52 protein-coding genes (1 of these 52 cut by a window edge) are annotated in these 57,671 nt (G+C 41.3%); 26 read left to right on the top strand and 26 right to left on the bottom strand.

What is annotated here, in order from left to right:
* Positions 1-96: 96 nt before the first annotated feature.
* Positions 97-909 (bottom strand): tetratricopeptide repeat protein, encoded by an 813-nt coding sequence (locus tag HWE15_RS09995; RefSeq protein WP_290507384.1) that lies wholly within the window; start codon positions 907-909, stop codon positions 97-99.
* Between the two features lie 18 nt (positions 910-927).
* Positions 928-1,236: an HU family DNA-binding protein gene (locus tag HWE15_RS10000; protein ID WP_290507385.1), complete on the bottom strand. Its 309-nt coding sequence runs from the start codon at positions 1,234-1,236 to the stop codon at positions 928-930.
* Positions 1,237-1,381: 145 nt separating this feature from the next.
* Here HWE15_RS10000 and mutY point away from each other — a divergent pair, with 145 nt between their 5' ends.
* The 5 genes from mutY to HWE15_RS10025 all read left to right on the top strand — a co-directional run bounded on the left by mutY (position 1,382) and on the right by HWE15_RS10025 (position 10,731).
* A complete protein-coding gene (gene mutY, locus HWE15_RS10005) occupies positions 1,382-2,452 on the top strand; it encodes an A/G-specific adenine glycosylase (protein WP_290507386.1) in 1,071 nt (356 codons plus the stop codon).
* Between the two features lie 41 nt (positions 2,453-2,493).
* Positions 2,494-2,970 (top strand): single-stranded DNA-binding protein, encoded by a 477-nt coding sequence (locus HWE15_RS10010; protein WP_290507387.1) that lies wholly within the window; start codon positions 2,494-2,496, stop codon positions 2,968-2,970.
* A gap of 62 nt (positions 2,971-3,032) precedes the next feature.
* The gene (gene gldE, locus HWE15_RS10015) at positions 3,033-4,382 is read left to right on the top strand and encodes a gliding motility-associated protein GldE (protein ID WP_290507388.1); all 1,350 of its coding nucleotides are present in this window, start codon (positions 3,033-3,035) and stop codon (positions 4,380-4,382) included.
* Positions 4,383-4,760: 378 nt separating this feature from the next.
* The gene (gltB, locus tag HWE15_RS10020) at positions 4,761-9,251 is read left to right on the top strand and encodes a glutamate synthase large subunit (RefSeq protein WP_290507389.1); all 4,491 of its coding nucleotides are present in this window, start codon (positions 4,761-4,763) and stop codon (positions 9,249-9,251) included.
* A gap of 1 nt (position 9,252) precedes the next feature.
* A complete protein-coding gene (locus HWE15_RS10025) occupies positions 9,253-10,731 on the top strand; it encodes a glutamate synthase subunit beta (protein WP_290507390.1) in 1,479 nt (492 codons plus the stop codon).
* A gap of 62 nt (positions 10,732-10,793) precedes the next feature.
* Here HWE15_RS10025 and HWE15_RS10030 read toward each other — a convergent pair whose 3' ends face one another.
* Positions 10,794-11,207 (bottom strand): DUF4890 domain-containing protein, encoded by a 414-nt coding sequence (locus HWE15_RS10030; RefSeq protein ID WP_290507391.1) that lies wholly within the window; start codon positions 11,205-11,207, stop codon positions 10,794-10,796.
* A 195-nt stretch (positions 11,208-11,402) separates the two neighbouring features.
* Between HWE15_RS10030 and HWE15_RS10035 the strand changes: the two genes are divergently transcribed.
* The gene (locus HWE15_RS10035; protein WP_290507392.1) at positions 11,403-12,110 is read left to right on the top strand and encodes a YebC/PmpR family DNA-binding transcriptional regulator; all 708 of its coding nucleotides are present in this window, start codon (positions 11,403-11,405) and stop codon (positions 12,108-12,110) included.
* Positions 12,111-12,133: 23 nt separating this feature from the next.
* Positions 12,134-12,703 (top strand): inosine/xanthosine triphosphatase, encoded by a 570-nt coding sequence (gene yjjX / locus HWE15_RS10040; protein WP_290507393.1) that lies wholly within the window; start codon positions 12,134-12,136, stop codon positions 12,701-12,703.
* A 203-nt stretch (positions 12,704-12,906) separates the two neighbouring features.
* Here yjjX and HWE15_RS10045 read toward each other — a convergent pair whose 3' ends face one another.
* Positions 12,907-13,896, bottom strand: a complete 990-nt coding sequence (locus HWE15_RS10045; RefSeq protein ID WP_290507394.1) for an NTPase — start codon at positions 13,894-13,896, stop codon at positions 12,907-12,909.
* 65 nt (positions 13,897-13,961) lie between these two features.
* On the opposite strand from HWE15_RS10045, the gene HWE15_RS10050 reads away from it, so the two are divergent.
* On the top strand, positions 13,962-14,888 hold the full coding sequence (locus HWE15_RS10050; protein WP_290507395.1) for a M28 family peptidase: 927 nt from the start codon (positions 13,962-13,964) through the stop codon (positions 14,886-14,888).
* A 112-nt stretch (positions 14,889-15,000) separates the two neighbouring features.
* A complete protein-coding gene (locus HWE15_RS10055) occupies positions 15,001-16,728 on the top strand; it encodes a chloride channel protein (RefSeq protein WP_290507396.1) in 1,728 nt (575 codons plus the stop codon).
* 418 nt (positions 16,729-17,146) lie between these two features.
* On the opposite strand, the gene mtgA is transcribed toward HWE15_RS10055, so the two are convergent.
* Both mtgA and HWE15_RS10065 read right to left on the bottom strand, forming a co-directional pair.
* A complete protein-coding gene (gene mtgA, locus HWE15_RS10060) occupies positions 17,147-17,845 on the bottom strand; it encodes a monofunctional biosynthetic peptidoglycan transglycosylase (RefSeq protein WP_290507397.1) in 699 nt (232 codons plus the stop codon).
* On the bottom strand, positions 17,842-18,642 hold the full coding sequence (locus HWE15_RS10065; protein ID WP_290507398.1) for a class I SAM-dependent methyltransferase: 801 nt from the start codon (positions 18,640-18,642) through the stop codon (positions 17,842-17,844). Before HWE15_RS10065 ends, mtgA begins: the two co-directional genes overlap by 4 nt.
* A 212-nt stretch (positions 18,643-18,854) precedes the next feature.
* Here HWE15_RS10065 and HWE15_RS10070 point away from each other — a divergent pair, with 212 nt between their 5' ends.
* Positions 18,855-19,325, top strand: a complete 471-nt coding sequence (locus tag HWE15_RS10070) for a MaoC family dehydratase (RefSeq protein ID WP_290507399.1) — start codon at positions 18,855-18,857, stop codon at positions 19,323-19,325.
* On the opposite strand, the gene HWE15_RS10075 is transcribed toward HWE15_RS10070, so the two are convergent.
* The 7 genes from HWE15_RS10075 to HWE15_RS10105 form a co-directional block, all read right to left on the bottom strand.
* Positions 19,322-20,047, bottom strand: coding sequence for a tRNA threonylcarbamoyladenosine dehydratase (locus HWE15_RS10075; RefSeq protein ID WP_290507400.1), 726 nt, complete (start codon positions 20,045-20,047; stop codon positions 19,322-19,324). The genes HWE15_RS10070 and HWE15_RS10075 overlap by 4 nt on opposite strands.
* Entirely contained in the window at positions 20,044-20,688 is a 645-nt protein-coding gene (locus HWE15_RS10080; RefSeq protein ID WP_290507401.1) for a TatD family hydrolase, read from the bottom strand. Before HWE15_RS10080 ends, HWE15_RS10075 begins: the two co-directional genes overlap by 4 nt.
* A 265-nt stretch (positions 20,689-20,953) precedes the next feature.
* Positions 20,954-21,901, bottom strand: coding sequence for a hypothetical protein (locus tag HWE15_RS10085; protein WP_290507402.1), 948 nt, complete (start codon positions 21,899-21,901; stop codon positions 20,954-20,956).
* A gap of 187 nt (positions 21,902-22,088) precedes the next feature.
* Positions 22,089-24,521, bottom strand: coding sequence for an outer membrane beta-barrel protein (locus HWE15_RS10090; protein WP_290507403.1), 2,433 nt, complete (start codon positions 24,519-24,521; stop codon positions 22,089-22,091).
* A gap of 211 nt (positions 24,522-24,732) precedes the next feature.
* Complete coding sequence (locus HWE15_RS10095) at positions 24,733-25,335, bottom strand: superoxide dismutase (RefSeq protein WP_290507404.1); 603 nt, start codon at positions 25,333-25,335, stop codon at positions 24,733-24,735.
* 106 nt (positions 25,336-25,441) lie between these two features.
* The gene (locus HWE15_RS10100; protein ID WP_290507405.1) at positions 25,442-25,885 is read right to left on the bottom strand and encodes a nucleoside deaminase; all 444 of its coding nucleotides are present in this window, start codon (positions 25,883-25,885) and stop codon (positions 25,442-25,444) included.
* Positions 25,886-27,022, bottom strand: a complete 1,137-nt coding sequence (locus HWE15_RS10105; RefSeq protein ID WP_290507406.1) for a hypothetical protein — start codon at positions 27,020-27,022, stop codon at positions 25,886-25,888.
* 237 nt (positions 27,023-27,259) lie between these two features.
* Here HWE15_RS10105 and HWE15_RS10110 point away from each other — a divergent pair, with 237 nt between their 5' ends.
* Entirely contained in the window at positions 27,260-28,369 is a 1,110-nt protein-coding gene (locus HWE15_RS10110) for a Na/Pi symporter (protein ID WP_290507407.1), read from the top strand.
* On the opposite strand, the gene deoC is transcribed toward HWE15_RS10110, so the two are convergent.
* Positions 28,366-29,031 carry a deoxyribose-phosphate aldolase gene (deoC, locus tag HWE15_RS10115; protein WP_290507507.1) on the bottom strand — a complete coding sequence of 222 codons (666 nt, stop codon included), beginning with the start codon at positions 29,029-29,031 and terminating at the stop codon, positions 28,366-28,368. The genes HWE15_RS10110 and deoC overlap by 4 nt on opposite strands.
* Entirely contained in the window at positions 29,024-30,232 is a 1,209-nt protein-coding gene (locus tag HWE15_RS10120) for an NAD(P)-dependent oxidoreductase (RefSeq protein ID WP_290507408.1), read from the bottom strand. The genes deoC and HWE15_RS10120 overlap by 8 nt, the downstream gene beginning before the upstream one ends.
* 33 nt (positions 30,233-30,265) lie before the next feature.
* Between HWE15_RS10120 and HWE15_RS10125 the strand changes: the two genes are divergently transcribed.
* The gene (locus HWE15_RS10125) at positions 30,266-30,865 is read left to right on the top strand and encodes an isoprenylcysteine carboxylmethyltransferase family protein (protein WP_290507409.1); all 600 of its coding nucleotides are present in this window, start codon (positions 30,266-30,268) and stop codon (positions 30,863-30,865) included.
* A 25-nt stretch (positions 30,866-30,890) separates the two neighbouring features.
* Here HWE15_RS10125 and HWE15_RS10130 read toward each other — a convergent pair whose 3' ends face one another.
* The 4 genes from HWE15_RS10130 to HWE15_RS10145 form a co-directional block, all read right to left on the bottom strand.
* Complete coding sequence (locus tag HWE15_RS10130; protein WP_290507410.1) at positions 30,891-31,448, bottom strand: FKBP-type peptidyl-prolyl cis-trans isomerase; 558 nt, start codon at positions 31,446-31,448, stop codon at positions 30,891-30,893.
* Complete coding sequence (locus HWE15_RS10135) at positions 31,445-31,999, bottom strand: FKBP-type peptidyl-prolyl cis-trans isomerase (RefSeq protein ID WP_290507411.1); 555 nt, start codon at positions 31,997-31,999, stop codon at positions 31,445-31,447. Before HWE15_RS10135 ends, HWE15_RS10130 begins: the two co-directional genes overlap by 4 nt.
* Before the next feature lie 110 nt (positions 32,000-32,109).
* Positions 32,110-33,036 (bottom strand): FKBP-type peptidyl-prolyl cis-trans isomerase, encoded by a 927-nt coding sequence (locus HWE15_RS10140; RefSeq protein WP_290507412.1) that lies wholly within the window; start codon positions 33,034-33,036, stop codon positions 32,110-32,112.
* Between the two features lie 30 nt (positions 33,037-33,066).
* Positions 33,067-34,101, bottom strand: coding sequence for a bifunctional oligoribonuclease/PAP phosphatase NrnA (locus tag HWE15_RS10145; RefSeq protein WP_290507413.1), 1,035 nt, complete (start codon positions 34,099-34,101; stop codon positions 33,067-33,069).
* Positions 34,102-34,288: 187 nt separating this feature from the next.
* Here HWE15_RS10145 and HWE15_RS10150 point away from each other — a divergent pair, with 187 nt between their 5' ends.
* From HWE15_RS10150 to HWE15_RS10165, 4 genes are all read left to right on the top strand, one after another.
* On the top strand, positions 34,289-34,711 hold the full coding sequence (locus HWE15_RS10150; protein ID WP_290507414.1) for a nucleoside-diphosphate kinase: 423 nt from the start codon (positions 34,289-34,291) through the stop codon (positions 34,709-34,711).
* 137 nt (positions 34,712-34,848) lie between these two features.
* The gene (locus HWE15_RS10155) at positions 34,849-35,184 is read left to right on the top strand and encodes a helix-turn-helix transcriptional regulator (RefSeq protein ID WP_290507415.1); all 336 of its coding nucleotides are present in this window, start codon (positions 34,849-34,851) and stop codon (positions 35,182-35,184) included.
* 38 nt (positions 35,185-35,222) lie between these two features.
* Positions 35,223-35,693, top strand: coding sequence for a DUF6428 family protein (locus HWE15_RS10160; protein ID WP_290507416.1), 471 nt, complete (start codon positions 35,223-35,225; stop codon positions 35,691-35,693).
* Between the two features lie 9 nt (positions 35,694-35,702).
* Positions 35,703-36,335 (top strand): protein-tyrosine-phosphatase, encoded by a 633-nt coding sequence (locus tag HWE15_RS10165; RefSeq protein WP_290507417.1) that lies wholly within the window; start codon positions 35,703-35,705, stop codon positions 36,333-36,335.
* An 18-nt stretch (positions 36,336-36,353) separates the two neighbouring features.
* On the opposite strand, the gene HWE15_RS10170 is transcribed toward HWE15_RS10165, so the two are convergent.
* The 4 genes from HWE15_RS10170 to HWE15_RS10185 are packed head-to-tail and all read right to left on the bottom strand — an operon-like array spanning position 36,354 to position 41,474.
* Positions 36,354-37,160, bottom strand: a complete 807-nt coding sequence (locus HWE15_RS10170) for an ion transporter (protein ID WP_290507418.1) — start codon at positions 37,158-37,160, stop codon at positions 36,354-36,356.
* A 37-nt stretch (positions 37,161-37,197) separates the two neighbouring features.
* Positions 37,198-39,657 (bottom strand): bifunctional UDP-N-acetylmuramoyl-tripeptide:D-alanyl-D-alanine ligase/alanine racemase, encoded by a 2,460-nt coding sequence (locus HWE15_RS10175; RefSeq protein ID WP_290507419.1) that lies wholly within the window; start codon positions 39,655-39,657, stop codon positions 37,198-37,200.
* Positions 39,650-40,723 (bottom strand): lysylphosphatidylglycerol synthase transmembrane domain-containing protein, encoded by a 1,074-nt coding sequence (locus HWE15_RS10180; protein ID WP_290507420.1) that lies wholly within the window; start codon positions 40,721-40,723, stop codon positions 39,650-39,652. The genes HWE15_RS10175 and HWE15_RS10180 overlap by 8 nt, the downstream gene beginning before the upstream one ends.
* Before the next feature lies 1 nt (position 40,724).
* Entirely contained in the window at positions 40,725-41,474 is a 750-nt protein-coding gene (locus HWE15_RS10185) for a segregation/condensation protein A (RefSeq protein WP_290507421.1), read from the bottom strand.
* Between the two features lie 173 nt (positions 41,475-41,647).
* Here HWE15_RS10185 and dxs point away from each other — a divergent pair, with 173 nt between their 5' ends.
* The 4 genes from dxs (at position 41,648) to HWE15_RS10205 (ending at position 45,889) form a co-directional block, all read left to right on the top strand.
* Positions 41,648-43,564: a 1-deoxy-D-xylulose-5-phosphate synthase gene (gene dxs, locus HWE15_RS10190; RefSeq protein WP_290507422.1), complete on the top strand. Its 1,917-nt coding sequence runs from the start codon at positions 41,648-41,650 to the stop codon at positions 43,562-43,564.
* A 6-nt stretch (positions 43,565-43,570) separates the two neighbouring features.
* Positions 43,571-44,338 carry an alpha/beta hydrolase gene (locus tag HWE15_RS10195; protein ID WP_290507423.1) on the top strand — a complete coding sequence of 256 codons (768 nt, stop codon included), beginning with the start codon at positions 43,571-43,573 and terminating at the stop codon, positions 44,336-44,338.
* A gap of 157 nt (positions 44,339-44,495) precedes the next feature.
* Complete coding sequence (locus HWE15_RS10200) at positions 44,496-44,750, top strand: hypothetical protein (RefSeq protein WP_290507424.1); 255 nt, start codon at positions 44,496-44,498, stop codon at positions 44,748-44,750.
* A 2-nt stretch (positions 44,751-44,752) separates the two neighbouring features.
* Complete coding sequence (locus HWE15_RS10205; protein ID WP_290507425.1) at positions 44,753-45,889, top strand: hypothetical protein; 1,137 nt, start codon at positions 44,753-44,755, stop codon at positions 45,887-45,889.
* Between the two features lies 1 nt (position 45,890).
* On the opposite strand, the gene prmC is transcribed toward HWE15_RS10205, so the two are convergent.
* The gene (prmC, locus tag HWE15_RS10210) at positions 45,891-46,727 is read right to left on the bottom strand and encodes a peptide chain release factor N(5)-glutamine methyltransferase (RefSeq protein ID WP_290507426.1); all 837 of its coding nucleotides are present in this window, start codon (positions 46,725-46,727) and stop codon (positions 45,891-45,893) included.
* Between the two features lie 53 nt (positions 46,728-46,780).
* Here prmC and HWE15_RS10215 point away from each other — a divergent pair, with 53 nt between their 5' ends.
* Together HWE15_RS10215 and HWE15_RS10220 are read left to right on the top strand one after the other, a co-directional pair.
* Complete coding sequence (locus tag HWE15_RS10215) at positions 46,781-47,593, top strand: hypothetical protein (RefSeq protein ID WP_290507427.1); 813 nt, start codon at positions 46,781-46,783, stop codon at positions 47,591-47,593.
* 57 nt (positions 47,594-47,650) lie between these two features.
* Entirely contained in the window at positions 47,651-48,838 is a 1,188-nt protein-coding gene (locus tag HWE15_RS10220) for a methyltransferase domain-containing protein (RefSeq protein WP_290507428.1), read from the top strand.
* Positions 48,839-48,843: 5 nt separating this feature from the next.
* Here HWE15_RS10220 and HWE15_RS10225 read toward each other — a convergent pair whose 3' ends face one another.
* Entirely contained in the window at positions 48,844-49,650 is an 807-nt protein-coding gene (locus HWE15_RS10225) for a universal stress protein (protein ID WP_290507429.1), read from the bottom strand.
* Positions 49,651-49,973: 323 nt separating this feature from the next.
* Between HWE15_RS10225 and HWE15_RS10230 the strand changes: the two genes are divergently transcribed.
* From HWE15_RS10230 to HWE15_RS10240, 3 genes are read left to right on the top strand one after another with little or no spacing between them, the layout of a single operon-like run.
* On the top strand, positions 49,974-50,657 hold the full coding sequence (locus HWE15_RS10230; RefSeq protein ID WP_290507430.1) for a DUF4386 domain-containing protein: 684 nt from the start codon (positions 49,974-49,976) through the stop codon (positions 50,655-50,657).
* Positions 50,658-50,660: 3 nt separating this feature from the next.
* Positions 50,661-52,094 carry an amidohydrolase family protein gene (locus tag HWE15_RS10235; protein ID WP_290507431.1) on the top strand — a complete coding sequence of 478 codons (1,434 nt, stop codon included), beginning with the start codon at positions 50,661-50,663 and terminating at the stop codon, positions 52,092-52,094.
* The gene (locus HWE15_RS10240) at positions 52,094-53,140 is read left to right on the top strand and encodes a serine hydrolase (protein WP_290507432.1); all 1,047 of its coding nucleotides are present in this window, start codon (positions 52,094-52,096) and stop codon (positions 53,138-53,140) included. The genes HWE15_RS10235 and HWE15_RS10240 overlap by 1 nt, the downstream gene beginning before the upstream one ends.
* 2 nt (positions 53,141-53,142) lie before the next feature.
* Here the strand turns inward: HWE15_RS10240 and HWE15_RS10245 are convergent, their stop codons facing one another.
* Positions 53,143-55,905 (bottom strand): carboxypeptidase-like regulatory domain-containing protein, encoded by a 2,763-nt coding sequence (locus tag HWE15_RS10245; RefSeq protein ID WP_290507433.1) that lies wholly within the window; start codon positions 55,903-55,905, stop codon positions 53,143-53,145.
* Between the two features lie 469 nt (positions 55,906-56,374).
* Between HWE15_RS10245 and ileS the strand changes: the two genes are divergently transcribed.
* Positions 56,375-57,671 carry the 5' end (the start) of an isoleucine--tRNA ligase gene (gene ileS, locus HWE15_RS10250; RefSeq protein ID WP_290507434.1) on the top strand. The gene runs 2,087 nt beyond the window's last position, so the window shows 1,297 of its 3,384 coding nt (coding positions 1-1,297); its start codon is at positions 56,375-56,377; the stop codon falls past the right edge of the window.

Below are 57,671 nucleotides of genomic sequence, written 5' to 3' on the forward strand. Positions count from 1 at the left end.
TAGTCTCTTCTTACGCTTGTGCGTAGCGATCTTATGTCTCTTTCTTTTCTTTCCGCAAGGCATAGTCTTGTTTGTTTAGATGTGATACAATTTTATTTATAGCCTATCAAGATAGCTTTGGATACTTTCCAAAATCATAGGATCCTGGGTCATTTCCTTAACTGCCTCAAATTGGGCTTTCGCTTTATTTCGTTGATCTGACTCAAAATAGCTTACTCCCAGATAAAACTGTCCTTGCAGATTATCAGGGTGATAGTTGACCAATTCCTCAAACCGCTCAACAGCTCGCTTGTATTGGCCGGACTGCATAGATAGAATCCCCATATTGAAAAGGGCGTCTTCGTTTTGAGGATCTTCTTCCAAAATCTCCCGAAGCATCATGATGCCCTGCATGGGATTGGAGGAAGACACGTAGGTCATCGCAATTTTAGATTTCAAGTCTGACCGGCTTGGATCATTTTCCAAAACGGTGCCGAGGTATTCCCGGGTTTTTTCAGCAGTAGCTTCCACTTTTTGAGGATCCAGAGCAAACGTGAAAGCTTCAAAGTAAGCATTCCCTGTCTTTTCGTCCCAGACTAGTTCCTCTGACTGTTCGGCCGCTACGGCTAGGAAATAAGCTGCACTATCGTACATTGCCTTTTCCTGATACAAATTGGCCAAATTTTCTAATTCCTCGAGTGAAATATTAGATTCAGTCGCTTTGTTTCGCAACTCTGAGAGCAGGTTTTCTTGCTCTTCGCTTAATTCTGCAGCGTGCATTTCGACTGCATTTTCAGAAGAGGTCTCAGATTCCTGTCCCACAGTAGCCCCAGCTTGGGCCTCATTATCCACGACGATCTTGGGCAAAGAGTACAATCCCACAATGGCCAATACGCCGACGATAATGAGGATAAGCTGAGTTTTTTTCATTTCAATTCTCCCTAAGACTTATTCTTGTGGAGCTAATTCATTGATCTTATTACTGTTTTTGATCTTTTCGATAAACACCTTGGAAGGCTTGAATGCCGGGATATAGTGCTCGTCGATGACAATGGCAGTATTTTTGGAAATGTTTCGAGCGATTTTCTTTGCTCTTTTCTTGTTGATAAAGCTACCAAACCCTCTTACATAAATGTTTTCGCCTTCTGCCATGGAATCTTTGACCACGCTGAAGAAAGCTTCAACTGTTTGGGTAACATCATCCTTTTGGATCCCGGTCATGTCCGAGATTTTGGTGATTACTTCTGCTTTTGTCACGGTGATTTAAATTTAGAAATTATTAAATAAGCTTAACAACCTATTAACCAAGTGTTTTTGGGACTGCAAATGTACGAGAAGCAAGTCAATTAAAAAACAAATCCATAAAAATTAACCAGTTTTGTGCTAGGAAATTATAGACCGAATGAATCCTAAATCCATTGATAATCAAGCGTTTTCTAATTCAATACTAAATTGGTATCAATCAAATCCTCGGGAATTACCCTGGAGAGGAACCCAAGATCCATACAAAATTTGGCTCTCAGAAATCATTCTTCAGCAGACTCGGGTTGCTCAGGGATTACCTTATTATAACAAGTTTGTCAACCAATACCCGACTGTTCGGGAGTTGGCAGAAGCCCCCGAAGAGGAGGTGCTTCGGTTATGGCAAGGCTTGGGATATTACAGCCGTGCCCGCAATCTTCACTTTTGTGCCAAACAGATTTGGTTTGAGCGAGAGGGAGATTTTCCAAAGACCCATAAAGAGCTGTTACTATTAAAAGGAGTGGGCGACTATACCGCCGCAGCAATAGCCAGCTTTGCTTTTGAAGAAAAAAAGGCGGTATTGGATGGAAATGTATTTCGCGTGTTGGCTAGATTTTTTGGAATTGAAACGGATATAGCGAGCGGAAAAGGAAAACGGGAATTTCAGGAATTAGCTGATCAAGTGATTCCTGCAGCGGATCCCGGAGAATACAATCAAGCCATCATGGATTTTGGAGCGCGTCAGTGTGTTCCCGTTAATCCAGATTGTAATTCTTGCCCCTTAAAGTCGAGCTGCTTTGCCTTCAGGAATCAATTGGTTTCATCGCTTCCTGTCAAGGTCAATAAGACAAAAATCAGGGATCGGCATTTTCATTATTTTGTTATTCGTTGCGGGGAAAATTGGGTTTGGAAACGCAGAGCGTCTGGAGATATCTGGGAGGGATTATTCGATTTTCCTATGGCCGAAAAGAAAAATCAAGAGGAAGCACATGACTTCCAAATGCCTTTGGAATGGAAGGGTGAGAGGAAGTTTCCAAAAAAGTATCGACACATATTGTCTCATCAACGCCTTTATGCTGAATTTTCAGAGATAGAAGTCGATCAGTCTGAACATCAAAACCTTGAAAAATGGGCCAAGGAGGAAGGTTTTCTACTAGTAGAGGAAGAGCGAATCGAAGAATTAGCCAAGCCAAAGTTGATTGTAAATTTTTTGAACGATCAAGGCTTTTGATTACCTTCAATCTTCTGTATTAATCAATGAAAATTTAAAAAATGGCTGGAGTAAATAAAGTGATCCTAGTTGGAAATCTTGGGGCAGATCCCGAAGTGAAGTATTTGGAAGGAGATAATGTGGTGGCGAATCTACGTCTCGCAACCACAGAGGCTTATAAGGATCGCAGTGGCAATCGGGTAGAGCAAACGGAATGGCATGATTTGGAACTGTGGGGTGGTCAGGCAAAAATCGCCGAACAATACCTTAAAAAAGGAATGCAAATCTATGTAGAAGGCAAAATCAAGTCTGATACCTGGCAAGACCAAGAAGGGAATAACCGGAAACGAACCAAGATCAGGGTATTAAGTTTCACCATGCTAGGTGCCCGTTCAGAAAATCCGGGTGGCAATCCAAGTTCTGGAGAAGGCAATTATCAGCGGACCAATCCGGCCCCATCGAATCCCGTTTCTCAACCTGCATCCAATTCGATGGATTTAGCTCCATCTTCGGATGAGGATGATGATCTACCGTTTTAAATCAAGTCCCCTGAATTTTTCAGGGGATTTTGTAATTTTGTAGCAACCATCGTGTTTTGTCCATGGACGACCCATACCCGAGTATAGGTTTACTCGCACAAATAGCTGAGCCCGGCGCAGCTTATTTATTACTCAATGGAGTACTTTTTATTCTTTTGCTGATCGGATCCGCCTTGGTTTCCGGTTCAGAAGTTGCATTTTTTTCATTGAGTAATGATGAATTGGATCAGCTCTATGAAAAAGATACCTCTAGAAGTAAAGCAGTTGTTGAGTTGCTTCAGCGACCTAAAGAGCTCCTGAGCACTATCCTGATTCTTAATAATCTGATCAATATTGCCATCGTCACTTTGACGACCTTTGTGGCATGGACTATTTTTGGGATGAATGCTACCGGCATTATGGTCATTTTGATTCAAACGGTCGGGATTACATTTGCCATCGTTTTCTTTGGGGAGATTGTACCCAAAGTTTACGCCAATAAAGCCCGGATGGAGTTTAGCGAGGCCATGTCGCCTGCGATGAAGTTTTTTTCGGCCCTATTAAGACCATTTTCATTTCTTTTAATGTCGATTAGTAACCTGATCGAGCGAAGAATTGAAAAACGAGGTTATTCCCTTTCCGTGGAAGAATTGAATCAGGCCTTGGAACTCACTACCGAGGATACGCCCGATGAGGAACGCGAAATTCTGAAGGGGATTGTAAACTTTGGGACGTTGACTGTGCGGCAAGTGATGCGAAGCCGAATGGAAATCACTGCTGTGGACATGGAGATGGATTTCCATGAATTGATGGATAAAATCAATAAAAGTGGTTATTCCCGAATTCCGGTTTTCCATGAAACCATCGACAATATTCAGGGGATTCTTTACATCAAAGACTTGCTTCCATACATTGAGCGGGATGAAAATTTTGCTTGGCAGGAATTAATCCGAAAGAGTTTCTATGTTCCTGAAAACAAGAAAGTGGATACACTTTTGAAAGATTTTCAGCAAAAGCGGGTTCACATGGCCATTGTTGTGGATGAATATGGAGGAACTTCAGGCTTAGTGACGCTGGAAGATTTGATCGAAGAGATCATCGGGGAAATCAACGATGAGTTTGATGATGCAGAGGGATTCTATTTTAAAGAGTTAGATGATCAGACTTTTATTTTTGAGGGCAAAATCTCGCTTAATGATTTCTGTAAAAAGTTGGAGTTAGATGCTCAGATTTTTGATGAAGTAAAAGGGGAAAATGAATCCTTGGGGGGATTGTTATTGGAATTGAATAGCAAGCTTCCCAAAAATGGAACAAAGATTACTTTTTTGAATTTTGAGTTTACTATTCTCGCAGTTGACTTGAGGAAGATTAAAAAGGTCAAGGTTCATATCAAGTCCCCTGACGAGGAAGGGAATAAGGAGTTTACCGATTAATGAATTTTGTATAATTCCATTTTATCCAAATTTTAAATGGTTATAACCCAGGAGGAATTACTGGTGTTCTGTTAAAATTTGAAAATTCAATCAAAAAAAATCTGCGCTGATTAAAAAATTGGCTTTTTATCTACTTTTTGAATTTTCTATATAAATTTTCAAAAAGCCAGCTCTTTTTAAACCTATTTTTCTAAAAATTTAAGAAAAATTCTTGTTTCAGGTTTATTTTTTAATTCAAATTTCAATTATAAAAAAACAAAAAAATATTCGTTTTCTAGAAAATCTGTCATCAAAACAAGCTGTTTGTTGTAGAAATTTTAATAGGAGTAATTTTTTTGGTAATTTTTGGAAATTTTGAACCTATTAAATCTTAATAATATGCATCATGGATTATACCGTCCCGAACTAGAACATGATTCCTGTGGGATTGGCGCAGTGGTGGATTTGACAGCGGAAGCATCTCACGAAACGATCAGCGATGCGCTCTTTATGTTAAGCAATATGGAGCATCGTGGGGGGCGGGGAGCTGATCCTAAAACAGGAGATGGTGCGGGAATTTTGATCCAGATTCCTCATGAATTTTTAAAGGATATTACAGCCCGTACGGAAATAGATCTTCCGGAGAAAGGATCCTATGGTGTAGGAATGACCTTTTTTCCTAAAAACAAGCAACTATTTCAAAAGTCAAAGGCGCTCTTAAATCAGGTAATTGAAGAGCTTGATTTTGAATTGATTGGCTATCGTCCTGTTCCGGTAGATGAGACAGTTCCCGGCTCTGGGGCTTTGGAAGTGATGCCCAATATTGAGCAGCTATTTGTCCGTCATAAAAAAGGACTTACGGGCCTTGAATTGGAGCGTAAATTATATGTGCTTCGAAATCATGCTACGACTCAAATCAACGAACAGATTCCGGGAGTCAATCAATCCTTTTACTTTGCTTCCTTAAGCAGCCGTACACTTATATATAAAGGCCAACTTCGAACTGACCAAGTTTTGCCTTTTTATAAAGACCTTCAAAACAGTAAGATCGAGTCGGCTTTTGCGATTGTCCACTCGAGATTTTCTACGAATACCTTTCCTAACTGGAGACTAGCCCAGCCATTCCGTTGTCTTTCGCATAATGGGGAAATCAATACCATTCGCGGGAATCTCAACAAAATGAAGTCCAAGGAGACGCTGATGCAATCCAAATTCTTCTCAGATGAGGAACTTCAAATGCTGATGCCGATTACCAATAAGTTGAACTCCGATTCGGCTAATCTGGATGCGATGGTGGAATTACTTTCTCTTTCAGGACGCTCCATCTCCCATGCCATGATGATGTTGGTGCCGGAAGCTTGGCAGGATAATGAGGTTATGGATAGGGATAGAAAAGCTTTTTATAAGTTTCATGCTTCCCTTGTGGAACCATGGGATGGACCTGCGGCACTTTTATTTACGGATGGTGAAAATGTGGGGGCGACTTTGGATCGAAATGGACTTCGTCCACTACGCTATTTCATCACCAAAGATGATCGATTGGTTTTGTCTTCCGAAGCTGGAGCCTTGCCCATCAGGGAAGCTACTATCGTTCAAAAAGGCCGAATCAGTCCTGGAAAGATGCTATTAGCGGATTTATCAAAAGGCAAGGTACTCTTTGATGAAGAAATCAAATCCGAAATCTGCAAAAGTCAGCCTTATGAAAAATGGGTGAATGAACAACGGATCAAACTCCGATTGGAGCCAGATCCTGAAGTACTTTCCCATCCCTATTCGACTGAACATATCCATAAATTCCAAACCATTTTTGGTTACACCTCTGAAGAGTTGAAGGTGGTCTTGGCGCCTATGGGAGGGAATGGTCAGGAAGCGATCGGCTCTATGGGTGCGGATACCCCTTTGGCTGTTTTGTCCAAACAGAGCCAGCATATTTCCAACTATTTCAAACAACTCTTTGCGCAGGTAAGTAATCCGCCAATTGATCCGATTCGCGAGCGATTGGTGATGTCTTTGTTTACCCGAATTGGAGAGGGGTATAATATTTTGGAAGAAAGTCCGCAACATACCCGGCAAATTCATATTTCCCAGCCTGTACTTTTGAATGAATCCCTGGAAAAGATTCAAAATATGGAGGCTCAAGGATATCGGGCTGTAAAACTGTATGCACATTTCCAGGCAGATCATCAGCCGGGGCGCTTATTGGAAGCACTGGATAGTCTTTGTAAAGCAGCAGAAGAGGCTGTTCATGGCCGCAAAAATATTCTGATTATTTCAGATCGAAATAGTAATGAAGAGTGGGCACCAATTCCATCACTGCTAGCAATTGGGGCAGTCCATCATCATTTGGTGAAGAAAAAACTAAGAACCAAAGCTGGCTTAGTTCTGGAGTCTGGAGATATTCGAGAAACGCATCATTTTGCCACTGCCATTGGCTATGGTGCCTCAGCTATCAATCCCTATTTGGCCTTGGAATCCTTACTTTCCATGTATGAAAAGGGGCAGTTTCCCGAAATCAAAGATCGGAAAGCGCTTTTCTCCAACTATCAAAAAGCAATTGGCAAAGGCTTGCTGAAAGTACTATCCAAAATGGGTATTTCTACGCTTCAGTCTTATCAAGGAGCACAGATTTTTGAAGCCATAGGATTGGGTCCAGAAGTAATCGATCGATGCTTTAAGGGCACAGTTTCGAGAATTTCGGGAGTCTCATTCGATGAATTAGCCGAAGAGGTATTGATTCGTCATCGGGCCGCTTACCATACCCATAGTCCAACCCTGGAAACGGGTGGAGTCTATCAGTGGAAGCGAAGAGGAGAAAAGCATTTGTTTAACCCTGAAAGCATACACTTACTTCAAAAATCTACCCGGCTCAACGATTATGCGCTATACAAGAAATTTGCTGCGAAAATCAATGAGCAAAGTAAGGATGCCTTAACCCTTCGAGGTTTGTTTGAGTTTAAAAAGCGGATTTCTATTCCTATCGAAGAAGTAGAGCCAGCTGAATCAATTCTAAAACGATTTGCCACAGGAGCGATGTCCTTCGGATCCATTTCCCATGAAGCTCACACTACCTTGGCGATTGCGATGAATCGTATTGGTGCCAAGAGTAATTCAGGTGAAGGGGGAGAGGATGAAGTCCGATTTGAGCGGAAGGAAAATGGAGATTGGGAACGGTCTGCCATCAAGCAAGTTGCTTCCGGACGTTTTGGTGTGACGAGTAATTATCTGACAAATGCTGAAGAACTTCAGATCAAAATGGCACAAGGAGCAAAGCCAGGTGAGGGAGGACAACTTCCTGGTCATAAGGTGGATGAATGGATTGGCCGTGTACGGCATTCTACTCCTGGGGTAGGTTTGATTTCTCCGCCACCTCATCATGATATTTACTCGATTGAGGATTTGGCGCAGCTCATTTTCGATTTGAAAAACGCCAACCGAAAAGCTCGGATCAATGTCAAGTTGGTCTCTCAAGCTGGTGTAGGTACGGTAGCTGCAGGGGTAGCCAAAGCGATGGCGGATGTTATTTTGATTTCAGGAGCAGATGGAGGAACGGGCGCTTCGCCCCTATCGTCTATTCGTCATGCCGGTTTGCCTTGGGAATTGGGCTTATCCGAAGCACATCAGACTTTAGTAAAAAATAATCTCAGAAGTCGTGTCGTCCTTCAAACAGATGGCCAATTGCGAACAGGTCGAGACATTGCAATAGCAACACTCTTGGGCGCTGAAGAATGGGGTATTTCCACCGCTGCCTTGGTAGTGGAAGGATGTATTATGATGCGAAAATGTCATTTGAATACCTGCCCCGTGGGGATTGCTACTCAAAACCCTGAACTTCGCAAGCTATTCACCGGGGATCCGGATCATGTCGTTAATTATTTCCATTTCCTTGTTCAGGATTTGCGTGAAATCATGGCCTCCCTAGGATTCAGCACCGTGGATGAAATGGTAGGCCAAAGCCATGTTCTTCAGTCGACCGGTCATTTGAATCATTGGAAGTGGGATAAAGTAGACCTTTCTCCTATTTTCCATAAAGTAGAGGTGCCTGATCATGTCGGGATACACAAGCAAATTGACCAAGAGTGGGATTTGTCTGATGTATTGGATACCAAATTGATTGAGGCAGCCAAGCCAGCTCTGGAACAGGAAATCCAGGTATCTGGATCTTTCCAAATAAAAAACACAGATCGGGCTGTAGGAGCGATGCTTTCAAATGAAATCTCAAAAATCTATGGGAGCAAAGGTCTTCAAGATGATACCATTCAAATCAAATTTACCGGATCTGCGGGACAGACCTTCGGAGGGTTCCTGACCAAAGGGGTAAGTTTTGAATTAGAAGGAGAAGCCAATGATTATTTTGGAAAGGGCTTATCAGGAGGTCGATTGACTATTTATCCAAGTCGAAATGCACGATTTAAACCTGAAGAAAATATCATTATTGGAAACGTAGCCTTCTATGGTGCTACCTCTGGAGAAGCCTTTATCAATGGAAAAGGAGGAGAGCGTTTCTGTGTGCGAAATTCTGGAGTAAAAACAGTGGTGGAAGGAATCGGTGATCACGGTTGTGAATACATGACGGGAGGATTGATTATCAATCTAGGAGAAGTTGGTCGAAATTTCGCAGCAGGAATGAGTGGTGGGATCGCCTTTATTCTTCGGGATTACATCACAGAAATCAATCCCGAATTAGTTGATGTAGATCCTTTGACCCAGGAGGATTTGGCTATTATTCAATCCTACCTGCGTAAACACGTGAAGTTGACCGGAAGTAGACTGGCTACCTCTTTTTTGGAAGATTGGGAGAAGCAAAGCCAGAAATTTATTAAGGTGATTCCAAGAGATTACAAAGCAGTATTGGAAAAGAGAGCAAAAGAAAAATCAAAAACATTGGCTTAAGATGGGAGCGAAAGAAGGATTTTTACAATTTAAAAGAGAAACACCTATAACTCGGGATCCGAAAGAGCGGATTGGAGATTATCAGGAAATATATGAGCCTTTTTCAGCTGAAAAGCTGAATCATCAGGCTGCACGCTGTATGGATTGCGGGGTACCCTTTTGCCATCAAGGATGCCCATTAGGTAATGTAATCCCGGAATTCAATGATGCGGTTTATCAACAAAATTGGCAGGAGGCCATTGAGATTCTCCGAAGTACTAACAACTTCCCTGAGTTTACGGGTAGAATATGTCCCGCTCCCTGCGAAGCAAGTTGTGTTTTGGGAATAAATAAGGATCCTGTTACCATTGAGTTAATTGAGAAAAACATTGCTGAAAAAGCCTATGAATTGGGATTGATTCAAGCAAACCCTCCTCAAGCTCGGACCGGAAAGCATGTAGCGATTATCGGTTCCGGACCTGCTGGTTTGGCCGCAGCAGACCAATTAAATCAGGCAGGGCATGAGGTAACGGTATTTGAAAAAGATGCCAAACCCGGAGGTTTACTTCGTTATGGGATTCCCGATTTCAAATTGGAAAAATGGGTAATCGATCGCCGAATAGAATTGATGAAGCAGGAGGGTGTGATTTTCATTTGTAATTCCGATGTGGGCTTCAATATCAAGGTTGAGAATATTCTTCGAAACTTCGATGCGGTGGTTTTGGCCACTGGAGCCCAGCAGCCAAGAGCTTTGAATATCAAAGGTTCAGACCTAAAAGGAGTTCATTTTGCCATGGAATTCCTTGGGAAACAAAACCAAGTTATTGGAGGAGAGATTGAAGAAAATCCGATTTCCGCCAAAGGAAAACATGTCATCGTGATCGGTGGAGGGGATACAGGTAGTGATTGTATTGGTACTTCTAATCGTCATGGCGCTGAGTCGGTTACGCAATTGGAATTGCTTCCTAAACCTCCAAAACAGCGAACCGTTTTGAACCCTTGGCCTGAATGGCCTATGACCTTGAAAACTTCCAGTTCCCATGAAGAGGGGGCGGAGCGTATATTCTCCATTTTGACCAAAGAATTTACCGGAAATGAGCAGGGTGAAGTGACAGGTTTGAAACTTGTCGATATTGAGTGGCTGGAAAAAGATGGACGAATGACCTTCGAAGAAGTGGCAGGTACCGAACGGACCATTCCTTGTGATTTGGCCTTTATTGCAATCGGTTATTTGGGGCCGGCTCAAAATGGGTTATTGGAAGCGTTTGGAGTTGAGGCGATGGAGAATACCTTGCCAAAGTCTAAAAATTACCAAAGCACGAATTCAAAAGTCTTCCTTGCTGGAGATATGCGCAGGGGCCAATCTTTGGTCGTTTGGGCAATTTCCGAAGGCCGTGAGGCAGCAGTAAAAGTCGATGAATACCTGATGGGATCATCTTCACTCCCACAAAAGGATGAGTCTTATTTCCATATTGAAGATGAAATTCACGGAGTAGATTAAGCTGTGTTTGAGTGATTAGATTAAAAAATGCCACCCAATCGGTGGCATTTTTTGTTAAGGAATTAATTCCCTCCTCTTCTTTTTCGAAACTCTTCCCGGTCATGGATTTCTCCTCCTCGTGGACCTCTTCGTTCTCTATCTCCTCGAGCGGCTCTCAGTTCTTCCCATTTTTGTCGCTGCTCTTCAGTAAGTATCGCAATGATTTCTTCTTTTTGGGCCTGGGCTTGTGCTCTTCTAGCTTCCGCTTCTGCTTTTCGTCCCTCGGCTTCAGCTTGTCTTTGCTTTGCATTTTCAAGGTTAATGGCCAATATTTTTGCTTTCTGTTCCTCAGAAAGGCCTAATTGTTCAGCCATTCGATCCGTCATCATTTTTGCGCGTATTTCAGGATCTGGCATTTGTCTTTGGGATTTTTGTTGTGCAAATGCTCCCATGGATAAAAGGAAAATTAGTCCGGTACTCAATAAAATCTTTTTCATTGTCTTTGTGGGTTGTTTGCTTCTTTGACTTGGGAAATAGGGGAAGGTTTATTCTAAAAAAATCGAATTAACATTTCTTCACTACTTTATTTTTTAAACTCAGAAAAGCGAGGTATTGACTTTTTGATTCAGCTTCAAGGAGTTCCTTCCAAAATCAAAAGATTTACTAATTTTAGGCCCAAATTGAGCAAATCCATGGGAAGAGCATTTGAATTTAGAAAAGAGCGAAAATTTAAACGATGGGCAAAGATGTCCAAAGTCTTTACCAAACTAGGTAAAGAAATCGTCATGGCAGTAAAAGCTGGAGGACCTGATCCTGACAGTAATGCCAAACTCCGGACGGTTATCCAAAATGCCAAGGGTGCGCAAATGCCCAAGGATCGGATTGAAGCTGCTATCAAGCGAGCAACCAATAAGGATGAAAAAGACTACGAGGAAGTAGTATACGAAGGCTATGGACCGCATGGGATAGCCGTAATCGTTGAGACATCGACAGATAATACCAACCGGACGGTTGCGAATGTTCGCTCCTACTTTACCAAATATGGAGGTTCTTTGGGAACTTCAGGCTCAGTAAGTTTCATGTTCGACCACAAAGCAGTATTCCGTTTCGCTAAGGATGATTGGGATATGGAAGAGTTGGAATTGGAACTTATTGATTATGGGTTGACAGATATCGATGAAAACGAAGGGGAAATCTTCGTCTACACCGAATTCGGAGATTTCGGAACCATGCAAAAAGCCCTTGAGGAAAAAGGGATTGAAGTAATCTCTGCTGATTTCCAACGGTTCCCAACTACCTTGGTGGAATTGACTGAGGAGCAGGAAGAAATCATCAACAAGCTCATCGATAAACTAGAAGAAGACGATGATGTCAATAACGTTTACACTAACATGGCCTAAGCATTTTGCTTAGGCTTTTTTCTATGAACTTTCCCAAAAGAGAAAATTTATCCGGATACTCCCATCAATTGATCGTGGTAGGAAGTACCAATCCGGTAAAAATAAAGAGTGCCGAAGAAGCATTTAATTTGGCTTTTGATCATCCTTTTCATGTGAGCGGAATCGCAGTTCCTTCTGGAGTATCTGATCAGCCAATGACCGCTGAAGAAACTTGGCAAGGGGCTAGAAACCGAGCTCAAAATGCTAAAAAAGCGTTCCCTGAAGCAGATTATTGGGTTGGGATTGAAGGTGGAGTGGATGAAGATGCGCATGGCTTGTATGCCTTTGCATATATCTATGTTGAGGACAAAACCGGGAAAAGTGGGCAAGCTCAAACAGGCACTTTTTATCTTCCTGAACCTATCGCTGAATTAGTCAAACAGGGAGTAGAATTGGGAAAGGCTGATGATCAGTTTTTTTCACAAGAAAATTCGAAACAACAAGGCGGTTCAGTGGGGATTTTGACCCAAGGCAAACTAGATCGGAAAAGTTATTATTCTCAAGCAGTTTTGCTGGCTTTGATTCCTTTTATTCAAAAAGATTTGTATAAATAGGACTGATCAAATAAAATTTTTAAAAAAGCCAATTTGGTTCAAAAAACTTTTTGGAAATTCTAGGATGTTAAAACTTTTTTTATTTCTTTAGGGAATAGAAAGGTTCATATACAAAAAAGACCATTTCATCACAAAAATAAATAGTAAAGTTGCTTTAATCACCCCTAATTCAGTCAAGCAACAAGGCCTCCCTTCGGGGAGGTTTATTTTTTTAGGTTTCTCAGAAAATTACGAAGTGCTACGCGCCAATCCGGGTCTGCATCCCATTCCGGTCCAATGTACAACTCATCCCGTACGATTAGCTTGATGTAGAATTTTACCACGGTTTCTGTTTCCGTTTCCGAGTTGGCTTCTAAGCCCATACTTTTCTTGAGATCTGCCTCCCGACCTTCTACTCGAACCAATAAGAATTGTACTCGATCCCGAATTAACTCCTCATTGGTTTGGGATTCGGTCAACCACACAAACTCATGCGGATATTCCGATTTCAAAATGGCTTCGAGCTGCGTCTTTTGAGATGCTTGCTCTGCTAAAATCGTTTCTGCTGATTTTCCATAAAGGTCAAATCGAAAGAAACTCAAGGATCCTGTCGCAGCACTGCTTCCTTCTAATGGAATCCCAAGTTTAAACACTTCAAGGTTTAGGGGATTTCTCGGCAAAAATTTTGAAGTCGCTAAACTGGTGTTGCTTTGTGCTCCCACCTGACTGGGAAATTCCGGAACATCGATGACCAAGAGGTTTTTGCTTCGTTGATTTTGGGTAGAACTTGCTAAAAGTTGCCCGGCTTCGCTTAAATCCTTTCCCGAGGTGCCAAACAAGGAAGTACTGCTTATCACCTGCCCATCACCACTGAATTCCCCGATATGAATACTTGCCTGATTTTTTTGTCGTGTTATCAGAATAATGTTTTTAACGAGTCGCTGATCGAAGGCTTTGGCATATGCCGCCCGAATCTCTTCCGATAGAACCACTTGCTCCAATTCATAATAAGCTACTGGGTCAGCCCCGGCTTCAACCAAATAATGGTGGACAGTGTCGGAAGCCGTTTTCCAATCCATAGCGGGCCGAGCTCCCGGATCAACGGAAACCAGTACGACTGACTTTCCATCAAAAAAGCTTTCAGACAAACCATTCTGTGGGAAGGCTTGAAAGGAAATGAAGCTGAGAAGAAATACGAAAAAGAAATATTTCATGAATGAAGGTTTCTAAAAGCTTCCTTTTAAATTTCGACTATAAATAACGAAAAAAATACCAGCTCATGCGGTGGAATCTTCAAGTATTCGCTACAATTATTCTGTTTTTTACGGCACATAGTTCATTTTCTCAAAAGCTACAAGATAGAAATCTAATCAAAAACCTGGTATTTCTATCCTCAGATGAGTTAAAGGGCCGTGAATCGGGTACGCCCGAAAATCTCCGTGCTCGGGATTATATCAAGGAGCAATTTATTGGGATGGGGTTAGAAACGCAGTATCCGGATTTTTTCCAAGAATTTCGATTTACCAGCAGAAGAGAAAATACTACCATCACTGGATTTAATGTGGTTGGTTTTGTTCCTGGAACAGAAAGTAAAAAAATCATTGTCATTACAGCACATTTTGACCATGTGGGGATTGGGAGGCCGACAGCTGCCGGAGATTCCATTTATAATGGTGCTGATGACAATGCTTCAGGAACAGCAGCCTTAATTGAGATGGCCCGTTATTTTTCTCAAAATCCTCCTAAGCATTCCATGATTTTTGCGGCATTAGATGCAGAAGAAAAAGGGCTTCAAGGCGCAAAAGCACTGGTAGAGGATTTTCCTTTTGAACTGGATCAAATCCTTCTCAATATCAATATGGATATGATTTCACGAAATGAAGCGGGGGAGCTCTATGTCTCAGGGACGCACTACTATCCGGAATATCGGGCTTTGCTGGAGGAAGTTTCTGAAGGCAAGAAACCTACTTTGAAATTTGGTCATGATACTCCAGGGACAGGAAGGGAGGACTGGACCCGATCTTCAGATCATGGGGCTTTCTTTGATAAAAAAATCCCTCATCTCTATTTTGGTGTGGAAGATCACGAGGATTATCATCAGCCGAGTGATGAATATTCTCAAGTTAATCCCCGGTTTTTCGTTGATGCATCCCACCTAATCCTCGCCTGTATTGAAAAAATTGACCAGGATTTTATAATTCCTTGACGCTTTCTTTTCCTTTGATGGAGAGCTTAGTTACTTTGCTTTCTAGAAAACTGCCATCGTTTTGGGAAAGAATGACTTCATTGCACGTCTGCTGATCTGGAGACTCCGTCATATGAGTAACCAGAATTTTATCCTGATTCTCAGCGGGATAATTGGGATACTTTCTGGTCTGGCGGCAGTGATTTTGAAAGAGGGAGTGCACTTTATCCAAAACTTTTTGACAGAGGACTTCTATGTAGAATATGCCAATTTCCTCTATATCATTTACCCCATTATTGGTATATCGGCTGCTTTTATTCTCAGCAAATACCTCTTTAAGGACTTTGGAGGGCATGGAATTCCTGATGTCCTGTTCACGATTTCCAAAAAGCAAAGTCTAATTCCTCGGGTAAAAACCTACAGTCGTGTGATCACTTCCGCCTTGACGGTAGGTTTTGGAGGCTCTGTAGGATTGGAAGCACCGATGTTGGTAACCGGTTCTGCCATAGGGTCCAATATCGGGTTGATGGTTCATCTCAATTCGAAGAAGCGGGCCTTATTAATTGGCTGTGGTGCAGCAGGAGCAATTTCAGCCATCTTTGGAGCTCCAATTGGAGCTGTGATTTTCGCGATTGAAGTAATTCTTATGGAAATCAGTACAGCAAGCTTCATTCCGCTGCTGATAGCTTCCGTGACAGGATCCTTGACCTCTATGATGTTGATAGGAAGGGATCGCGTGTTTTATTTTGATTTGCAGGATTCCTTTATGGCTTCCCACATGCCCTATTATTTGATTTTAGGGATACTTTGTGGAGTGACCTCCTTATATTTCAGTAAAGCTGTGATGAGGACCGAACGAATCATGGAAGGCTTTGAAAGCCAATTGCTTCGAATTCTGTATGGAGGAGCTTTGCTGGGCTTTATCCTCTTCTTCTTCCCGCCGATTTATGGAGAAGGGTATGATACGCTGAATATGTTGATTCGGGGTGAATCCAATCAGCTATTGGATAAATCCCCATTTTTCTCGGCAATCGAAAACCCCTACATGATTTTGTTCTTTCTGGCCTTTGTGATTTTGATCAAGCCGGTTGCTTCTGCTTTGACCTTGAGTGCCGGAGGAGCAGGGGGGATTTTTGCACCTTCTCTATACGTAGGAGGAATCTTAGGTTTTCTCTTTGCTTATGCTAAAAATATGCTTGATTTCCATATTCCGCTTCCCTTGGCTCACTTTACCTTGGTAGCGATGTGTGGAGTAATGGCTGGAGTTCAACATGCTCCACTTTCGGCGATATTCTTGATTGCGGAGATTACTGGAGGCTATGAGCTGTTTGTTCCGCTGATGTTTGTGTCCGCCATTTCTTTCGTGACTAAGACTTATTATCAAAAGGATAGTCTGTACACCCAACAACTCAAAGAAAAAGGGCGGTCCCTTCCCGAAACGCCAGATCAGGAATTGCTGGATATGATTTCCATTCATCAGGTGATAGAACGGGATTTGTTACCGATTCATCCTAATTCCCGTTTGAAAGATTTGATTGATTTGGTAAAAATATCCAAGCGGAATATTTTCCCAGTGGTGGATGAGCATCAGCATCTCCGAGGAATTATTACCCTTGATGATATTCGGGATATCATGTTCGATAAGGAGAAGCAGGAAACAATCCAAATTCAATCCCTAATGCACAGTCCTCCTGAAATTCTATCTGCTCATGAAAATATGCAAAAGGCAATGGAGAAATTTGAAAAATCTGGAGCTTGGAATTTGCCGGTAGTAGAGGATGGGCGCTATATTGGCTTTGTTTCAAAGTCTAGAATTTTTAATTCTTATCGGAAAAGATTGATCCGAAAGAAGCATGACTAAATTATTTTTAGAATAAAATTTGGAATTTGAAATTATCCACGATTTTCCGAAAATCTCAGATTGAAAAATTTAAGTTAGCTTCAATTATCCACAAAATCGGACATTTTTAAATTCATTTAAAATATTGATAACCAATTATTTAAACTTGTTTTGTGGAAAACTGTGGATAAATTAATGAAAATGTGGATAAAAAAATCTTGACTTTTTTAATCCTTAAATACGATCAGTATAGCCCGATTTTTAACCTTTGGTTAACCTCGCTTAACCTTCTCTTAATTCTCTGTTTTTATTTGAAAAAAATATTGAAAACAAATTTTATTTTGAATCGTTGTCTCCCGAAGTAAATAGTAAGGTGAAAAATTATCTTTGATTATGCTTGTATCGGAAAAAGCTAATTCTGAATTGAAATAGTATAAAATCATTTTCCGTAAGGTAATGGATCTAAGTTGTTCATTTGTCGTAAAATCCAAGTCTGCCTTTGCAGGAGATAGGGTGTAGGTTTTTTAGGAGACCAGCGGCGTGGATTGGGGAGGCAAGCTGCTATTAGCGCAGCCTCACGCTTTGAAAGACGGTCGGCGGATTTTCCAAAATATTCCTGTGAAGCTACTTCTATTCCATAAATGCCTGGACCCATTTCTATTACATTGAGGTAGATTTCCATAATTCGTTCTTTCCCCCAAATCAATTCTATCAAAAATGTAAAATAGGCCTCTAGTCCTTTCCGAACATAAGTTCTGCCTGGCCAAAGGAAGACATTTTTTGCGGTTTGCTGGGAAATTGTACTCGCCCCCCGAACCCGTCGGCCTTTTTGATTTTCTTCCCAGGCTTTTTTCATCGCCTCCCAGTCAAAACCGGAATGATTTAGGAAGTTTTGATCTTCAGCGGCATAAACAGCCTGAAATGCTACTTGGGAAATTTCTTCTGCAGGAACCCAGGTTTTTTCGAAGGGAATGGCTGACTTTTCTTCTTCAAAACTTTCTACCCATCTGATCACCATTAAAGGGGTAAGGGGCACAGGGACATATCGATAGAGGATGGTTGAACCTATGGAAAGGATAAAAAAGAAGACCGCAAGTTTGAGGATAAATCGGATGAACCAGCGAATGAGTTTTTTCATGGCTTAAAGGCTTTCGCTTGGATAAACTGATAAAAAAATACGGCCTTAGAATCTGTTGCAAGTTTGTCCAGATCAGATTCCATTCTTTTGACTAGTGTATTTTCAATTATGCCGGAGTCAACCATTTCTGCGGCTGAACTCAGCATCAGGCTTTTCCAATAATCTGTCATCAACTTTAATTTCTCAGGTTGGGATTGATCTAAATGGAATCCGCCGGTTATCAGCTCGATTTTTTCAAACCCTGCCTGATGCAATAGGTTTCCCAGTTGCAAGCCAATATCAGGATTGCCTCCATGCTGTATCTGGAATGAATTGTAAGCTTGATAATATTCAGTTAATCCTTGGAGTTTTGGAAAGAACTGAAAGCTGGAATTAAATACCTCCGTGACATAAATTATCGCTCCAGATTCAAGGTGCGAAAAGATCCTTTCCAGAACATTTTGAGGTTGGGAAATATGCTCCAAAACCCAACAGATGAAAGCTGAGTCAAATTTCTTATCCACTTGAAGTTGACTAGCATCTTGCTGAATCAATTCAACATTCCGATCTTGGAACTTACTGAGATTGTGTTTTGCTTGAGCAAGTTGGCGGGCCTCTATTTCAACACAGGTAATGGAAAGCTCAGGAAATTTTTCGAGCAAAATGCGAGTTTGCCCTCCAACACCTGAACCAATTTCCAGTAAATTTTTGGATTGGCTTAGATCAATCCAGGGATAGATTAGGGAGTTCAAAAACCCTGCTTGTTCAAGGAGCCTTTTTTGCTCCTCCTCCAGATATCCGTGAATGTAAGTACCCATATTTCTGAAAATAAAGTTCTTAAAGATAGTATCAATTTAGATGGCTTCTTGTTAGAAAGGCTCTGTGAGAAATTTTCTTTTTTGAGGATTTGAGGTCCAAACTCTCTGATTTTTTTAAATCTTAATTGGAGGCAGCTGTTGAGTCACTGTTTTGTTGCATTTAAAAAATAAAGATCGCTAATTCGCTTTAAGCAACTATTATCCCCCAAACCATGACAAATCCTATCCGCATCGGCAGTTTTGAAGATTTTGAAGTTTACAATGGAAAAGAACTTGGTACTTCTGATTTTTTTAGGATTACCCAAGATCAAATCAATCTTTTTGCAGATGCGACACATGATCATCAATGGATCCATACTGATCCTGAGCGAGCCAAAAAAGAGGGAGCTTTTGGCAATACGATAGCCCATGGTTACCTGACTTTGAGTATCGTGCCTTATTTATGGGAGCAGATTGTTCAAGTGGAAAATTTGAAAATGATGATCAATTATGGGATTGAAAATCTGCGTTTTGCGCAAGCAGTTACTGTGAATAGTGAGGTACGGCTGGTAGCGAAACTTCGGAATGTCGCTAATCTGCGTGGTACAGTGAAAGCTGAAGTTGAGGTTAAATTGGAAATTAAAGATCAAAAAAAACCGGCGTTCACCGGTGTATTGATTTTCTTATATCATTTCCAAGATTAGGACTTCAGTAAGTCATTGATGACAGTGGCTGCACAGGAGCAACCGAACGCAGCAGGTAAAAATGACATGGTTCCGTAGGCTGATTTTTTGAAGTTGGTGCCATCGGTCATCATCAAGCTTTCCCGGATTACCCGCTCTGTGGAGAAGACCGCCTTGAATCCCGAATAGATTTTACGATTTCTTAATCGCTTGCGAACAAGACGGGCCAATTTACATTCGTAGGTTTCGGAAATATCGACCACACGAATTTGTGTGGGGTCTACTTTTCCTCCGGCTCCCATGGAACTTACAAGTGGAAATTTTCTTCGAAAGGCTCCCTCGATGAGGTGGAGTTTTGGGGTGAAGCTATCGATACAGTCTACTACATAATCAAATTCATTTTCTTCCAAGAGTCGGGTCATGGCATCAGGTCGAAGGAATTCCCGAATCGCATGAACTTTTAAATTAGGATTGATGGCTAGCAATCGTTCTTCCATCCATTCCGCCTTGGATTGTCCTACGTTTTTTTGCGTAGCAGGTAACTGACGGTTGACATTGCTGATGTCCACTGTGTCTCCGTCGATGATCGTCATCTCACCCACGCCGGATCGGGCAATAAATTCTGCCGCAAAGGAGCCAACGCCTCCCAAGCCCACAACCAATACATGTTTTTGGGCAAGTTTTTCCAATCCTTCCCGTCCTGTAATTAGTTCGGTTCGGCTTAGCCAAGCAAAGTCACTCATTTGATTTTTCTACTTGAGATACGATTCCAATTTTCGATGGCCTGCTTTTGGAGTTCTTCCACAGGCCGGGCCAAAATTACAGAAGCAGCTTCATAAATGGAATCAATTGAAAGGGAAGCATCGTCTGTTTCGAAAAAAAATCGATCCGAGGGACAGGATTTTAGCCAATGTGAAGCATTCGAATGGGTTTTCATTAAGGCTTTCCCGAAAGAAAAATAAACTGGAAATTCCAGTAACTGACTTGCTAAATGGGGCTTTATATTCCACCCGTGCCAGATTATGGGAGGAGTTTTTTTATGGTTTTTCAAAAAGGGCAATAATAAGTCGTGAGCTTTGACACAATGTAAGATCAGGGGAATCTTTTTTTCAATTGCTAATTGTGCCTGAGATTCGAACGCTTCTTGTTGAATTGAAATTTCTGGCCCTCTTAGTCTATCAAATCCACACTCACCCAAAGCCAAGCAATTTTGATCTTCTACTTCGGCTTTGACTTTCTGAAACTGATCTTCCCAATTTTCCTGTAAATACCAAGGGTGGATGCCGGCCGAAAAATATCCCTCTGGTTTGGGAATCTGATCAAGAGAAAGATTCCAAATTCCCGGAGAGTTAGGATTGTGGGTATGGAAGTCAAAAGACTGCATAGCTCAAAGATCAAAAAAAGCCGGAAAATCCGGCTCTTACATCAATGCTTTTTGTTTTGGAAAGTTCCTCCTCCCTGTTTGAAGGTAAGGCTTTCCTCGACTGGGTTAAAGAAAAAGATAGCTCCCCTTTAACCGAATTCAAATCTTGGTTTTGCTACCTCATTTCTGAAGTTGGAGTTCAATAGAAAATGTCATCTTATTGTGTTCCAATTTCTGGCGGTAGGCCATAATACTCAAAATAGGTGGCCGTTTTAATACCCTTTATTTATGGTTTTGAGCTTTTTAATTCTTCTAAGAAAGAATGAATGTTGTGTTCTTCCCGGTAAAGTGAATCTTTATAATCCACTTCATACTTTTCAAGTATCATGGAAATATTATAACCTATAGGGTACCAATATCTATTATTATATATGTTGAAAAGTGCTTTGTCTTTTGAAACTTCATATTCATCAAACATATTGGTAATTAGTGCTTGGTCGGATTTATGCAGGGCTTCTCCATTAGGCTCATTCTTGGCTAGATATCTTTTCACAAGTGATTCAAAGTATCTTGCATTTCCTTCTATAGTAATCTCAAAATCTTCGGCATCGCGAATGTCAACACCGTACTCTTTTTTGATTTTATCAATCCTCAAGTTTCGAAGTGAATCATATGCTGTAAGATTTTGAGTTAAATCGGCTCCATCTATCCATATTGCCTTTAACAAATCATTTTCTTTTCGAACGCTTTCACTATACCATTCAAGATCATTGTGGTAGGAGCCTAGAAATTGGTCAGGACCTCCAGGAATATCGAATGTTTTACGATATTCATGAGCTTCAGGAAATGATCGTTGATATCCGTGAAAAAGCTCATGCATGACCATAATAGACCAATCTTCAAGATCAACCAGATCATTTTGAAGGAATTTTTTCGTCAACTCAAAGCTTTGACAATACAAAACATTGCTGTTATAATGAAGAGCTGTAGAATCTGAAGAAAAGCTTACTGAAAAACTAAAATTAGTTGTATCTGTGAACTCCTCTGAAAGCTTTATAACTGATACCTTGTCGAAAGCAGGAATTTCCTCGTGATCCGTAATCTTTCGAATATGATCGTTTGGGTTAAGGACAAAGGTGTTTTCTTTTGTTCCATAAACTACTGGTTGATAAAAATCTTTATTCCCAAAGTCAGGCCAAGACTCCTGTGCCACATTATTTTTAATATTGATCAAGTAGCTCAGGTGTCTGAAATAGCTTTTATCCATTAAAGAGTTACCTGTATCCTCGTTCTTTATTTTGTCCGTGCAAGAAAATAATGTAAGCAGTATAGGTATTAATAGCAGATTCTTCATCATGTTTGATTGTCAAAACGCTCCCAATGAATGCTTTCATTGGGAGCTGATTTTCAAAGTATTAAGTTTAATCTAGGCGGTTTCTTTCTTCTGAGCTACCCGTACTGGATCGTACACGGAAGCTTTCTCCTTGAGCAAATCTCCATCGGAGTGTAAATCGTACCCCTTGGTTGCTTCGGTATTGACGGAATCCGGTATTGATATCCGCGAAGTCTACATTGGCGCGGATGACCTGAGTTCGGAATAAATCGGTTCCATTTACTGCCAAAGTCAATCGGTCTTTCATCAGGGTTTTGGTCACACCGGCATCCATCCATGCAAAGCCTTCAATAGTTCCTTGCCCCCAAATTTGAGGACCAACATACATCCCAACGAGTTCAAGTTTAAATCCTTTAGGTAGCTGAAGGTTGTGCTGAGTTCGAGCCATAAAGGAAACTTGGTCTACATCCAAGAAATCTTCACCAATCTGAGATTTGTATTGGTTGTAATTCACTTGAACCATGTTGGAGGTGTTCCACCATTTTGTGATATCTACTGGAACAATTCCTCGGAAATTCACATTTCTGGTCTTGTCAAAATTATCTGTGAAAGTGGTAGTTGTTCGCTCTTCTTGGTCCTGAATGAATACTTGCATAAAGGCGTCTTCAGTCTCTGAATATCCAAGGGTAAATTGATAGGCTCCGTTGATTACATGGTTCATCTCAATATTATTGGAGTACTGAGGACGTAGGTTTGGATTTCCTCTCTCCGAAGTCAATGGATCGATATAGTAAACAAAAGGATTCAACAATCGATAATTCGGACGAGTAATTCGTCTATTGACATTATATATGATCTGATATTTTTCGCTCACTTGATGCTGGACAAAGAAGCTTGGAAACAGGTTGAAATACTGCTGTTTGTTTTGCTGATCTAATGTCACCGAATTACCCAAAATGTCTGAGTATTCTCCTCTTAAGCCAAATTGATAGTTTACTTTTGGACTGAAAGCTCCTTTGAGTGATGCATAAGCTGCCAAAACGTTTTCATTATAAATGAATCTATTGGAGTTGGGATCTGGCTCAAATGGCCCTTCCTCAATGGATCGGCTTAGATCTAAATCATTATCTGATTTTACCCAACTTCCCTTCAATCCGGTTTCTAATACTTTTCCATTTTTCAGCGGCTTGGTGAAATCGACCTTTGCTGTAAAAATGGTGTAATACATATCATTCAAAGTCTGAATTCTGTCCGTTGTAAAGTTGCTCTGATTGGTGCCGGTCCAATATTCATTGGATAGGATGGAAGTAGAGTTGGCATCCATGATGGTATAGTCCAGGTCTGCTGAAATTTTTGTTCCCAAAGTATCTAATTTTCCATCATAGTGAAGGTTTCCGAAAATTCGGGTTCTGGTTCCGTTGTCGTCATTTCGGGAGTTCAAATAGTTGAATTCAGATTCGCCTGGAATAGAAATCTCCGTGAAGGAGGTATTATTTGATCCTCCTGTAGACCTGGATGCTTGCAAATTGATCCCCAAGTTATGATTGGGATTGATTTCATAGTTTGCCGATCCGGTAAAATTCGGAGTACGGAAGCGCGTTTTGATTCTGGAGTCTTGGGTAAACTTAGAAGTCCCTTCCTCTAGCTCAAAGTTTCGGATGATATCTAGGTCATTGTAATTTGCATTTTCATTGTAGTTCAAATTCGCATTCGTAGACCATTTTCCTTTTTTCACATTGATAGTTGCGCCAGCAATAGGAGCATTCAATCCGTTGTATTGAGTACCTAATTGTATATTGCCAAAGACACCATCTACCGTGTTTTTCTTTAATACAATGTTGATCACACCAGCTGCACCTTCTGCATCAAAGCGGGCAGAGGGATTGTTGATCACCTCAATGCTTTTGATGTTTTCTGCAGGCATGGAACGGAGGTAATTCGCTAAATCAGTCGCGCTCATATAGGTAGGTCGATCATTAATCATCACAGTAACGCCTCCCCGCCCATTCAGGATAATATTTCCATCTTGATCCACATAGACGCCTGGTGAACGACCGATAACATCCAAGGTATTTGACCCTTCTGCCATAACCGTTCCCTCTACATTGACAATAGTTTTATCCGGTTCGATGATGATTTCCGGACGAGAAGATTGAACGGTAACCTCATCCAATCCACTCATTTCATCATTGATGGTAATGGTTCCAAAGTCTTTCGTCAAGCCTGGGACCAAGTCAAATGCCTCCGAAGTATAAGTTGCATAGCCAATGGAGGAAATGACTAGCTGAACCTTAGCTGATTTGACGGATTCGATGAAGAATGTACCCTCTTCATCAGATACAGCTCCATCTACAAGGCCTCCTCCGTTGGAGCTTACAAGTGCTACATTCGCAAAAGGAACAGGTGCGCCACCTTGGTCGATGACTTTACCTGATAGTTTGCTAATATCCTTTGCTGCTAAGCTGCTCAACCCCATTAGGTAAAGCAGGAAGGAAAGAAAAATCAAGTTGGCAGTTTTCATGAGTGTTGGTTTAATTGTTTAATACCATTCTATGAAAAAGCAATGCCATAAGACAAAAAAGTGCTTCAGTTGCTTTATTTAGTTGTTTTTATACAAATAGCAGAAAAGAGTGTGTACGATACCGAACAATTTTTGCCACTCAACCGAACAAAAAAAATCCCCGGACATTGGGCCCGGGGATATTAAAAATTATTGGTTTCTCTTTAATTTTTTAAAGAGCAGCCTGGTAACGTTTTGCTACTTCATCCCAATTCACCACATTCCAAAATGCAGAGATGTAATCAGGTCTTCTGTTTTGGTAATTTAAATAGTAGGCGTGCTCCCATACGTCCAATCCAAGGATAGGAGTTCCTTTGATTTCAGCAACATCCATCAATGGGTTGTCTTGATTAGGAGTAGAAGATACAGCTAGTCCATTTTCCGTTACAACCAACCAAGCCCAGCCTGAACCAAAGCGAGTGGCTGCAGCTTTGTTGAAAGTATCTTTAAACTCGGCAAACGTTCCAAATTTAGTGTTGATTGCTTCAGCCAAAGCACCGGTAGGTTCACCACCACCATTTGGACTTAGGATCGTCCAAAACAAGGAATGGTTGAAGTGACCTCCACCGTTGTTACGAACAGCAGTATGTGTACCTGCTACAGTCAATAATTCCTCCAAAGATTTACCTTCAAGGTCAGTACCTGCTACCGCAGTATTCAAGTTGGTAACGTATCCATTGTGGTGTTTTCCATAGTGGATTTCCATGGTTCTTGCATCAATATGCGGCTCTAGCGCATCAAATGCATAAGGTAAGGATGGTAGTTCAAAAGCCATTTTTCTCTAAAATTTATAGTTAAACATCAATTAAAATCCGTGATTAAATAATCTGGTTTGTAAACCATAATCCGGAACAAAAGGTTCTTTTTCGTGAAAAAACTCCTTATTCCCGGAGTTTATCAAAAAATTTGAGAATTAAATCTCCACATTCCTTTTCCAATAAGCCCCCGGTAATTTTAGTCTTTGGGTGGGGAATATTTGGATTGGTCTGTCTAAAACCCCTTTTTGGATCCGTGGCTCCAAAGTAAACTTCGCTGATTTGGGACCAGAACAAGGCTCCTCCACACATGGTGCAGGGCTCCAATGTCACATAAAGCCGGCAATTTGTCAGGTACTTGGCCCCTAGGCTATTTGCCGCAGCGGTAATCGCAATCATCTCGGCGTGGGCTGTTACATCCTGTAATTTCTCAGTTTGATTGTATGCTTTGGCGATGATTCGGTTTTTTGAAACGATAACTGCTCCAACAGGAATTTCCCCTTCCTCAAAGGCGATTTGGGCCTGTTTGAGGGCCTCGTTCATGAAATATTCATCGGAATAAAGCTCCATTTATCTGAAGAAATCCAAAATTTCGTTTCGAATACCTTCATTGATTACAATTGCCAAGATTAGGGAGACAACTAATCCAATGGTTGCTTTGTACAAATCATTACTTGCTAATTTTAGCGCTTTAAATCTCCAAGCACGTTTATTCTTCGCCTTGCCATGTTTACCAATTGCAATTGCAAGTTCTCTACCTCCAAGTAATCCAATAAAGACCCAAGTGGTACTCATTGGTACATTATTATACATTTTGAAGTAGAAAAGAATGATGGCATAGACGAAGTCAACAATGGTTGCAGCTCTGACATCTGTAACATTGGTTTTTTCATTGACAATGCCCTGAATTTTATCCCCTTTCATGTAGAAAAGGAATCCAAGTCCAAGGAAAACAAATCCTGTGTAGGCGATGAATTCATAAACTCCCAATTGCCGGGGAAGAAATACCGCAATATTAGCAGCATCTTGCATAATCCAGACTGACCAAAGTGTCCCGGAAGTAATCCATTGCAGGACTGTCCAATAGGGTTTGGCTTTGCCTTTTAGGTAATTCTGAACAAAACGCTCCAATAAAAACCAAACAATAATGGCGACTACAAAAGCCAGAATGTATCCAAAGAAACTCTTCACCATCACACTTCCAATGGTCCCTGCCTTATAGGTAAAAACATTCAGTAGGAGGAAGGTCGTAGAGACAGGCATTCTCAGCCGGGTCATCACCAACAATACAATTGGTGCCGCTAATTGCAAGAAGACAAAATTCTCTGGAGCTTTCTCTAAACCTGGAACTGCGAGTCGTTGATGACTGACATCACCATTGTAAACTACCCAACTGTAGGTAACTGTCGCCACAAAAATCATCCCCATGAAAATCCAAAGCCAATACCATTTTCGGTGTTGATTGGAGGCTATGAAGGTACCTATGGTCTGAATACTATCATTACCTATTGCAGAATAAGCGGCTAAGAAAAATCCAAACCACATAGCTGGATAAGTATAAGGAGCTATGATGGCGGCAATTGAAATTAAAATACAGATTACGATTAAAAAAGTTTTCTCCTTCTTGGTGAAATCGAATAAGGAATAGGCAGTCTTGGAAAGGTTTTCCTGATTAATGTTTTGGTCAATGACTTTTTTCTTGGCCATGGTTTCTAGGGGTGGGATATGGAGCAAAATTAAGTAAGTTATTTTAGCTCATTGTGTTAAGAAATTGTTAAGTCAAAATTTTTCCTCCTAATTATCGATTTTTACTCATTGGATACCCAAAAAAAAATTCAAATTTTGCTACTTAATCAAATGAAATTTGGTGTCTTATAAGACGTTCTTATTTGCCTTTCTTACAAGTTCATCCTTTTCAAAGAAAGCTATCACTTATATAAATCCATGGAAAACTTGGAAATAGAGCCAATAAAAGATCGAAAATGGAAGAGCTATGTAATCGGGCTGATTGCGCTGCTTATATTCATTTTTGCTATTGATTTGCTCACCTTGGCCATGGGTGATTTGAATAGTGGCGTTGCAAAGGATCTTTTTTCAGCTACCCAAAATCCTTTCATTAGTTTATTCATTGGCTTATTAATGACCGCGCTGCTTCAAAGCAGCTCTACGGTTACGTCCAGTGTGGTAGCAGTAGTTGCTGCAGGGAATATGACACTTGAACAAGCAGTTCCTTTGGTTATGGGCGCCAATATTGGGACAACGCTAACCAGTACTTTGGTTTCTTTTTCTTATATCATGAAAAAGAAACAGTTCAAGCGGGCATTATCGGCGGGCATAATTCATGACATCTTCAATATTTTCACAGTAATCATTCTGCTGCCCTTGGAGCTGTACTTCAAGCCCTTGACGAAAATGGCGATTTACTTTGCTCACTGGTTTGCCCCGAGTACAGAATTTACAGGACCCATGGTTTACCATACCTTATTCACACGTCCTTTGACCCAATGGCTAGTTGATCTTATCGATATTCCATTTTTGACTACTATCCTTGCCGTCTTTTTGGTTTTTGGAGCCATCAAGTTATTGGCAACATCTGTTTACCGAACTTTCGTAAAGGATAGTTTTCAGGATATTAACAATGTGGTTTTCAAAAATTCAAATTTAGCGTTTCTGTATGGCACTTTCTTAACTGCAGCTGTTCAATCCAGTACAGTAACGACTTCTCTGATTGTGCCTTTGGTTGCGACTAAGAAGGTGAGTTTGAGAAAAGTGTTCCCTTTCATTGTAGGGGCAAATATTGGAACCACCATTACCGCAGGAATTGCGGCTTTTTATAAAAGTGAAGCGGCAATTGCCTTGGCCATAGTTCACTTTTTGTTCAACACCTTCGGTGCTTTGATCATTTTAGGGGTTCCTAGATTGCGAGAAATTCCATTGTCCCTCGCGGATTACATGGGTAAAAAATCAGCAAAATCTAGAGCATGGGGTTTTGCCTACCTTTTGTTGACGTTTTTCGTCATTCCTTTCCTTTTGATTTACTTGAGTACGGATTAAGGATTAGAAGCTTTCCAAGCCTCATAAAGTGCTTTTGCACTGCTCGTTCCGATTCGGTCAGCTCCTGCTTGGATTAATTCCAGCGCAAAATCCAGGGTTTTGATTCCGCCACTCGCTTTGATTCCGGTATTGGAAGAAAGGGTTGCCCGCATCAATTGAATATCTTCAACTTTTGCTCCTGAAGGTGCATAGCCAGTAGAAGTTTTTACAAAATCTGCACCCGCATCCTGGCAGATCAGACAAGCTTCCTTGATTTGGGACTCATTTAGGTAAGCTGTTTCGATGATTACTTTTAGGATTCTGTCTTCCTCATGACAGGTCTTGGCGATTTGGGCGATTTCGATTTTGGGCCAAGACATACCGGAATGATACGCCGTCTGAGACCAAACCAAATCCAATTCGTCGGCACCATTTTTAATGGCTTCATGGGTTTGAGCAACCTTACTGGCAGTGTCTTCAAATCCGAAGGGAAAACCAATGACCGTTACAGTCTGGATATCCTGATTTTCTAGATCTCGACTTACTTTCTTGACCCAAAATGGAGGAACGCATACTCCAACAAATTGGTATTCGATTGCATCTTGGATAAGTACGTCTACTTCTTCCTGCGTCATGGTTGGCTTAAGCAGAGTAGATTCCAAAAAGCGATTGAAATTATTCATCCCCATTTACATAATCGATTAAGTACATGTATTCCAAGGTAAGATCCCCATCTCTTGCAATAGTGGCTCGCTCCAAAATTGCCGAATTTTCTTCCAACAATGCGGGAATAATCCATTCGGAAAGTTGACTTCCAAAATCTTGCGTGGCCTCACGAGGCAATTCGCAGGGAAGATTGTCAATCGCCATCATGGAAATACTGTTTTGCTTGCCGAAAGCAGGGATTTCCTGGGTACTATCTCGATCCACATCAAAGACAGGCGAAGCGATGGTAGAGGGGCGAAGAGTGGTCGGAATATATCCGTTGATATCGCAAGTGATATCAGCGATGACTGAAATGGAAAAATCAGGTGAGGAAATCTCCTGAAGTTGGAAAAGTTGCGGAGCTCTGGGATCCCAATAAACCGCCCCGATCAAAATTTCCCCCAATTCGGCAAATTTGGAGAAGTGACTTTCGTAAAGGGAGGGGTTTTCGTAAAACTCGGCTTTATCAAATCCACCATCTGTTTTTCTTCGGTTGTAGTCTCCTACGTCCAGTTGAACATAAACGGGTTCCTCGAAATACTGATTGAGGAATTCTTCCGGGCTTACTTCCCGAATCTCCATGCTATCTAGAATCTCTTTTGCTCCTTTTCCCACACGCCCCGTTCCTGTGAGAATGATTCGGACGGGGGGAAGTTGGATTTTTTGGAGTTCTGCCTTTAACTCCTTCAAGTCAAAACACTCATGCGCTCGCTTGATATTAAAAAGATCTGTCTTTTGCCCATAAGTCCAAAAGGCATTGTAGGCACCTACGACTCCAGCCCATCTTCCAAAGGCGACAACCCGATTTCCTGTTTCATCCGTGAGCACTTCATAATCGATCAAGCGGATATTTTTTTCCAAAACTGCCTGAAGCAATTTTCGATTGTAAGGTTGCTTCTTGATAGTATGTGAAAAAAAGAAATAGGTTTTATTGGGGATTAATTGATCAATCGGAACTTCTTTTACCCCAAATAGTACATCACAGCCTGAAATGTCCTCCAGGACCTCAACACCTGCTTGGTTATATTCCTCATCCGAAAATCCACGAATAGGGCTTGATTCTACATAAAATTGAAGTTTCCCTTCATATTTTTCACCAAGAATCCGCAATTGTTCTGGAGAAAAGGGAGCTCTTTTGTCGGGGGGATTTTTTCCCTCACGGATAATTCCGATTTTCATACAGCTTAATTCCTTTACCGGCTAAATTTAAAAATGAATTACCTCTATTTGATTCTTTTGTGGGGGATATTCTATGCCTTGCATAGCACCCTCGCCACTGGCAAGTTAAAAAGAATTCTCAAGGAAAAGCTCGGGAAAGCTTACAAATGGTACCGCCTTTTCTACTCCTTGTTTTCGCTGGGTTTATTCTTGATTTTACTGTTCTTTACTTTCAAAATCCCTCCTCGCCAACTTTTTGTTCCCCAAGGATTGGTTGAATATTTCGGGTATATGTTCGCCACATTTGGCACCATCATTATGGTGCAGAGTTCCAAGGCTTGGTCGATGGGTAAGTTTTTTGGATGGGTGCCGGAGCAAGGATCAGAAAGAGAACAATTGATAGTTTCTGGATGGTATAAGCGAATTCGACATCCCTTATATGCGGGTCTTCTGTTGATCTTTATAGGTTATTTCTTAGTGTCTGGAACCTACACCGCCTTGGTACACCTCGGCTGCTTGATCCTTTATTTACCGATTGGGATTTATTTTGAGGAGAAAAATTTGATAGCCCAATTCGGTGAAGATTATAAAAATTATCAAAAAGCAGTTCCAGCAATTTTCCCTAAACTAAAAAAAGCCACTCCAAGTAATTGAAGTGGCTTTTTTTAGTAGTTTCTTCTTAATCGAGTCCGTAGAAATCAATATCAAACCGCAGAACTGAATTCGCAGGGATTCTTGCATTACTGGTTTGGTTTCGATAGGCGTAAGGCGAAGGAATAATCATAATAGCTTTAGAACCAGGTCTTAATCTTCTAAAACCAATATCCCAACCTGTGATGACATTGCCAGAGCCTACAACGAAACTGAAAATGGTATAAACGCGGTTTTCTACCCAGATATCATTGTCGATAGCTATTTGTTCGATAGTCGTGTCAAAGACAGACCCGTCTGTAATCAAGGAACCGACATAATCAGAATAAACCACGTTTCCTCCAGTTGGACGAGAACCTTCTCCTTCTTCTTGTACAATCACAACTACTCCTGAAGGATCGTGGATTCGATAGAGGCTATCAATGCGAGCTGTATCCAAATAGGCATCAATCTTTTCTCGATCAATGGCCAAATTTCCTTCTACGTCATAGGTTGGACCTGCAATGAATGGATTGTTAGGTTCACAAGCCATCATTAGAAACACAGCAAAAATAGCAAAGGCAGGAATCCTTAAATTTTTTATCATTGTTGTGGTCCTTTTTTGATATCAATAAGATGCAATTCGAAAATCAATGGAGAATTGGCAGGAATATTTGCTTGGGTAGCATTTCCGTAGCCATACAAGGAAGGCATAATTACGGTTGCTTTATCACCTGCTTCCATAATGGCGATCGCTGCTTCAAACCCTTCAATTAACTGACCCCTTCCCAAGATGAATCGGATAGGAATGTAGTTTCTGTTTTCCGAAAAGATATTATTCGCTCGAGCAACAGATTCGATAGAAGTATCGAAAACCCGTTCGCTAAGCAATTTGCCTGTATAATTCACCCGGACGGTATCTCCTGGAGCTGGCAATTGTCCGCTGTTTGATAACTCTTGCCAAATCACTCGAAACCCTGTTATGTCATCGACAAAATCCTTGGGTCCCGTAATGGGATTTGCAGCTAAGTATTCTTCGATCGCTTTTTTATCTCTCTCCAGGATGGTTTCAACCGTCGATTCAGTATCAACACAGGAACTCAAAGAGGTTCCAATTAAAATCAGCGCAAGGAATGAAACAAAAAGATGCTTTTTCATGTGAATATAATTTGATCTTTAATTGCCACATGGAATCTCGCATGAGGGTAGATACCCTTCTTTATGTCGGATTTCGACCTGCTCGATTTCATAGGTAAATACTATTCAGATTATTTTTGAACGTCTTGTACTTCAACGTCAAAGATCAAAATAGAGTTAGGGCCAATTAGGCTTCCAGCTCCATTTTCACCATAGCCCAAAGGAGAAGGAATAAGGAATTTGGCTTTTGAACCTTTCTTCAATAGCATTAATCCTTCATCCCAACCTGGGATAACCTGGCCCATTCCTACATTTACTGGAAGTGGTTCATAAGGTCTGCCCGCGTTGTAGATGCCTTTTTCTTGAGCTAAAGATTCGATAGAAGTATCAAAAATAGTTCCGTCCAACAAGTAGCCCGCATAATCCACATACATAGTAGTTCCAGGAGTGGTTTCTGGTCCGTTACCTTCCCGTTCGATCACATAGTAAAGCCCGTTTTCAGTTTTTTGAACGTCCAAGCCGTTAGCCTGTGCATACTCTTCGATTTTTTGGCCATCCTCAACCATTAAGACTTTTGCACGCTCTGCACGCTTTTCGTTTTCGATGCGAGATGCTTCCATGAAAAACATGCTCAATGAATCTTGAGAAATGATGTCAAAGACTCCCAAATTACACTGAAGTTGATCTTCAGCACTCAAGAAAGGAGGGAAGTTGGGTCCGAAGATCGTTTGTACTGTAGAGCTGAAGGTAATACTATCTCCTTTTCGCAATGCCATGAAGATTTCGTCCATTCCATTGCTAACTTCTAGCGAATCATTCGCCATCAAATATCCCGGAACAGGTTGCTCCAAGGTTGAATAGATCACAGAATCATCTGCGTTTTTGATTTCCAGATGGTAGAGATAAATTTCTCCATTGGCGGCCTTTTCAGACCCTTCGTTGATATAGGTGTACTCAATCCCGTCTTTTTGGGTGACTTTGGTTTTTTGACAGGAAGAAAGCATGCTTATTCCTAGGGTCAAAGCAAGCAATGCCTTAAGGCGAAAGGTATTTTTCATATTATAGTGTAAGGTTTCTAATTTTTGAGATCAATTGGCAGACACCTGATTTTCGTGAAAAAGTTCTTCTTGATGTTCTTCCACGAGTTTTTCAAAGCGTTCGATGGTGTCTTTGAGGCTCTGCTCCGACTTTCCTCCAGCTGCATTTTTGTGGCCTCCTCCATTGAAGTAATCTGCGGCAAATTTATTGACCGCTACCTCAACGGAAGATCTGAAAGAAATCTTGATGCCATCTTCCCGCTCCGAAAACAAAGCTGCCAATTTAATTCCGTCCAAAGATAGTGCATAATTCACCAAGCCTTCCGTATCTCCGGTACGGCTTTGATATTTTTTAAGATCTTTTTTGCTAATCACAAAATAAGCCGTGTGCAGATCTTCACGGATGATCAGCCTTCTTGTAATAGCAAAGCCAATAAACTTGAGTCGGTTTATGGAATTAGAGTCGTAAATCCAGTTGGAAATTTGTGAAACATTAGCACCCAAGTCAATCAATTCGGCCACTACCAAATGGACATTTTTCGTAGTGTTAGGGTGTCGAAATCCTCCGGTATCTGTAAGAATTCCGGCATATAGGCACTCGGCGATGTCCTTGTCGATCAAATCCCGATCTCCAAGCTTCACGATAAGTTCATAGACCAACTCACAGGTGGCTGCTGCTTGCGTACTCCAATAGCGGAAATCAGCAAAATCCTCCGGATCCTGATGATGGTCGATATTCACAATATATGCATCCGAATTCCGGATGAGTTCTCCCAATTCATTGACCCGATTCAAAACCGAAAAGTCCAGACAAATCACCATATCGGCTTTCTTTAAGGCCTCCTTGGCTAGTTTTTGGTCATCTTCCTTGCTAAAGTCTAGTACCAAATCATTCCCTTCCATCCAATGAAGAAAAGAGGGATAGTCTGTAGGGGTTACCACGGTCACTTGGTGACCTTTCTTTTTCAGGTAATTGGCCATTCCCAGGGAAGATCCCAAAGCATCCGCATCGGGTTTCACATGGGTGGTTATGAATATATTTTTGGGGGAGGAGATTTCTTTTTTAAACGAGGCTAATGCTTCCATTATCTAATTCTCTACGGCACAAAGGCACTAGTAGTGCGCAAAGGTCAGGATTTTTTTCGCAAATGCCAAAGTGCTCAGCTTATTGAAAATGAGTGGTATATCACAGAAATATTCAAGGGGGTTCGGATTCTCTACCCTTTTCTGCTATTTTTGCGGCCGAATTAAACCAATGTAAACTCAAATAAACATGGCAGGAAACAGAACATTCACCATGATCAAGCCAGATGCTTTTGAAGCAGGCAACTCAGGAGCTATCTTGAAAATGATCGAAGAAGCAGGCTTTAAAATCGTGGCAATGAAAGCTACCCGATTGACTCCAGAATTGGCAGGCAAATTCTATGAAGTTCACAAGGAGCGTCCTTTTTACAAAGACCTTTGTGCTTATATGTCCTCTGGTCCCATCATTGCAGCCATTCTTGAAAAAGATAATGCTGTTGAAGATTTCAGAAAATTAATCGGTGCTACCAATCCTGAGCAAGCAGCAGAAGGAACCATCCGAAAGATTTTTGCGAAGTCTATCGAAGCAAATGCCGTTCACGGTTCTGACTCTGATGAAAATGCAGCCATCGAAGGAAACTTCTACTTTTCTCAATTGGAAAGAGTGTTATAATTCCCTTTGATTCCGATATTGAACAAGAAGCCCAAGATATTCTCTTGGGCTTTTTTATTTGGTTTATCTATAAATTTTTAAAGGACTTCCTGTTATCTTAATTTATTATCGTAATATTACGATGAAATAGAAATTCCATGGGAGCTACCCAATCACATTTGTTTTCGGATGAGCAAAATGAGCTGGCTAGAATTGCTAGGGTTTTAGCACACCCTGCAAGAATCGCCATCCTACAATACCTGATCAAAGCCAATGCCTGTATCAACGGAGACTTGGTACAAGAAATCGGATTGGCTCAGGCGACCATTAGTCAGCATTTGAGGGAATTGAAATCTATTGGACTCATTCAAGGGACCATAGATGGTGTTAAAGTATCCTATTGCATAAACCCCTCGAGGCTTTCAGAAATTAAAAAACAATTCGACCATCTCTTCGACAGTTTTACTCCGCCATCCATTGACGATTGCTGTTGATTCAGATTGATTTACTCAAAAAACCATATCAGCACCATATGAAACTCAAAGAATTTAAAGCAGCCCTAACGCAAGCAAACCAACTTCATTTTTATCTCCCGAATGGTGCTCAAATTCCTGATCACTTCCATATTACAGAGGTGGGAAAGATTTCCAGGCATTTTATAGATTGTGGAGGAACCGTTCGAAAAGAGGAAAAGATCAACTTTCAAATCTATACTGCTGATGATTATGATCATCGATTGAAGCCTCAAAAACTTCTCTCAATTGTTGAATTATCCGAAAAACAGTTGCAATTGGAAGATTTGGAAATCGAAGTCGAATATCAAGGCGAGACAATCGGAAAATATGGTTTGGAATTCAAAGCAGGAGGATTTTTCTTAACGAGCACCTTTACAGATTGCTTGGCTAAAGATCAGTGTGGGATTCCGACCAAAAAGCCTAAGATTCGACTCTCTACTTTACAATCTCAGCCTAGTGAATGCTTGCCGGGATCAGGTTGCTGCTAAAAATTGAAGATGGATTCTAAACCCTTAATTTTATTTCCTGAGCTAGCCCAAACAGTAGAAAAAGCTAGACATTTACCCATTTCTGAAGATCGGAAGGAGGTACTTCAGCCCTTGATTAATTTCATTCAAAGTTGTGTTCAGGAAAGCAAAGCCTGTAATCTTAATTTTATCTGTACCCATAATTCCCGAAGAAGTCAGTTTAGTCAAGTTTGGGCTCAGACTGCTGGAGATTTTTTTGGAATTCCTGTAAAATGCTTTTCAGGAGGCATGGAAGTAACTGCCTGCAATGAACGGACCGTGAAGTCTTTGGAAAAAAGCGGATTTAAAATTTCTTTAGAGGGCAGCGTAAATCCGATTTATTCTGTCCACTATTCAGAAAATCGTCCTCCCGTTCTTTGCTTTTCCAAACTTTTCGATGACCCGGTAAATCTGGTTCCGGAATTTGCAGCAGTGATGACCTGTGACCATGCCGAAGAAAATTGCCCATTTATTCCCGGAACAAAATCCCGAATTCCATTGCATTATGCAGATCCAAAGGAATTTGATGGTACCGATTTAGAGGATTTGAAATATGATGAGCGATCCATGCAGATTGCCTCTGAAATGTTTTATGTTTTTGCTGAAGTGGGGAAGTGGGGATGATTTTTTAGCTGTGAAAAACTACAGTTCTCCGCCACATTTCTTGCAAAACTTATCGTCTATCCCTAGCCCTTCTGCACCGCAAGAGTGACATGTTTTGGTGTTGATGAGTTCATGAGGGTTGCGACGCTTGGCCATTTCTGAACTTACGATTCCAGTAGGGACGGCGATGATAGCATAACCCAACAGCATGATTAAGGAGGCGATAAACTGACCCAAAGGTGTGGTTGGAGTTATATCTCCAAACCCTACTGTAGTAAGGGTCACGATAGCCCAATACATACCGCGTGGGATAGAAGTAAAACCAGAAGAAGGCCCTTCCACTAGGTACATCAAGGTTCCCATAATGAGAACTACGGTTAAAACTGTAAACAAAAAGATTTGAATTTTGGCCATACTGGCCTTTAAAGACTGGCTGATAAAATCAGCCTCTGATAAATATCTGCCTAGTTTTAAAATTCGGACGACCCGGAGCAGTCGCAGTGCACGTACTACTGTCAAAAGCTGGACATCTGCCACAAAAAAGCTTAAATAAAAGGGCAAAATAGCAAGCAAATCCACTATCCCATAAAAGCTAGTCACATAGCGAAGCGTTTTCCCGGTCAGCCAAACCCGTAGGATATATTCAATGGTAAAAAGAACCGTAAAAATTAATTCAAGAATGTAGAAGGTGGTTCCAAAACGCAAACGGAGCTCTGCTACCGAATCCAGAGTAGCCACGATCACTGACCCAAAAATCAAAACCAATAAAACGACATCGAAAGTCCGTGCGGCCCAGTCGTTATGATCAAAGACAATTTCGGCAATTCTCTTCTTGGTCAATTTCATAAGGGAAGATAAAAAAAAGACCTAGCAAAAGGAGTAATTAATCCAGAAAATAGATTCGCTTGACCCGGCTACTGATGTGGGTAAGCAGTTCGTAGGGGATTGTTCCAATTTTTTTTGCCAAGGGTGCCAATGGTATTTCAGCTCCATAAATGATGGCTTCATCTCCTGCCTCCACTTGTATTTTGCTGACATCAACCATGACCATGTCCATACAAACATTTCCAATCACAGGTGCTTTTTTTTCATTGATCAAGACATATCCTTGCCCATTGCTAAATCGGCGGTCATAGCCATCTGCATAACCAATTGGGAGGGTCGCGATTTTTCCTCCTTTGGGAAGTTTCCCTCTTCTGGAGTAACCAATGGTGGCTCCAGAAGGCAAAGTTTTGACTTGGGAGACGGTTGTTTTCAGTTTACTTATCGGTAAAAGATCTGAGGAATAATTTCCAGTGACCTCGACACCATAAAGTCCAATCCCCAAGCGGACCATATCGAATTGAAAGTCTGGAAAAGTAACTATTCCAGCAGAATTTAAAGCATGTAAAAGTGGCTTTAGAGGCAATAGAGGAAGAAGTGCTGCGGCCATCTCTTTAAAATCTTCCAGTTGCTGTAGGGTGTATTTTTTCTCCTCAGATTCATCTGCAGCTGCGAGATGAGTGAACAGGGAAGTCACTTGAAGTTGAGGGTTTTCTTGAATGAGTCCTTTCAGTTCTTCCAAATGTTGCTTTTCAAAACCTAGGCGATGCATTCCGGTATCCAAGTCTAGATGCACTTTCATAGTTTCGGAATGTGCCTTTGTCCATTTGGCTAGATTTTCGAAAAATTCCGGACTAAAGACCACCGGTTCTAACCTGTATTCCAAACAACTGGCGAAGGATTCCTCCAAAGGATTCAAAACCATAATAGGTAGATGGATTCCCTGTTGTCGGAGTGCGACTCCCTCATCAGTAAATGCCACTGCTAGGTAATCTGCCCCCATGGTTTGAATGTGGTTAGCGATTTCAGGGGCTCCTCCCCCGTAAGCAAATGCTTTCACCATGACCATGACCTTGGTTTCCGGTTTTAGGAGGCGTCTATAAAAGTTGAAATTGTGTGTCAGAGCATTAAGGTTGATTTCGAGGGTGGTGCCATGAATCCGCTGCTGAAGTTGCTGGACTACTTTTTCCAAGCCAAATGGCCTAGCTCCCGTGATCAGAATCAAGTCATTTTCAAGTTTAAATTCTCGCAAATTTGCAAGTAAATCCTCAGTCCGTTCCCAGGTGTAAAGATTTTGAACCCCTGATTCAGCCAATAGACTCAATTCTCTCCCCACACCAAGTACAAGATCCAATTGATGATTCCGAATCAATTGAGCAGCTTCAGAATAGATCCATTCCGGTTTTCCCTGTTGCAAAAAGTCAGATAAGATGAGGATTTTCCTTCGTTTGGGGCGTTGCTGCTGGATGAAGTCTAATGCCACTCGCAACCCTGCCAAATCATGATTGTAGGTATCATCAATCAATAAACAATCCCGCAACCCTGCCTTTAATGTGAGTCGCATATCTACAGGTCTGAGCTGCTCAATGCCCCGTTGGATGCTTTGTGGAGAAAGCCCTAAAGTTAAGGCAGCCACAATGGCATGGATGATATTTTCCAGCGAAGCGGCGTCCCGAAGTTGGGTGCGAAAAGTCAAAGTACTTAAATCCTTTTTTATCAAAAGAATCCGGTTCTCATCCTCTTTAAATTTAATAGCGCGTGTGAAATCTGAACCAGGTTGATCAGACCAAGAGATCAGTTTTTCGGAAGGAAAAAGATATTCAATTTCTTTCGAGACAATCCCCTGATCCTTGCAATAAATCAAGAATTTGGAGTCCTTAAATAAGCTGAGTTTTTCTCGAAGTTTACTTAAACGGTCAGAGAAACCAGCATCGTGGGCTGAGCCGATGTTCGTCAAAATCCCAAGTTCTGGCCTAATAATTCGCTCCAAACTTTCCATTTCGCCACCTTTGGAAATTCCAGCCTCCAAAATTGCCACCTGATGATAGGGATTAATTTCGAACACGGAGAGTGGTACACCAACCTGCGAATTGTAACTTTTTGGACTTTTTGCCACTGTAAATTCCTGACTGAGCAACTGCCCTAGCCATTCCTTTACGATGGTTTTTCCATTGGACCCGGTAATTCCGATTACAGGTCCGGTGAAGCGACTTCGTAACACCGCTGCCAAATCCTGAAGGGCTTTGTGAGGATTTTCAACTTGGATGAAATTTGCCTTTGTATCAGTGGGAAGATAGGTAGTGGGAACCAAGAAATTCCGAACTCCTCGTTGGATCAATCCGGCAATAAAATCTGTTCCTTTTGCTTTGGCACCTGTCAGCGCTACAAAAAGACTTTTGGAGGGTGAAAAAGCCTGCCTGGAGTCAATAACAATTTGGTTGATTTCTGATTCAGGGGAATTTTCAATTAGTTTTCCCTTGCAGATTTTTGCAATTTCAAGAATGGTCAGTGCACTAATCATGGCCTATTTCGCCTCTCTTTTTCTTTTTGAAAAACACCTGTTTAACCCACCTTGGCAAAAAGATCGCTCCCAAAATCAAATAGGGATAATAGGAAAGCAAACGCCATAAAATGCTGGTCACAAAGGTGTATCCATCCAAGAATTGAGCAAAAAACTGTCCAAAAAAGAATTCTGCTGTACCCGAACTTCCGGGTGTTGGAGAAATCATCATTATAATCCACATGATCACCTGCCGGGCGAATACGATGACGTGGTTTTCAAGACTAAGTGGAACGAATGCTGAAATCAAGGCATTGAGCATCAGGTAGCGGGAACTCCAAATAAAAATGGTAGCCAAAATCACGGGCATCCAATACCCCCAACTCTTCCCACTTAATTCTTTAGAAGCTTCAATGATTTGGTTTCCATATTCCTGTGCATCATGCTTCCATTTTCGAAGCCATTTGAAAGAAAATATTTTGATCAAAACCCATTTGAAAACGCGAGGTCTATAAAACAATGCAGCAGCCATAATTAAACTATAAAGGGCATATAGTCCATAGCTTATCCAAAAAATAGCCTGTAAGCTATTTTCAAGCTGATTTTCTAATACCTGACTTTCTGGAAAAATATTGCCTTTGGCAAAAAATAGGATAATGGGTGCTCCGATCACAAAAAATAGATTGTCCAGAATAGCAGTAACCATGACAAAGGAAATAGCCCTTCCTAACTTGATTCCCTCCTTGTTGAGAATGAAGATGGCTACGGCTGTCCCTCCTACTACCGAAGGAGTAACCGCTGAGGCAAATTCCCAAAGAATAATGACATAAATGGCACGGGTCCAGCTCAGTTCGCGCTGGGTGATTTCCCGAATCCGGTAGATGTAACCTGCATCTCGAAATATAATGACCAAAATCGCAAGTAATATGTAGGGAATAGAAGCATCAAAAACACCTTTAAGAGTCTGCGCATTCACATTGGGGTCTAGGTAAAACATTGCAAAAACGATCCCTAAACCGATAATGATCGGCACCCAAACCTTATTGGGATTTAGTGTTTTGAAAATCTTCTTATTGTCCAGCTTCATATCAGGCTGCAGCGATAGGCTCAGTCTTTTCTACCCAAAAATTATTATATCCTTCTCCGATGACAATGGTAACCTGTGAGAGCTGTAAGAGTTCCAAAATTGCCAAAAAGGTATAGATCACAAAGATTTTGTCAGGTTTGTATTCGATAAAATCCGAAAAGGGAACTTGCTTTTTGAAGCTTATTTTTTCCAATACGAAGTCTTTTTGTTGTTCGATGGTGTAGGGATATTGGATGACGGTATGCTTTGTTTCCTCTCCCCGGGCAGCCATTTTGGCCATGCATTTTTGAAAAACCTTCAAGAGCTTGTAGAGATCGACATGTTGAAGCTCTGCATCTACATCATCGATTTTGCTTAAGGATTTCAATTCGGCGGCAATATTACCTCTTTTTTCTTTGGCAAGTCGATCAGATTCCAAAGTTGCCAGATCTTGAATGACTGATTTGTATTTTTTGTACTCCAGCAAATTTCGAATCAACTCTTCACGGGGGTCTATTTCTTCACCGTGCTCGTTAAGTTCCGGACGAGGCAAAAGCATCCGAGACTTAATTTTCATGAGTGTTGCTGCAAAAAGAATAAATTCACTTGCCACTTCGATTTCCATCTGTTCCAATTGATGGATGTAGTCCAAAAAATCATTTGTGATTTTGGAAATCGGAATATTATAAATATCCAGTTCGTCCCGTTCAATGAAGAACAGCATTAAATCGAATGGTCCCTCGAAAAGCGGTAATTTGATTTCGAAACTCAATGGATATTTAGATTAATGGTTAATTTTGCGAACTTATAGTCAAAGATATTCAATTATACCTAATTAATTGATTTGGTTGGGATTTGGAGGCTTCGATTTAGTTGCTATGCTAACTAAAAAACAATCGTTAAGCGCTTCGGTTTATTGTTCTTGACCACCTAATTAAATGCTTCATGTTGATTCAACCAGGAGAATTACTAGCACAGATAAACAGCCCCGCTGATCTTAAAAAATTTCCAAAAGAAAAACTTGTCCAAATTTGCGATGAGTTGCGTCACTTCATTGTTGACAATGTTTCTGTTTACGGGGGTCATTTTGGGGCGAGTTTGGGTGTGGTTGAATTAACTGTGGCCTTGCATTATGTTTTGAATACTCCTGAAGATCAACTCGTTTGGGATGTAGGGCATCAAGCTTATGGTCATAAGATTTTAACAGGACGTCGCGATCGTTTCCATACCAATCGAATTTATGGAGGGATTTCAGGTTTTCCGAAACGAAAAGAAAGTGAGTACGATACGTTTGGCGTAGGCCATTCGAGTACTTCAATTTCTGCTGCCCTGGGTATGGCGATGGCCTCGAAATACAAGGGGAATGCTAAACAGCAACATGTAGCAGTCATCGGGGACGGTGCTTTGACAGGAGGGATGGCCTTCGAGGCGATGAATCATGCAGGAGTGACCGATAGCAATCTCCTTATCATTCTGAATGACAATTGCATGGCGATTGACCCTAATGTCGGCGCCTTAAAGGATTATTTGACAGATATCACCACTTCTCATACCTACAATAAAGTAAAGGATGAGGTGTGGAAAATTTTGGGGAAACTCAGCAAGTTTGGACACTCAGCCCAGGAAGTCATTTCCAAAGTAGAGGGAGCCATCAAATCTGCTGTTCTCCAGCAAAGCAATCTATTTGAATCCCTAAACCTTCGTTATTTTGGACCGGTGGATGGACACGATGTCAATCATTTGGTTGAGATACTTCGTGATCTTCGAGACATTCCAGGGCCTAAGATTCTTCACTGTGTAACGGTGAAGGGGAAAGGTTACGAACCTGCTGAAAAAGGTAACCATACTACTTGGCATGCGCCGGGTACTTTCGATAAAGTTACAGGGGAGATTTTCAAAAAATCACCATCAAAACCTCAGCCGCCCAAATACCAAGATGTATTCGGACATACCATTGTTGAATTGGCTGAGCAGGATGATAGAATCATGGGCGTTACCCCAGCTATGCCATCTGGTTCTTCGCTTAATATCATGATGAAAGAAATGCCAGACCGGGCATTTGATGTGGGGATTGCGGAGCAACATGCGGTGACTGTATCAGCTGGTATGGCCACTCAAGGTTTGAAGCCCTTCTGTAATATCTATTCCACTTTTATGCAGCGGGCTTATGACCAGGTTATTCATGATGTCTGTTTGCAAAATTTACCAGTTGTATTCTGTTTAGATCGCGCTGGTTTTGCAGGGGCAGATGGGCCTACGCATCATGGAGCCTATGATATTGCTTATTTCCGCTGTATTCCAAATTTGGTAGTAGCAGCACCGATGAATGAGGAAGAGTTGCGAAATATGATGTATTCTTCCCTCAGTCATGAAGGTCCTTACTCCATACGCTATCCAAGAGGAAATGGAGTGATGCCAGATTGGCGAAGACCTTTCCAGCAAATTCCATTGGGGCAAGGCCGTATTGTAAAAGAAGGAGAAGATGTGGCGATTTTGACGATTGGGCACATTGGAAACTATGCGGTAAAAGCATGTGAAGAATTAGCCGAAGAGGGATTGAATCCTGCTCATTTTGATATGCGATTTGTGAAACCTTTGGATGAGGACCTATTGCACGAGATTTTTGGCAATTTTAAAAAGGTTGTCACTGTGGAGGATGGCTGCCTGATGGGTGGTTTTGGGTCTGCAGTGCTCGAGTGGATGATTGATCACGGCTATAGTGCTCAAGTGAAGCGCTTGGGTATTCCGGATGACATCATAGAGCATGGAGAGCAATTGCAATTACACAAACTTTGTGGATTTGATCCGGAAGGAATAGCGCAAGCAGTTCGCAGCTTAGCCGAGGTAGAGAAAGTCAGCTAATCATTCATGTCTTCGATTCATTTTTTTGAAAAAGGCTCTGGTCAGCCTGTGGTTTTGATCCATGGGTTTTGTGAAATCGGGGCTATGTGGAATCATTTTGCCGAAGAACTCTCACACGATTTTCGGATTCTTTGTCCTGACTTACCCGGTTTTGGAAAAACTTCGCTCACTCAAGCCCATATTACTTTAGAGGAGGTCGCTGTTTTATTAGAGGAGTGGTTGGAAGAAAATTCCGTAGAAAGCCCCATTGTAATTGGACATTCTCTTGGAGGTTATGTGGCGCTGGCAATGCTCGAGTTAATGGGAAATCGGATTAAAGGCATTGGCCTGTTCCATTCTACATCTTTTGCAGATGATACGGAGAAAAAAGCCATGCGGAATCGGGCCATCCAATTTCTAAAGAAGAACGGGGTTGATAAGTTTGTGACCTCTTTTGTCCCACCTCTATTTTCGGAAGGTCATCGAATTTCATTTGAAAAAGAAATTGATCAGGCAATAGAACAGGCAAAACAATCGAGTTTGGAAGGATTGGTTGCCTTTACTGAGGCCATGCGTGATAGGAAAGATAGATTAGAGGTATTGAAGAATTTTCATGGACCCAAACTTATGATTGCGGGGACTGAAGACGGGGCGGTAAAAATTGACGCAAGCCGACGTCAAAAAGAAGCCTTTACAGATTATTTCGAATTAGAAGGGACAGGTCACATGGGGATGATCGAAGACAAGGATCGCACTTTAGAGATGGTAAGGACTTTTTGTGAGAAAATTCAATAATAGTTTGATAGTCAATTAGTAATAATTTTAAACTAATTTAAAAAGTTGTAATAAAAATATAGGTATAATTTGTTTTTTAATTTTTAGTAAACTATATTTTCAGTAAGTTTTTGGCCAAAGCTTTTTAATTATTCTTCAACTTTTAAATTTTAACATCATGAAAAATTTATTGAAATTCTCTTTTGGGGGATTACTTGTCCTACTGATGCTAGCAATCCCAAATTACTCTCACGCAGGATGGGATTATTATGCCGCAGTTTCCATCGATATTATGAACGGTAGAACATATATTGTTTCACATTGCGAGGATAAGATAGGTGACGATTGTACAAATCCAGGAAGTGCGACAAGATTTGATGTGACTGCTGTTTCTGAAGTGATTCAAGGGATTCCAATGCCTAGGAAGCTATAGAAATGAAGATTCTGCTATTAAATCAGGGATTTCGGGTGATATCCCTGATTTTTCTTTTCCTTCTTTCCTTTTGTACAGTTGAAAAAAATGAGCTTGTATATAGTGAATTTCCAAAAAAAGACAGCTTGGAGGTATTGGTTCCATTAGAGTACTTCCCTCTTTCTTACTGGAGTACTTTTTCAAATAATGGACAGGGATTTTTAGTGGAGTATGGTTTTGGTTCTAATGGAGATTTGTTAATTCACAGAGTTAATTTTGATAAGAAAATTTACCTTGAACCTATCCGGATCCCAAGAGAGGGCCCTGATGGATTCAATTCGTCAAGCGTTGCGGTTTATTTTCACAGAATAGATTCAATCTTTGTTTTTCCTGCCGCACAGGATGCATTTTATCTTTATAACTCCCTCGCAAAGAAAGTAAATGAGTTTTCTTATAGCAGTAATGATTTTGCACGGTTTTACCGTAGTGGCTTCTATTCAAATGCAGTATTATTTGATCAGATTTTGGCGATACCTACAGTAAGTGATATAAGATATGATGATCCCGATTTTTTTCGAAATGAAATTCCTGTGAGATTATATGATTTAAATAAAGAGAAATTTGTAAGTCAACTAAAATATCCAGATTATTTAACCGGTAGCTTTTTGCCGAGCGAATTCTCCGGTCCCACATTAGAAAAATTCGACGAAGATCGAATGATCGTAAACTTTAGGTTTTCAGATTCACTTTATCTCTTTAACATAAAAGATAAAAGTACTCAGGCTATTTATTGCGGTTTATTGGGAAGGAATGTGCCTCCTTTGCTTAAAAATTATCCTTCAAAAGGGGAGGAGTTGGAGTATAAAATCAAGCAATCGGACTTTTCAGAAGTTTTTAATGTGAAAGGGAAAATTTATAGAATTGTAAATCACGTGAGCGATGAAAGATTTAATAATCTTCCGGGCTTAGAGATTTTGCAAAAAAATCTCCGAGGAGTAACCCTGATCGAATTGGACCCTGAAACGAAGGAACAACGCTTTTACGAAATGCCTATAGCCAAATATTTCGTTTTTGATGGAGCTTCTTTAATTGTGGGTGGAGTTTCTGTTAGGGAAGATAATGGAGATATTTTTCGGAAGTTTTACAAATACTCATTTTAGCCTAGGGTAAAAAAGCCTTCACAAATCGATCTTTTCCATTCAAATCCTGAATTACCTCGACCCCCGAATACTTCAATTTCAGCAATAAGTCTTTGACTGCCTTTCCAAAATTCTCATGAATTTCAAAGTAAATCCTACCTCCGGCTTTAAGAACTGATTTTCCCGCTTCTGCAATTATTCGATAGAATAGGAGGGGATCTTCATCAGGTACAAAGAGTGCCAATTCTGGCTCATAATCCACTACATTTTTGTGCATTTGGCTTTTTTCTTTGGTAGGAATGTAGGGAGGATTACTGACCAAAATATCCAATTGATCTACAGGCAATTTATCATTCAAAATATCCGATTGAAAAAATTGAACCATCGCATGAAGTAGTTCGGCATTCCGTTTTCCCATCTCCAAAGCCTCATAGGAAATATCTGTTGCATATACGGTGGGCTGCTTCATTTCCAAGGAAAGTGTGATGGGAATGCAAGCTGTTCCCGTTCCTATATCCAAAATCCGTAATCCGGCTTGGGGGTTTTCTTTGATGATCAAATGAACCAATTCTTCGGTTTCATTTCTTGGAATAAGGGTGTCTTTATTGACCAAAAACTCACGACCATAAAATGGCCCTTTCCCGAGGATTTGCTGAATAGGTTCCCCTTTTTTTAATCGTTCAAAATCATCCAAAAGTACTTGTGGCAAATCCTTCTCATCCAAGAAATGCATCATATCCACCCGGCGCAATCCCAAATGATGTTCCAATAGCCACTCTACTAAATTCTGAGCTTCTTGACTATCATAGAGATCCAGCTCCTCAGCCCATTTTTTCACCAAACTATTGTAATTGATCATGAGTAGCGATTTGGATTTTGCTTTCGTAAAGGTAAGCACTAAAGCTGCTACCTATGAAAAAATTAATTCTTTTACTCTTTTTTGCCCTCCTTCCTCTTATGGTTTATTCTCAAGAAAAAAAGTCAGTTTTCTTTGAAATAGATGGAAATTATTGGGAAAGGTCCTTGAGTTATCCTCAGCTTTTTGCTCCTGAGAACAACCGATTTGGAAGCTCACGCTTATTTTTTGGATTGCCTGTTGCAGAGAATTGGTCTATTGGTTTGTTGGGTAGCTATCAGTCCTATTATCAAGCACAAGAAAATGGTTCTTATTTTCGGGAACTCTATTCGCCTGAGCCTGACGAGAATGGTAATCCGATCTATATAGGAAATACCCGTATAGGAAATACCCGTGTTGAATTCCCTGTAGGCCTTCAAAATGATTTATTTGGATTAGGCTTTTTTCTTCAGCGAAAAGTAACTCTTGGGAAAAGAACAAGCCTAGCAATTAACCTATATGGAATTCGGGAAACAGGAAAGGATCAATTGGAGATTTTTCCGGATTATTCTTATCTGTATTGGCCGTGTTCAACTTGTCTTTCCATTGCTCCAGGTCCTATCATCCGCGAAATAGAAGAAAAAAATTGGAAAGCTGGCTTGGACTTCTCCTTTGCTTGGGCGCTTAATGATTGGTTGGATTTGGGGGTACGTGCCAATTTTCTGGAATTCCGAAAGCGAACACTTTCTACCAATTCCGATGCCATCAATACCTTGATTTATGATCCGATCTGGAGCTTGGCGGATGGATGCGCCGGAGATCGGTATGACTTTGGTTCGGCAGTGCCTCGGGAAGGTGTCCGGATTTCATTGACCTTACGGCCCTTTTGAGTACGCTAATCAAAAGACTGGGAAAGAAACCCTACCTTTGTGGAGAATTTCTTTCTAATGAAACTACATAACAATACCATTCGCGGAGTACATTCTGCACTTGATGCTATTTTTCAACAGGGACAATATGCTGATAAAGTCATCGAGCGCACCCTTAAGTCCAACCCAAGATGGGGAGCACGGGACCGATCCTTTATTGCCGAAACTACCTATGAGATGGTCCGCTGGTGGAGACTGATCAATTACCTCAGTCCTTCCGATGATTATTGGGACCTTTTTGGGACCTATTGGTTGATGCAAGGACATGAACTCCCGAATTGGGAAGAGTTTTCCAAAATCAATCCCCAAAAGATAAAAGAGAAATATGAGAAGCTGGAAGATCCTGCCATTTTAGAGTCTGTTCCGGATTGGTTGTATCAGTTGGGAAAGAAAGAATTGGGAGCAGAGTGGGAAACCGAACTACATAGCTTAAATGAAGAGGCAGAAGTGGTTTTACGGGTGAATACACTCAAGACTACCCGCGAGCGATTGAAGGCTCAACTTATGGAAGAAGGGATCCGCACTTATCAGATCAAAGGTTATCCAGATGCCCTGATCTTGGAAGAACGGCAAAATGTATTTCGTACAGCAGCCTTTAAAGCGGGACTTTTTGAGGTACAGGATGCCTCTTCGCAATTGGTGGCTGCTGCTCTGGCGGTAGAACCGGGTATGCGGGTCATTGATGCATGTGCCGGGGCTGGCGGGAAAACACTTCATTTGGCAGCGCTTATGGACAATAAGGGCAAAATTCTATCCATGGACTTGGAAGAGTGGAAACTCCAGCAAACCAAACTAAGGGCCCGAAGAAATGGAATTGATATCATTGAGCGGAAGGTGATCGAGGGGTCAAAGACCATCAAGCGTTTAAAAGAATCAGCGGATCGCCTGCTTTTGGATGTGCCATGTTCAGGTTTGGGAGTTTTGCGAAGGAATCCAGACACCAAATGGAAGTTGAGCCCAGAGTCTATCGAAAAGGTGGAGGAAACCCAACAGGAAATCCTTCAAACTTATCCTTCGATGTTGAAAAAAGGGGGACAGATGGTCTATGCTACTTGTAGTATTTTGCCTTCTGAAAATGAGAATCAGGTCCGCAAGTTTTTGGAGTCTGAGGCAGGGAAAGACTTTGAATTGTTGGAAGAGCACAAAGTCTTTGCACATCAAAGTGGTTTCGATGGTTTTTACATCGCCCGTCTTCAGAAAAAGTAAATTCCTTATTCCAAGCAAATTGATAAAATCGGGAAGTCGTGAGCCCGAACCAAATTTTCAGTCAAACTTGGAGTAAAGAATTTGGTGATTCCTGTCTTTTCGGATTTTGCCAAAACCAAAATATCGGGATGGTAGTGCTCTGCATAATACATCATGCCATTTTCTGGATTTTCCGCATTTGTAAGGAAAGTGAATATGTTGGAATCTCCGTCGGTCATTTCTTCGAATCGCCTATCGGACTCTGAGGTTTCATAAAAGTTGTATGGCGTATTGATGAAGATTAAGTTTACTTGAGCTCCCATTAAATCGGCAAATGATTTTACCTGTTGAAGTACAGGTTTTTGATTTTTTTCTAGGGTAGAGAGAAAGGCTATTTTCTTTATTTCAGGTCGAATGGGCTCATCTTTCACGATCAAAATTGGGATTTTGACATTCCGGAGCATTTTTTGGGCGTAGGAGCCCATGTAAAAAGGCTTTTTGGAACCTCTTCCTTCAGATCCCATGACGACTAAGTCAGGTTTGGCTTTAATTACATGATCAAAGATCGGTTCGGATCCATAACTATAAACTAGAGATGAAGAAGCCAAAATTCCTAAATTTTCGAACTCACCAACTAAGTCATGTAATTTGACATTGGCAGAACTAATCTCCTGTAGAGTTTGAGGATAAAACTTTTCCTTTTCCCGGTCTAATTTGACCCAGTCTACAGGCGTATTGAGGATATGCATAACCTCTACTGTTCCCTTTACTTTGCCAGCAATCTGCTTGGCAAAGAAGGTGGCATACCCCGCAACCTCCGAAAAGTCCGTCATTAGAAGAATTTTGGCTCCCATCTTCATCTCTAAGGGCTATTTGGTATGTAGTTAAGGTACATAGACTTTAAGGGAATTTGCGTGAGGAAAGTGAGTTATAAAGTTGATTTTTATCAGGCTTATTGAATTAATCAGACTATTTTGCTTTGTCGTTTTTGAATTCCTAATCAGAAGAATCCCCTTTCTGAAACCGTTATTTGGTCTATCATGGGATTTTAAAAATAGCCAAGACCGACAGTCTTTCTGTCCATTCCTTATCCGAGTTATCCCAATAAAGATTGGGCACCTCACAAATATTTTAATTGATTCCTCAAGCTGATATTATGAACCCCCCAAAAAGAAAATTCGCCGTACTGGCTGGATTGTCCCTGATTCTTATGGCCGTATTGGCTGGGTTTGCCTATGGATTCGTCTATAGTTCCTTGGTTTTTCCTGAGGAAGCTAAGAGAACCCTTGCAGCCATTCAAACTTCCCTTGGGACCTTCAAAGCAGGAATTGCCGCTTGGGTTGGCATATTGCTTTTAGATATACTAGCCGCTTGGGCTTTGTACAAATTTCTAAAGGAAATCCTCCAACCATTGTCTTTTGTAACAGCAGCCATACGGATTTTCTATTCAGGAATACTAGGAGTGGCGATTTACCACCTTTTTGCTGTGGTCCCATTGAGCATCTCGGATCCTTCGGGTATTTTGGTTTTGCAAGAATTAAATGCCTTTGAAAGTATCTGGTCGGCTGGATTGATACTATTTGGTTTTCACTTGGTAGGCTTGGGGATATTGTGTTGGAAAGCGGATTCTATACCCAATTTCTGGGGAGTGCTCTTGATTTTTGCGGGAATATGCTACACTGGGGTTCATTTAGCGAAAGCTCTATTTCCTGATGATCAGGCACAAATTTTACAAATCGAACAAATCCTTTCCTTACCGATGGCTTTGGCCGAAATCGGATTGGCAGTTTGGCTGCTTTGGAAAGGGGGAAAAAACTCTATCAAAACCCAAAGCACTTAATAAATGAAGATTCTCAAAAAAATTCTCCTTGGTTTTGGTCTACTGATCTTACTACTTCTTCTAGTTGTTGCCGGTGCATTTGTTCTTGATTCCCAAAATACTCGCTTTATGGAGGTGGACAGTAACTCTGAGTATAGGACCAATAGCTATTTGATCAAAAATGTAAACCTAATTCCTATGACTTCGGATACCGTTATGAGAAGTCAGGATATATTGATTTTGGATGGTAAAATCGCTGATATCGGAGATGAAATTGATCCCCAATCGGTGGAGGTTATCGATGCCAAAGGAGCCTTTTTGACACCCGGTCTAATCGATATGCATGTGCATGTTTGGGATGATTATGAATTGGGATTGTACCTCGCAAATGGGGTGACCACAGTTCGGAACCTATGGGGACATCCCATGCACCTTCGAATGAAAAAAGCGATTGCCTCGGAAGAAGTACTGGGACCTCTATTCTATACTTCAGGTCCTAAATTGACGGGTCCAGAGTACATAGGGGATGATAATCTCCAGCTTTTTTCCCCCGAGCAGGCAAAAGAAAAAGTAGGCGAATACTATGATCGGGGTTATGATTTTATCAAAACCTACAACGGACTGACCAAGGAGCTTTTTGATGCCGTTTTGGATGAGGCTAAAAACCTAGACTACGATGTCGTAGCACATCCAAGTGCCAAGGTGGATTATGCCTATCACTTTCGACCGGAAATCATCACCATTGAGCATGCAGAAGACATTGTGCAGCAGCCTTTGAATTATAAGCTGGACACGGAAAAACTGAATAAGGTTGTGGATTTGTATGCATCTCACCCAGCCACAGCCATTTGCCCGACGTTGACGGTCTATCATAATATTTACCGACTGATTTCAGAACCGAATATTATGAGTTCAGCAGAATTAGATTACATGAATCCGCTCATTCGAATGGTGGACAGTCAGGCGCAATATGATTGGTGGAGCAATTCTCAGGCAAGTGATTCCACCTGGCAGAAACGAATCAAAGACCAGCATGAATTTCATCTCCTAGCAATCCAAAAGATTCAAGAAAGAGGGGGCTTGATTGTAGCAGGAACAGATGCGGGAATTGGAGTGACTCCGGCGGGATCCTCCATGCATGAGGAATTGGCTTTTTATCAGCAAGCTGGTATGAGTGCTTTTGAGGCTTTAGAAACTGCTACCATTAACCCATCCAAAACTCATGATTTTTTGAATGATCAGGGAAGTATCGCTACAGGGAAAATAGCCAATTTGATTTTAACCAAAGAAAACCCTCTTGAAGATTTACTAGCATTAAAAGATCCTTTGAAGGTTTTTGTCAGAGGTAGAAAAATCGAAAGGGCAACCTTGCTGGAATTCAAAGAAAGGGCTAAAAACCGACCTAATAAACTGGTTTCTGGACTACGATATGCCGAAAACCTACTCATCGAAAAGTAATGAGTACTAAATCTATTTTTCGGATTCTGATGTCTCTTGTTGCAATTGTTTGCACGGTTTATTTCACCCCTTGGCTAATCCTTCGTGCTTGGTTGGCACCGATTCCTGACACTATTCAGGAGCAGGTGGGAATGGCGATGAATTATCAACTTGACGGGATAATCGTCTATGTGGATCAGGGAGGAAAAGAACCTCAGTTTTACACTGCCGGCTGGAAAGACCGGGATCAAAAAATACCTACTGATCCCGACGCGCTCTTCAAAATCGCCAGTATCAGCAAGCTCTACATTGCGGCTGCGGCGAGCAAAATTGTGGCGAGCGGAGCCCTTTCGCTGGATAATACCTTAGAAGAGTTGCTTCCTGAGGTCGCCAAACCCATCGAAAATGCTGATCAAATTACCCTTCTTATGTTGATTCAGCATCGTTCAGGGATTCCCAATTATTCCGATCAGGCGAATTATCCATGGGATAAACCTTTCACCGAAAACCGACAGGCTTTGGAATTGATCTATGGCTTGCCTGCAGACTTTGCTCCAAACTCTAACTATGCTTATTCCAACACAAACTATGTTTTGATTGGGGAGATTTTAGACAAGACCTTGGGCTATTCTCATCATGACTACATCCGAAGAGAGATTTTGGAACCTTTGGGTTTGACTCGAACCTACAGCTTACTTTCGGAAGTGGATCAAGATGATCTGATGAGTGGGTATTTTGTCGGCTATCCTTTAGACATCAAAGGGAATGATTTTATCCACCCGGGAGGTTCGATGATTTCCACTGCAGAGGAAGTCGGGATTTTCCTTCGAGCCTTAAATGACGGGACTTTGCTGGCGCAAAAGGAGCAGGAAATTTATTCCTCCGTGTACGTCTATGAGCATACAGGATTGGTTCCTGGCTATCAAAGCATTGCCAAATACCATCCGGATATCGATGCGGTGGTGGTACAGTTTGTCAATACTAACGGGGGCTATGCCTGGAACATACACGAGATTGTATATAATCGGGTGGTGAAGATTTTGAGGAGAAATCAAGAAAAAGAATGAACCTATAATTCTAATTGGAAAATTTTCCAAAAAGGAATTCCCTCTCCAGTTACACCTTCCATTTTGACGGTGATGTTTTTTACTCCTTTGGGCAAGAAAACCTCAAAATCATAGCTTCTTTCCACTTCTGAAGTCCAAGGAGTCCAATAAAGGGTAGCGCTTTGCCCTAGGGGTTGATTTTGGTCGGGAATATTGGGGAAAGGGTTTGTTTCGGCAAAACCTATCACGGGATATTTAGCAAAGCCAAAATCATTAAACCTTCTTTTGTCTTTAGTTTTTCGCTCGCCTCTTTTTGTTTCAATCATAATCACCCCGGCGAAGCCAGCCAGACCAAATACATTGGAATTGAGTGTATAAACAGCAATGGATTTCACTTCGTCTGTTAGGTAGTTTTGCAATACATCATTTGCAGTCTCTCCTTCATTGTACAGATATCGTGATCCATCAATAATAAGTAAAGGTTCACCGTCATTAAGGCCATAATTGAAATTACCAAGTCGGCCATTCCCGAATTTCATTCCTATTACTGACGCTACTGTGTTTCCGGGCCAGTTTTCAAGTTCCGAACTTGTAAATTCCCGGTCAGGTGCCCCATATCCATAATAATTTTCTGCAAGGCTCTCAATTTTGGTATCCTCGGCTACAAACTCTTCTAATAGAATATAATCCCCAAAATTGTCATAGGCTAAGGAATATTCGATCACTTCATATTTTTGGTACTGATTTTTGGGGAACGTACCATTAAATTCAGGGGAAGTTCTTGGTGTGTAGGTAATCATTCCATAGGGCCTTTGTTTTTGGTCCAGGGCAGCGAAAGCAAGGGTGTCCCAACCCACAAAATTTAATCCGCTCGCTCTGAAATAACCAGATGAGTCAGTTTTCACCACTCCATAATCTTCCAAATCACCTCTTACAATTGTGATTGGGTTAATATCAGGATCTCTTTTTTTGGTCTTTTCAAATTTGCCTTCAACGGTGATTCCATATTCAATTCCAAAGGTAGGAGAAACTGTAAATCCCTCCATTAGCGGTTCATCAAGCCAATCATAGGAGGAGATGATGGTTTCTTGAACCGCTATCTGTGCTACCAAATCGGAATTTGTAACCGACAGAGAAAATTGAGCGGGAACTAGCTCATCCAGGGCATCTTTTATCGTAAGATTAATCAATGCTTTTCTATCGCTTCCTTCAAGAATTACACTATGGGAAATATCAAAAATTAGGTCTCCAGCATAATCTACTTCTGGAATCTGCTGATTCTCAACATTAAGGCCTTTGGCTAGGACTGGTAAGGCCCGCATAAACATATCTCCCTTAGGGTAATTTCGCATCCAATCCGTGTATGCCCTAATAAAATAATCACCTTGGGGGAGGGAGTCAGGAAGATCAAAACTTCCTGCTATATTGCCCGATTCAATTCTGTACCGATTGGTAAAGATCAATTGGGTTCGTTCATCTCTCAATTCAACATGCAAAACTTGACTTAGCGTATCTCGATAAAACTGGTTTTTGTAGAGCATGGTCCCTCCGAACCAAACTCGTTCCCCTGGATAATAATAAGGTTTATTTGTAGTGAGAAAGGGCCGCTCTCTCTTGTTTTCCCATTTGTTTTTATTGATTTCTTCCAAATCTACTTCCGCAACCAGATTTTCAAATGTCGTGGGAGGTACGTAATCATGTGGTAAACTTCTTCCCATCCGAGGTCTTCCGATGTAGCCAGAAAGTACTACTTGGGTAGGGTCAATAGGTACTCCATTTCTGTCTATATCAAAGTAACCCAAAGGTGCAGAGACCCATCCAACAGGGTGATAAATATCCACGTAATACTCGTTTCTCCAGTTTTTTCTTAAGAAATGAACTTCAACCCGGTCCGGCCAAATGATCCTAAAATTCCCATTCCTGAGAGGAATCCTCCGGATAGAATCCTGTTGAATAGAAATAATGGATTCCCCAAGTTCTACGGTGTAGGTATTTGTCCTTCGGCGGTTCATTTGCTCCGGTAAGGTTTTATACAAATCGAAGCCCTGCTCTGAAACTTCTTGAAGCAAAATGGATTTCATCAGGTGTTTCACCGATCCTTGGTAACTCGTCTGTTTGTTCAATAGGATTTCGGCTGCTTCAGTTGAGTCTACTGGGATTTTGTCTTCGAAAAAGGCCAATCCATAGTAACTGGATTTATTCTTGTAAAATTTATAATCCTGCAAATAATACGTGACTTTGTATCCTAGCGCCTCATTTTCTAAAATTAGTGGCTCTTGTGCAGTAGCCTGAATGTAATTTGGCCCCTTTTCCGGCTTTACTTTTTGGAAATCCAAAACCCAGGGGTTGGTAATTTCTACCTCATTTGCTACGGGGTCATCTGGCAAAGCCAAAAACACGTTTTCAAACCTTTTCAAGTTTCTTTCCCATGGTTTATCCCTTCTGCTTTTCAGTTCAACCTCACTTAAAACCGATTCGAGAGGGGTTAGGATGAAATCAACCTGTTTGGTTTCACTGATTCCGATGCTTACTTTCTTGGTGGCTGTGCTGTATCCAACAAATGAAGCGACCAAACTAAAGGTACTAGGCAAATCTGGCCTAGAAAGGATGAAATAGCCGTTTTCATCCGTAGTGGTTCCAATTGTAGTGTTATTGATAAAGACATTGGTAAAAGGAATTCTTTTACCTGTTGCACTATCTTTTACTGATCCCTTGATGGTCTGAGAAAAGGAAGCGCCAAGAATAAAGCATAAAAAAATACAGAAGCTGAGTGTTTTTTGGAACATGGGAAAAATGAGGAATCTCCTCTAATCTACTGAAAAAATACATCAAGGTTTGCTAACCAAGATTTAGGCCATTAAAATGGGAGATATGTCCAAACTTGAAAAGAGGATTTGAATTAGAATTGATATTTGAAATATTTTTAGTCTTTAGCAAGGGTTTTATTCGATATTGTTACTAGGCTTTCATGAATTGCTACCATCCCAAGAAGGAGTAAAGTAAAAAAGAGAGGCTTCTCATTTCTCTCTTGTCGAATTCCAAAAGGTATTCGCATTTTCTTTCCCCAAAAAGCCCAATTCTGCTATCTTTGTGCCTTATTTTGAGCGGGATGGCCCGCGTGAGGGATAGAAGCGGTATCCGCCTGATCCGATAGCTATCGGATCAGGCGGATAAGAGCGTATAGCCCGACCCCGCCCTTTTCGGCGGGGGCACGCCCAAAACCCATTCAATAAAGAATTCGATAAGCAGGAAGCAGTGAAAACGTATCAGGAATTTAAACAGGTAGATTATCCCCAAATTGGAGAGTCTGTACTCGCCTATTGGAAAGAGAATCAAATCTTTGAAAAGTCCATCGCCAACCGGGAAGGTGCGCAGACCTTTACTTTCTTTGAAGGTCCGCCGTCCGCCAATGGCACACCGGGCATTCACCATGTCATGGCGCGGACACTCAAGGATATTTTTTGTCGATACAAAACCCTTCGCGGCTATCAAGTCAAGCGAAAGGGAGGATGGGATACGCATGGACTTCCGGTAGAATTGCAGGTAGAAAAGGAACTCGGCATCACCAAAGAGGATATCGGGAAGAAAATTTCCGTAGAGGAATACAACAAGCGCTGTAAGGAAACGGTCATGCGATTCAAAAATGAATGGGATGATCTGACCGAAAAAATAGGCTATTGGGTAGATCTCGATGATCCCTATATCACCTTCGATAGCAAGTATATTGAGACGCTTTGGTACCTTTTGAAGCGTCTATATGAAAAGGGCCTTTTGTACAAAGGATATACGATTCAGCCTTACTCTCCTGCGGCAGGAACGGGACTTTCTTCACACGAACTCAATCAGCCGGGAACCTACAAGGATGTTAAGGATACGTCCATCACGGCACAGTTTAAGCTGAAAAATCAGGACAATACTTACATTCTGGCCTGGACAACTACGCCTTGGACCTTGCCTTCCAACTCGGCTTTGGCGATAGGTGAAAAGTTAGATTATGTAAAGGTCAAAACCTTCAATCCCTACACTTATGAGCCCGTCAATGTGATTTTGGCAAAGGCTCGTATGGGGGCTTACCTGAATCCCAAAGCGGCTGATCTTAAGTTGGAAGAATACAAGCCCGGAGACAAATTGATCCCTTACGAAATTGTAGAGGAGTTCAAGGGAAAAGATATGTTGGGTTGGGAATACGAGCAACTCTTCCCGATCGAAGCATTGGCACTTCCCTATCCGGCGTTTACGGTAGTGGCTGGTGATTATGTAACGACCGAAGATGGTACTGGAATTGTCCACTTGGCGAAGGCCTTTGGTGCGGATGACTTCCGAACTTTAGTACAGAATGATGTGCCAGGCATTTTTGTGAAGGATGAACTGGGAAATGATATCCCGGTAGTGGATAAGCAAGGGAAATTCCTTCCTGTGGTGGGGGAATACCTCGCTGCAAAAATGAAGGAACATGGAATTACCGCGCACAAGGAATATGGTCCGGATGATTTCTATGTTAAAAATTACACAGAGGATGATGAGAGTGCTGCTGATTTCAAGAATACGGATA

Origin of the sequence: Algoriphagus sp., assembly GCF_013373065.1 — a bacterium.
GTDB lineage: Bacteria > Bacteroidota > Bacteroidia > Cytophagales > Cyclobacteriaceae > Algoriphagus.

Coding starts and splice junctions, on each gene's coding strand:
- HWE15_RS09995 (WP_290507384.1), bottom strand. CDS start 909: ATGAAAAAAACTCAGCTTATCCTCATTATCGTCGGCGTATTGGCCATT.
- mutY (WP_290507386.1), top strand. CDS start 1,382: ATGAATCCTAAATCCATTGATAATCAAGCGTTTTCTAATTCAATACTA.
- HWE15_RS10010 (WP_290507387.1), top strand. CDS start 2,494: ATGGCTGGAGTAAATAAAGTGATCCTAGTTGGAAATCTTGGGGCAGAT.
- gldE (WP_290507388.1), top strand. CDS start 3,033: ATGGACGACCCATACCCGAGTATAGGTTTACTCGCACAAATAGCTGAG.
- gltB (WP_290507389.1), top strand. CDS start 4,761: ATGCATCATGGATTATACCGTCCCGAACTAGAACATGATTCCTGTGGG.
- HWE15_RS10025 (WP_290507390.1), top strand. CDS start 9,253: ATGGGAGCGAAAGAAGGATTTTTACAATTTAAAAGAGAAACACCTATA.
- HWE15_RS10030 (WP_290507391.1), bottom strand. CDS start 11,207: ATGAAAAAGATTTTATTGAGTACCGGACTAATTTTCCTTTTATCCATG.
- HWE15_RS10035 (WP_290507392.1), top strand. CDS start 11,403: ATGGGAAGAGCATTTGAATTTAGAAAAGAGCGAAAATTTAAACGATGG.
- yjjX (WP_290507393.1), top strand. CDS start 12,134: ATGAACTTTCCCAAAAGAGAAAATTTATCCGGATACTCCCATCAATTG.
- HWE15_RS10045 (WP_290507394.1), bottom strand. CDS start 13,896: ATGAAATATTTCTTTTTCGTATTTCTTCTCAGCTTCATTTCCTTTCAA.
- HWE15_RS10050 (WP_290507395.1), top strand. CDS start 13,962: ATGCGGTGGAATCTTCAAGTATTCGCTACAATTATTCTGTTTTTTACG.
- HWE15_RS10055 (WP_290507396.1), top strand. CDS start 15,001: ATGAGTAACCAGAATTTTATCCTGATTCTCAGCGGGATAATTGGGATA.
- mtgA (WP_290507397.1), bottom strand. CDS start 17,845: ATGAAAAAACTCATTCGCTGGTTCATCCGATTTATCCTCAAACTTGCG.
- HWE15_RS10065 (WP_290507398.1), bottom strand. CDS start 18,642: ATGGGTACTTACATTCACGGATATCTGGAGGAGGAGCAAAAAAGGCTC.
- HWE15_RS10070 (WP_290507399.1), top strand. CDS start 18,855: ATGACAAATCCTATCCGCATCGGCAGTTTTGAAGATTTTGAAGTTTAC.
- HWE15_RS10075 (WP_290507400.1), bottom strand. CDS start 20,047: ATGAGTGACTTTGCTTGGCTAAGCCGAACCGAACTAATTACAGGACGG.
- HWE15_RS10080 (WP_290507401.1), bottom strand. CDS start 20,688: ATGCAGTCTTTTGACTTCCATACCCACAATCCTAACTCTCCGGGAATT.
- HWE15_RS10090 (WP_290507403.1), bottom strand. CDS start 24,521: ATGAAAACTGCCAACTTGATTTTTCTTTCCTTCCTGCTTTACCTAATG.
- HWE15_RS10095 (WP_290507404.1), bottom strand. CDS start 25,335: ATGGCTTTTGAACTACCATCCTTACCTTATGCATTTGATGCGCTAGAG.
- HWE15_RS10100 (WP_290507405.1), bottom strand. CDS start 25,885: ATGGAGCTTTATTCCGATGAATATTTCATGAACGAGGCCCTCAAACAG.
- HWE15_RS10105 (WP_290507406.1), bottom strand. CDS start 27,022: ATGGCCAAGAAAAAAGTCATTGACCAAAACATTAATCAGGAAAACCTT.
- HWE15_RS10110 (WP_290507407.1), top strand. CDS start 27,260: ATGGAAAACTTGGAAATAGAGCCAATAAAAGATCGAAAATGGAAGAGC.
- deoC (WP_290507507.1), bottom strand. CDS start 29,031: ATGAATAATTTCAATCGCTTTTTGGAATCTACTCTGCTTAAGCCAACC.
- HWE15_RS10120 (WP_290507408.1), bottom strand. CDS start 30,232: ATGAAAATCGGAATTATCCGTGAGGGAAAAAATCCCCCCGACAAAAGA.
- HWE15_RS10125 (WP_290507409.1), top strand. CDS start 30,266: ATGAATTACCTCTATTTGATTCTTTTGTGGGGGATATTCTATGCCTTG.
- HWE15_RS10130 (WP_290507410.1), bottom strand. CDS start 31,448: ATGATAAAAAATTTAAGGATTCCTGCCTTTGCTATTTTTGCTGTGTTT.
- HWE15_RS10135 (WP_290507411.1), bottom strand. CDS start 31,999: ATGAAAAAGCATCTTTTTGTTTCATTCCTTGCGCTGATTTTAATTGGA.
- HWE15_RS10140 (WP_290507412.1), bottom strand. CDS start 33,036: ATGAAAAATACCTTTCGCCTTAAGGCATTGCTTGCTTTGACCCTAGGA.
- HWE15_RS10145 (WP_290507413.1), bottom strand. CDS start 34,101: ATGGAAGCATTAGCCTCGTTTAAAAAAGAAATCTCCTCCCCCAAAAAT.
- HWE15_RS10150 (WP_290507414.1), top strand. CDS start 34,289: ATGGCAGGAAACAGAACATTCACCATGATCAAGCCAGATGCTTTTGAA.
- HWE15_RS10155 (WP_290507415.1), top strand. CDS start 34,849: ATGGGAGCTACCCAATCACATTTGTTTTCGGATGAGCAAAATGAGCTG.
- HWE15_RS10160 (WP_290507416.1), top strand. CDS start 35,223: ATGAAACTCAAAGAATTTAAAGCAGCCCTAACGCAAGCAAACCAACTT.
- HWE15_RS10165 (WP_290507417.1), top strand. CDS start 35,703: ATGGATTCTAAACCCTTAATTTTATTTCCTGAGCTAGCCCAAACAGTA.
- HWE15_RS10170 (WP_290507418.1), bottom strand. CDS start 37,160: ATGAAATTGACCAAGAAGAGAATTGCCGAAATTGTCTTTGATCATAAC.
- HWE15_RS10175 (WP_290507419.1), bottom strand. CDS start 39,657: ATGATTAGTGCACTGACCATTCTTGAAATTGCAAAAATCTGCAAGGGA.
- HWE15_RS10180 (WP_290507420.1), bottom strand. CDS start 40,723: ATGAAGCTGGACAATAAGAAGATTTTCAAAACACTAAATCCCAATAAG.
- dxs (WP_290507422.1), top strand. CDS start 41,648: ATGTTGATTCAACCAGGAGAATTACTAGCACAGATAAACAGCCCCGCT.
- HWE15_RS10195 (WP_290507423.1), top strand. CDS start 43,571: ATGTCTTCGATTCATTTTTTTGAAAAAGGCTCTGGTCAGCCTGTGGTT.
- HWE15_RS10200 (WP_290507424.1), top strand. CDS start 44,496: ATGAAAAATTTATTGAAATTCTCTTTTGGGGGATTACTTGTCCTACTG.
- HWE15_RS10205 (WP_290507425.1), top strand. CDS start 44,753: ATGAAGATTCTGCTATTAAATCAGGGATTTCGGGTGATATCCCTGATT.
- prmC (WP_290507426.1), bottom strand. CDS start 46,727: ATGATCAATTACAATAGTTTGGTGAAAAAATGGGCTGAGGAGCTGGAT.
- HWE15_RS10215 (WP_290507427.1), top strand. CDS start 46,781: ATGAAAAAATTAATTCTTTTACTCTTTTTTGCCCTCCTTCCTCTTATG.
- HWE15_RS10220 (WP_290507428.1), top strand. CDS start 47,651: ATGAAACTACATAACAATACCATTCGCGGAGTACATTCTGCACTTGAT.
- HWE15_RS10225 (WP_290507429.1), bottom strand. CDS start 49,650: ATGACGGACTTTTCGGAGGTTGCGGGGTATGCCACCTTCTTTGCCAAG.
- HWE15_RS10230 (WP_290507430.1), top strand. CDS start 49,974: ATGAACCCCCCAAAAAGAAAATTCGCCGTACTGGCTGGATTGTCCCTG.
- HWE15_RS10235 (WP_290507431.1), top strand. CDS start 50,661: ATGAAGATTCTCAAAAAAATTCTCCTTGGTTTTGGTCTACTGATCTTA.
- HWE15_RS10240 (WP_290507432.1), top strand. CDS start 52,094: ATGAGTACTAAATCTATTTTTCGGATTCTGATGTCTCTTGTTGCAATT.
- HWE15_RS10245 (WP_290507433.1), bottom strand. CDS start 55,905: ATGTTCCAAAAAACACTCAGCTTCTGTATTTTTTTATGCTTTATTCTT.